Source organism: Pseudomonas pisciculturae, assembly GCF_015461805.1.
In the GTDB taxonomy this organism is placed as follows: Bacteria; Pseudomonadota; Gammaproteobacteria; order Pseudomonadales; family Pseudomonadaceae; genus Aquipseudomonas; species Aquipseudomonas pisciculturae.
The window spans coordinates 283786-341456 of the sequence record NZ_JACVZE010000004.1 but is presented as its reverse complement, the minus strand read 5'-3'; the positions used below and the strand labels follow the sequence as shown (position 1 = coordinate 341456).

55 protein-coding genes (1 of these 55 running past the window's edge) are annotated in these 57671 nt (G+C 60.2%); 48 read left to right on the top strand and 7 right to left on the bottom strand.

Translation table 11 applies throughout. The features are described from left to right. Positions 1-199: 199 nt before the first annotated feature. Together recQ and ICY20_RS13475 are read left to right on the top strand one after the other, a co-directional pair. Positions 200-2326 (top strand): DNA helicase RecQ, encoded by a 2127-nt coding sequence (recQ, locus tag ICY20_RS13480; RefSeq protein WP_194937709.1) that lies wholly within the window; start codon positions 200-202, stop codon positions 2324-2326. Between the two features lie 121 nt (positions 2327-2447). Next, positions 2448-2882, top strand: coding sequence for a MarR family transcriptional regulator (locus tag ICY20_RS13475; protein WP_122485845.1), 435 nt, complete (start codon positions 2448-2450; stop codon positions 2880-2882). A 68-nt stretch (positions 2883-2950) separates the two neighbouring features. On the opposite strand, the gene ICY20_RS13470 is transcribed toward ICY20_RS13475, so the two are convergent. Further along, positions 2951-5140, bottom strand: a complete 2190-nt coding sequence (locus tag ICY20_RS13470) for a patatin-like phospholipase family protein (RefSeq protein WP_194937708.1) — start codon at positions 5138-5140, stop codon at positions 2951-2953. An 84-nt stretch (positions 5141-5224) separates the two neighbouring features. Here ICY20_RS13470 and ICY20_RS13465 point away from each other — a divergent pair, with 84 nt between their 5' ends. Further along, positions 5225-5512, top strand: a complete 288-nt coding sequence (locus ICY20_RS13465; protein WP_159961713.1) for a SelT/SelW/SelH family protein — start codon at positions 5225-5227, stop codon at positions 5510-5512. Between the two features lie 36 nt (positions 5513-5548). Here the strand turns inward: ICY20_RS13465 and ICY20_RS13460 are convergent, their stop codons facing one another. The 3 genes from ICY20_RS13460 to ICY20_RS13450 all read right to left on the bottom strand — a co-directional run bounded on the left by ICY20_RS13460 (position 5549) and on the right by ICY20_RS13450 (position 7690). Beyond that, positions 5549-5827: a hypothetical protein gene (locus ICY20_RS13460; RefSeq protein ID WP_159961711.1), complete on the bottom strand. Its 279-nt coding sequence runs from the start codon at positions 5825-5827 to the stop codon at positions 5549-5551. Between the two features lie 128 nt (positions 5828-5955). Further along, entirely contained in the window at positions 5956-6840 is an 885-nt protein-coding gene (locus tag ICY20_RS13455; protein WP_159961709.1) for a DMT family transporter, read from the bottom strand. 100 nt (positions 6841-6940) lie between these two features. Beyond that, positions 6941-7690, bottom strand: coding sequence for an AraC family transcriptional regulator (locus ICY20_RS13450; RefSeq protein ID WP_159961707.1), 750 nt, complete (start codon positions 7688-7690; stop codon positions 6941-6943). A gap of 136 nt (positions 7691-7826) precedes the next feature. Here ICY20_RS13450 and ICY20_RS13445 point away from each other — a divergent pair, with 136 nt between their 5' ends. Further along, entirely contained in the window at positions 7827-8636 is an 810-nt protein-coding gene (locus ICY20_RS13445; protein WP_159961705.1) for a UDP-2,3-diacylglucosamine diphosphatase, read from the top strand. A gap of 124 nt (positions 8637-8760) precedes the next feature. Here the strand turns inward: ICY20_RS13445 and ICY20_RS13440 are convergent, their stop codons facing one another. The 3 genes from ICY20_RS13440 to phhA all read right to left on the bottom strand — a co-directional run bounded on the left by ICY20_RS13440 (position 8761) and on the right by phhA (position 11202). After that, positions 8761-9954, bottom strand: a complete 1194-nt coding sequence (locus ICY20_RS13440; RefSeq protein WP_159961703.1) for an amino acid aminotransferase — start codon at positions 9952-9954, stop codon at positions 8761-8763. Beyond that, on the bottom strand, positions 9954-10310 hold the full coding sequence (locus tag ICY20_RS13435) for a 4a-hydroxytetrahydrobiopterin dehydratase (RefSeq protein WP_057700926.1): 357 nt from the start codon (positions 10308-10310) through the stop codon (positions 9954-9956). Before ICY20_RS13435 ends, ICY20_RS13440 begins: the two co-directional genes overlap by 1 nt. Positions 10311-10410: 100 nt before the next feature. Further along, positions 10411-11202, bottom strand: a complete 792-nt coding sequence (gene phhA / locus ICY20_RS13430) for a phenylalanine 4-monooxygenase (protein ID WP_194937707.1) — start codon at positions 11200-11202, stop codon at positions 10411-10413. A gap of 257 nt (positions 11203-11459) precedes the next feature. On the opposite strand from phhA, the gene ICY20_RS13425 reads away from it, so the two are divergent. From ICY20_RS13425 to ICY20_RS13210, 44 genes are all read left to right on the top strand, one after another. Continuing rightward, positions 11460-13022, top strand: coding sequence for a sigma-54-dependent transcriptional regulator (locus ICY20_RS13425; protein ID WP_194937706.1), 1563 nt, complete (start codon positions 11460-11462; stop codon positions 13020-13022). A gap of 328 nt (positions 13023-13350) precedes the next feature. Further along, positions 13351-14091: a flagellar basal body rod protein FlgF gene (locus tag ICY20_RS13420; protein ID WP_194937705.1), complete on the top strand. Its 741-nt coding sequence runs from the start codon at positions 13351-13353 to the stop codon at positions 14089-14091. Positions 14092-14153: 62 nt separating this feature from the next. Further along, the gene (gene flgG, locus ICY20_RS13415) at positions 14154-14939 is read left to right on the top strand and encodes a flagellar basal-body rod protein FlgG (RefSeq protein ID WP_017527602.1); all 786 of its coding nucleotides are present in this window, start codon (positions 14154-14156) and stop codon (positions 14937-14939) included. Positions 14940-14992: 53 nt separating this feature from the next. Beyond that, complete coding sequence (gene flgH / locus ICY20_RS13410; protein ID WP_122485855.1) at positions 14993-15688, top strand: flagellar basal body L-ring protein FlgH; 696 nt, start codon at positions 14993-14995, stop codon at positions 15686-15688. Between the two features lie 27 nt (positions 15689-15715). Beyond that, positions 15716-16804, top strand: a complete 1089-nt coding sequence (locus ICY20_RS13405) for a flagellar basal body P-ring protein FlgI (protein ID WP_194937806.1) — start codon at positions 15716-15718, stop codon at positions 16802-16804. Between the two features lie 4 nt (positions 16805-16808). Then, positions 16809-18080: a flagellar assembly peptidoglycan hydrolase FlgJ gene (gene flgJ, locus ICY20_RS13400; protein WP_194937704.1), complete on the top strand. Its 1272-nt coding sequence runs from the start codon at positions 16809-16811 to the stop codon at positions 18078-18080. Positions 18081-18090: 10 nt separating this feature from the next. Continuing rightward, positions 18091-20136, top strand: a complete 2046-nt coding sequence (flgK, locus tag ICY20_RS13395; protein WP_159963135.1) for a flagellar hook-associated protein FlgK — start codon at positions 18091-18093, stop codon at positions 20134-20136. Between the two features lie 14 nt (positions 20137-20150). Beyond that, positions 20151-21743: a flagellar hook-associated protein 3 gene (locus ICY20_RS13390; protein ID WP_194937703.1), complete on the top strand. Its 1593-nt coding sequence runs from the start codon at positions 20151-20153 to the stop codon at positions 21741-21743. Positions 21744-22025: 282 nt separating this feature from the next. Further along, entirely contained in the window at positions 22026-22955 is a 930-nt protein-coding gene (locus tag ICY20_RS13385) for a ketoacyl-ACP synthase III (protein ID WP_010208730.1), read from the top strand. 266 nt (positions 22956-23221) lie between these two features. Next, a complete protein-coding gene (locus tag ICY20_RS13380; protein ID WP_194937702.1) occupies positions 23222-24922 on the top strand; it encodes a flagellin N-terminal helical domain-containing protein in 1701 nt (566 codons plus the stop codon). A 75-nt stretch (positions 24923-24997) separates the two neighbouring features. Further along, the gene (locus tag ICY20_RS13375; RefSeq protein ID WP_194937701.1) at positions 24998-25348 is read left to right on the top strand and encodes a flagellar protein FlaG; all 351 of its coding nucleotides are present in this window, start codon (positions 24998-25000) and stop codon (positions 25346-25348) included. Between the two features lie 84 nt (positions 25349-25432). Further along, on the top strand, positions 25433-26803 hold the full coding sequence (gene fliD / locus ICY20_RS13370; RefSeq protein ID WP_194937700.1) for a flagellar filament capping protein FliD: 1371 nt from the start codon (positions 25433-25435) through the stop codon (positions 26801-26803). A gap of 140 nt (positions 26804-26943) precedes the next feature. Continuing rightward, complete coding sequence (gene fliS / locus ICY20_RS13365) at positions 26944-27333, top strand: flagellar export chaperone FliS (protein ID WP_159963140.1); 390 nt, start codon at positions 26944-26946, stop codon at positions 27331-27333. Positions 27334-27358: 25 nt separating this feature from the next. After that, positions 27359-27655, top strand: a complete 297-nt coding sequence (locus ICY20_RS13360) for a flagellar protein FliT (protein ID WP_194937699.1) — start codon at positions 27359-27361, stop codon at positions 27653-27655. 168 nt (positions 27656-27823) lie between these two features. Next, positions 27824-29296, top strand: coding sequence for a sigma-54 dependent transcriptional regulator (locus tag ICY20_RS13355; RefSeq protein ID WP_159963142.1), 1473 nt, complete (start codon positions 27824-27826; stop codon positions 29294-29296). A gap of 156 nt (positions 29297-29452) precedes the next feature. Continuing rightward, complete coding sequence (locus ICY20_RS13350) at positions 29453-30619, top strand: sensor histidine kinase (RefSeq protein WP_194937805.1); 1167 nt, start codon at positions 29453-29455, stop codon at positions 30617-30619. 6 nt (positions 30620-30625) lie between these two features. After that, entirely contained in the window at positions 30626-32002 is a 1377-nt protein-coding gene (locus tag ICY20_RS13345; RefSeq protein ID WP_194937698.1) for a sigma-54-dependent transcriptional regulator, read from the top strand. Positions 32003-32134: 132 nt separating this feature from the next. Continuing rightward, the gene (gene fliE, locus ICY20_RS13340; RefSeq protein WP_159963145.1) at positions 32135-32464 is read left to right on the top strand and encodes a flagellar hook-basal body complex protein FliE; all 330 of its coding nucleotides are present in this window, start codon (positions 32135-32137) and stop codon (positions 32462-32464) included. Between the two features lie 16 nt (positions 32465-32480). Continuing rightward, the gene (gene fliF / locus ICY20_RS13335) at positions 32481-34268 is read left to right on the top strand and encodes a flagellar basal-body MS-ring/collar protein FliF (protein WP_159963146.1); all 1788 of its coding nucleotides are present in this window, start codon (positions 32481-32483) and stop codon (positions 34266-34268) included. Then, positions 34261-35280 carry a flagellar motor switch protein FliG gene (gene fliG / locus ICY20_RS13330; protein ID WP_017735208.1) on the top strand — a complete coding sequence of 340 codons (1020 nt, stop codon included), beginning with the start codon at positions 34261-34263 and terminating at the stop codon, positions 35278-35280. The genes fliF and fliG overlap by 8 nt, the downstream gene beginning before the upstream one ends. A gap of 10 nt (positions 35281-35290) precedes the next feature. Continuing rightward, on the top strand, positions 35291-36055 hold the full coding sequence (fliH, locus tag ICY20_RS13325) for a flagellar assembly protein FliH (protein ID WP_194937697.1): 765 nt from the start codon (positions 35291-35293) through the stop codon (positions 36053-36055). Further along, positions 36045-37403 carry a flagellar protein export ATPase FliI gene (gene fliI, locus ICY20_RS13320; protein ID WP_122485871.1) on the top strand — a complete coding sequence of 453 codons (1359 nt, stop codon included), beginning with the start codon at positions 36045-36047 and terminating at the stop codon, positions 37401-37403. Before fliH ends, fliI begins: the two co-directional genes overlap by 11 nt. 3 nt (positions 37404-37406) lie before the next feature. Further along, positions 37407-37856 carry a flagellar export protein FliJ gene (gene fliJ, locus ICY20_RS13315; RefSeq protein ID WP_159963148.1) on the top strand — a complete coding sequence of 150 codons (450 nt, stop codon included), beginning with the start codon at positions 37407-37409 and terminating at the stop codon, positions 37854-37856. 183 nt (positions 37857-38039) lie between these two features. Continuing rightward, positions 38040-38345, top strand: coding sequence for an STAS domain-containing protein (locus tag ICY20_RS13310; RefSeq protein WP_159963149.1), 306 nt, complete (start codon positions 38040-38042; stop codon positions 38343-38345). Next, positions 38342-40060 carry a fused response regulator/phosphatase gene (locus tag ICY20_RS13305; RefSeq protein ID WP_194937696.1) on the top strand — a complete coding sequence of 573 codons (1719 nt, stop codon included), beginning with the start codon at positions 38342-38344 and terminating at the stop codon, positions 40058-40060. The genes ICY20_RS13310 and ICY20_RS13305 overlap by 4 nt, the downstream gene beginning before the upstream one ends. A 30-nt stretch (positions 40061-40090) precedes the next feature. Beyond that, positions 40091-40435, top strand: a complete 345-nt coding sequence (locus tag ICY20_RS13300; protein ID WP_159963151.1) for an Hpt domain-containing protein — start codon at positions 40091-40093, stop codon at positions 40433-40435. Between the two features lie 898 nt (positions 40436-41333). Next, positions 41334-42659 carry a flagellar hook-length control protein FliK gene (locus ICY20_RS13295; RefSeq protein ID WP_194937695.1) on the top strand — a complete coding sequence of 442 codons (1326 nt, stop codon included), beginning with the start codon at positions 41334-41336 and terminating at the stop codon, positions 42657-42659. A 219-nt stretch (positions 42660-42878) separates the two neighbouring features. Continuing rightward, the gene (gene fliL / locus ICY20_RS13290) at positions 42879-43379 is read left to right on the top strand and encodes a flagellar basal body-associated protein FliL (protein ID WP_159962057.1); all 501 of its coding nucleotides are present in this window, start codon (positions 42879-42881) and stop codon (positions 43377-43379) included. A gap of 9 nt (positions 43380-43388) precedes the next feature. After that, positions 43389-44357 (top strand): flagellar motor switch protein FliM, encoded by a 969-nt coding sequence (gene fliM / locus ICY20_RS13285; protein ID WP_010208755.1) that lies wholly within the window; start codon positions 43389-43391, stop codon positions 44355-44357. Positions 44358-44391: 34 nt separating this feature from the next. After that, positions 44392-44859, top strand: coding sequence for a flagellar motor switch protein FliN (fliN, locus tag ICY20_RS13280; RefSeq protein ID WP_159962056.1), 468 nt, complete (start codon positions 44392-44394; stop codon positions 44857-44859). 1 nt (position 44860) lies between these two features. Next, entirely contained in the window at positions 44861-45292 is a 432-nt protein-coding gene (fliO, locus tag ICY20_RS13275; RefSeq protein ID WP_159962055.1) for a flagellar biosynthetic protein FliO, read from the top strand. Further along, the gene (fliP, locus tag ICY20_RS13270; RefSeq protein ID WP_159962054.1) at positions 45292-46035 is read left to right on the top strand and encodes a flagellar type III secretion system pore protein FliP; all 744 of its coding nucleotides are present in this window, start codon (positions 45292-45294) and stop codon (positions 46033-46035) included. The genes fliO and fliP overlap by 1 nt, the downstream gene beginning before the upstream one ends. Positions 46036-46039: 4 nt before the next feature. Continuing rightward, positions 46040-46309: a flagellar biosynthesis protein FliQ gene (gene fliQ, locus ICY20_RS13265; RefSeq protein WP_099584132.1), complete on the top strand. Its 270-nt coding sequence runs from the start codon at positions 46040-46042 to the stop codon at positions 46307-46309. Between the two features lie 4 nt (positions 46310-46313). Then, entirely contained in the window at positions 46314-47099 is a 786-nt protein-coding gene (gene fliR / locus ICY20_RS13260) for a flagellar biosynthetic protein FliR (RefSeq protein ID WP_159962053.1), read from the top strand. A 3-nt stretch (positions 47100-47102) separates the two neighbouring features. Continuing rightward, positions 47103-48239 carry a flagellar biosynthesis protein FlhB gene (flhB, locus tag ICY20_RS13255; protein WP_194937694.1) on the top strand — a complete coding sequence of 379 codons (1137 nt, stop codon included), beginning with the start codon at positions 47103-47105 and terminating at the stop codon, positions 48237-48239. A gap of 133 nt (positions 48240-48372) precedes the next feature. Next, positions 48373-48582, top strand: coding sequence for a cold-shock protein (locus ICY20_RS13250; RefSeq protein ID WP_194937693.1), 210 nt, complete (start codon positions 48373-48375; stop codon positions 48580-48582). Positions 48583-48868: 286 nt separating this feature from the next. Next, positions 48869-50983 (top strand): flagellar biosynthesis protein FlhA, encoded by a 2115-nt coding sequence (flhA, locus tag ICY20_RS13245; protein WP_159962061.1) that lies wholly within the window; start codon positions 48869-48871, stop codon positions 50981-50983. An 11-nt stretch (positions 50984-50994) separates the two neighbouring features. Further along, positions 50995-52311 (top strand): flagellar biosynthesis protein FlhF, encoded by a 1317-nt coding sequence (gene flhF, locus ICY20_RS13240; RefSeq protein WP_194937692.1) that lies wholly within the window; start codon positions 50995-50997, stop codon positions 52309-52311. 104 nt (positions 52312-52415) lie between these two features. Then, a complete protein-coding gene (gene fleN / locus ICY20_RS13235) occupies positions 52416-53249 on the top strand; it encodes a flagellar synthesis regulator FleN (RefSeq protein WP_003192912.1) in 834 nt (277 codons plus the stop codon). Continuing rightward, positions 53246-53986 (top strand): RNA polymerase sigma factor FliA, encoded by a 741-nt coding sequence (fliA, locus tag ICY20_RS13230; protein WP_016976604.1) that lies wholly within the window; start codon positions 53246-53248, stop codon positions 53984-53986. Before fleN ends, fliA begins: the two co-directional genes overlap by 4 nt. 165 nt (positions 53987-54151) lie before the next feature. Then, positions 54152-54526: a chemotaxis response regulator CheY gene (locus ICY20_RS13225; protein ID WP_015885173.1), complete on the top strand. Its 375-nt coding sequence runs from the start codon at positions 54152-54154 to the stop codon at positions 54524-54526. An 18-nt stretch (positions 54527-54544) separates the two neighbouring features. Beyond that, the gene (locus ICY20_RS13220; RefSeq protein WP_159962049.1) at positions 54545-55333 is read left to right on the top strand and encodes a protein phosphatase CheZ; all 789 of its coding nucleotides are present in this window, start codon (positions 54545-54547) and stop codon (positions 55331-55333) included. An 11-nt stretch (positions 55334-55344) separates the two neighbouring features. Then, complete coding sequence (locus ICY20_RS13215; RefSeq protein ID WP_159962048.1) at positions 55345-57537, top strand: chemotaxis protein CheA; 2193 nt, start codon at positions 55345-55347, stop codon at positions 57535-57537. 48 nt (positions 57538-57585) lie between these two features. Beyond that, positions 57586-57671 carry the start of a protein-glutamate methylesterase/protein-glutamine glutaminase gene (locus ICY20_RS13210; protein WP_194937691.1) on the top strand. 1051 nt of this gene lie beyond the right edge of the window, so 86 of the gene's 1137 nt are visible here — the first part of the coding sequence; its start codon is at positions 57586-57588; its stop codon lies beyond the right edge, outside the window.

Below are 57671 nucleotides of genomic sequence, written 5' to 3'. Positions count from 1 at the left end.
GCCAGGTTTTAGATAGCAGCCGCTATTCGTCAGTGGCGCCCTTTGGCCGATGACGCTCGGGTATACTGCCGCGTTTTGTGATGCCCGTGCAGGCCAAGCGCCAACCCGTGAAAACTTCGCTTACGGATTATTTCCCGTGAATTCGCGTTTTTTCGGCCAGCCTGTACAGAGGGATTTCGGCGATATTTTGGAGTTATACATGCTCGAGCAGGCTCAACGCGTCCTCAAGGACATCTTCGGCTACGACAGTTTTCGTGGCCGCCAGGGTGCGATCATTGAGCGCGTGGCCAGTGGTGGTGACGCCCTGGTATTGATGCCTACCGGCGGCGGCAAGTCGTTGTGCTTCCAAGTGCCTGCGTTGTTGCGCAACGGCCTGGCAGTGGTGGTGTCGCCGCTGATCGCCTTGATGGACGATCAGGTCGCGACCCTCGAAGAGCTGGGGGTTGCCGCAGCCGCGTTGAACTCCACCCTCAGCGCCGAGCAGCAGCGCGACCTGGCTGCGCGGATCAAGCGCGGTGAAGTGAAGATGCTCTACCTCGCGCCCGAGCGCCTGGTGCAGCCGCGCATGCTGGCCTTCCTGCAAAGCCTTGAAATTGCCCTGTTCGCCATCGACGAAGCCCACTGTGTGTCGCAATGGGGTCACGATTTCCGCCGCGAATACCTGCAACTGGGCCAATTGGCCGAGCTGTTCCCCGACGTGCCGCGTATCGCCCTGACGGCTACCGCCGATAAACGTACTCGCGAAGAAATCGTCGAGCGCCTGCATTTGCAGAACGCCGAGCGCTTTCTCTCAAGCTTCGACCGGCCGAATATTTTCTACCGTATCGTGCCCAAGGAGCAGCCGCGCAAACAGTTGCTGGCGTTCCTGTCCGAGCGGCGCAGCGATGCGGGCATCGTCTATTGCCTGTCGCGCAAGAAGGTCGACGAAGTAGCCGCGTTCCTTTGTGAGCAAGGCTACCCGGCGCTGCCTTATCACGCCGGCCTGCCTAACGAAACGCGCTCGGCCCACCAGAAGCGCTTCCTCAACGAGGAAGGCCTGATCATGGTGGCCACCATCGCGTTCGGCATGGGTATCGACAAATCCAACGTGCGCTTTGTCGCTCACATGGACCTGCCCAAGTCCCTTGAGGCGTACTACCAGGAAACCGGGCGTGCTGGCCGTGATGGCCTGCCGGCCGATGCGTGGATGGTCTACAGCCTGCAAGACGTGGTGATGCTCAAGCAGATGCTGCAAAACTCCGAGGGTGATGAGCGCCACAAGCGGCTGGAGCAGCACAAGCTCGACGCCATGCTCTCGCTGTGCGAAGAAACCCGCTGCCGCCGCCAGACCTTGCTGGCGTACTTCGACGAAGACATGCCCGAGCCTTGCGGCCACTGCGATAACTGCATTGACGGCGTGCAGACGTGGGACGCTACCGAGCCGGCGCGCCAGGGCTTGTCCGCCATCTATCGCACGGGCCAGCGCTACGGCGTTGGTCATTTGGTGGATGTCTTGCTGGGCAAGGACAACGAGAAAGTCCGCAGCTTCGGCCATGAAAAACTCTCGGTCTATGGCGTTGGCAAGGCCCGCGCCGAAGGCGAGTGGCGTTCGTTGTTCCGCCAGATGGTCGCCCGTGGGTTGGTGGATATCGACATCGAGGGCTATGGCGGCCTGCGTTTGAATGACTCTTGCCGGCCACTGCTCAAGGGCGAAGTAAGCCTGGAGCTGCGCCGCGACCTCAAGCCGCAGACCACCGCCAAGACCAGTACCAGCCAGGCCAGCCAGCTTGTGCGTGGCGAAGAGCGCGAACAGTGGGAAGCCCTGCGTACCCTGCGGCGCAAATTGGCCCAGGAGCACAGCGTGCCGCCGTACGTCATTTTCCCCGACTCCACCTTGCTGGAGATGCTGCGCGAACAGCCCACCACCATGGCCGAGATGGCGCGGGTCAGCGGCGTGGGTGCGCGCAAGCTGGAGCGCTACGGCCAGGCCTTCCTCGAAGTGCTCGGCGGCCAAGCCGAAGCGCCAAAGGAAGTCGCCGATATTCGCCACGAGTTGATCAGCCTGGCACGTGCCGGCATGACTCCGATTCAGATCGCCGGCCAGTTGCAATGCTCGGAGAAAAACGTCTACACCCTGCTGGCCGAATCCATTGGCAAGCAACAGCTGTCACTGGAGCAGGCCCTTGATTTGCCGGAGGATTTGCTCGGTGAAATCCAGGACGCGTTTCTTGATGGAGAAGGCGAGTTGCCACCGGTCGCGGAGATCGCGCCGCTGTTTACCGGGCGTGTACCCGAAGGTGTTTTGTACTGTGTGCGTGCCGCTTTACAGTCTGAATTCGAAATTTAGTGCGCCAATTACGACAATGTAACGAATCAGTACATAGCGATGCTTGCCTACCGGCATGGCTCATGCTTAGCTGACTAATAATTGGCCACACTTTGTTTTCAGTCTTAATCATGAGTTTTTTATGCCTTTAACCGATCAACACCGCTTTGGCATGCAGTTGGCGCAGATGTCCCGAGGTTGGCGCGCCGAACTGGACCGTCGCCTGGCGGGGCTGGGTTTGTCTCAAGCGCGCTGGCTGGTGCTGCTGCACCTGGCGCGTTTTGAAGAAGCCCCTACTCAGCGTGAACTGGCGCAAAGCGTCGGTGTGGAGGGGCCAACGCTGGCTCGGTTGCTCGACAGCCTTGAAGGCCAAGGCCTGGTGCAACGCCAGGCGGTGGTGGAAGACCGTCGTGCCAAGCGCATCTTGCTGTGTGATACCGCTCGGCCGTTGATCGACCAGATCGAGACCATTGCCACGCAATTGCGTCATGAACTGTTTGTGGGGGTGGATGAAGAGGATATGAAGGTGTGCATGCGGGTGCACGGGCACATTCTGGCGAATCTGGAAAAGTCCTGACCTTAAATACAGCAAAGATCAAAATGTGGGAGGGGGCAAGCCACCTCCCACATTTGATTAGCGTTGCGTCAGAAGGTTTGGCCCAGGTTCAGGTACACCGCCTTCTGGTTATCATCGTTGAACCCATAACTGAAATTCAGCGGCCCCAACGGCGTATCAAACCCCAAAAAGATACTCGCCGCATTGATGTAGCCACTGTCGAACTCGTTATCGTTGTTCCACGCCCGGCCTCGCTCCAGCGACGCGCCCAGGTACAACGGGAAATCCAACGGCAAATACGACCGCGGCGTCAGGCGCCTGTAGTACACCGCCCGCATCAGGCTGATGTTCTGCCCTGAAATTGCATCCTCGCGAAAACCCGACAATTGCCGCGCTCCGCCCAGCAGGAAGCTGGAAATCACCACGTCGGATTTGTCCAACGTTCTGCCGTAACGCCCGCCCAGCACCAAGGTGTCCGGGCCGTTGCTCATGGCCTTGTCCAGCTTGAACTCCCACTGGCGATAGCGCTGGTCCGAGCCCAGCCCCGGTTCGAATTCGCGGTAGGCCAGGCCGATATCTTCACCACTGTGGGGGAAGTACACGTTGTCCAGTGAGTCGAAGGAATACTTCAATTCATAGAAGCCTTCGCTGAAACTCACGCTCGGCAGGTCGCGGTCGCCGATACGCACATCCGCCTTGCCCCAGGCCTCGCCGACGCCGAAGCGAATCTCGCCGCTGTTGCCGATCTGGCGCCCCACGTTCAGGCCGAAACCGTAGCGTTCCAGGCGGTATTCGGAGATGGGGTCGTTGTCCAGGATCAGCTCGACGTTCTGTGCCTGGGCGCTGATATAGGGCGCGACGAAATAGCGCGAGCCTGTGTCCATCGGTTGGTAGAACTCGCTGTACAGCTCTTGCCGATCACCAATCTGCACCCGCGTCAGCCATTCGGCGCCTAGGCGGTTGATGCCGTTCATGCGGTAGCTGGCGCCGAGGTTGAAGGCGCTGTCGCCACGCATGTCGTCCGACAGGTTCAGGCCCAGGCGCAGGTAGTCGGTGCCGCTGCGTTTGCCCCGCGCGCTGATCACCAGGGTGTTGTCCTGGCCTTTCTTGATGACGCGGTATTGCACCTGCTCGAAATAATCCAGGCCGTACAAGGTGCCCATGTCGGTTTGCAGTCGCCCCAGGTTGAGTGGTTCGCCCAGGGGTTGGCGGATGTAGTAGCGGATCACGTCGTCGCTGACTTTCGAGTCGTTTTCTACATTGATCGCGGTGATCACCGGCGTGCGCTCACCGGGTGTGCGCGCCGCTGCCAACTCCGGGTCGATGGGTTCGGCAGGGCGCAGGTGGGCCAATCGCAGGTCGAGGGCGCGGGTGGCTCGGTAGCCGGCGTCGATCATGTCTTTGGCACGGCCGAAGTCGGTTACGCCAAAGGCGGACAGCGGCGGTTGAATCAACACGTCTTTGGGGTGCAGGGCCTTGAGTTGCTCTTCGGAATTGCGCCGGGTCATCAGGGTGATGGATTGGTTGAGCACATCCACTACCGTCGCCAGTTGCTTGCGTGAACGCAGTGGGGTGCCGATGTCCACGACGATGGCGATATCCACGCCCATCTCCCGTGCCACATCCAGCGGGATGTTATCGGTCATGCCTCCGTCTACCAGCAGGCGCCCGTCCAGCTCCACTGGGGCAAACACCGCCGGGATCGACATGCTGGCGCGGATCACCTGAGGCAGGTGGCCCTTGCTGAACACGACTTTTTCACCGGTGGTGATATCGGTGGCCACGGCGCGGAAGGGGATCGGCAGCTTGTCAAAATTACGCGTGTTGCTGCTGTGGGCGAACATGCTCTCCAGCAGCAGCGCCAGGTTTTGGCCCTGGATCACGCCCAACGGCAAGCCGAGGCTGCCGTCGTCGCGAAAGCTCAGCTTTTGCTTGACCAGGAAATCGCGGTCATCCTGCTTGCGCCGAAACGGCACGTCTTCCCGTGGTGGCGCATCGGACAGTGCCTGTTGCCAATCAATGTTCAGCGCGAGTTTTTCCAGTTCATCGATCTTGTAGCCCGAGGCGTACAGCCCGCCGATGACCGCGCCCATGCTGGTGCCAGCAATCGCATCGATCTGGATGCCTTGCTCTTCCAGCGCCTTGAGCACGCCGATATGGGCCAGGCCACGGGCGGCGCCCCCGGACAGCACCAGGCCGATTTTCGGGCGTGGGGTTTCGACGGCTTGGGCGAGGAGGGGTAGCAGGCACAGCAGCAGGCAGGACAACAGGCGGCGCATCACGAATCTCAAGGCTGGGCGATAAAGGCCGGTATTATAGCCACTCGATCCTCCGAGCCCGTTATGCCAGGAACCTCTCAAATTATGTCCGCAAACAAACCCGAGATCGTCATCACCTATTGCACCCAATGCCAATGGCTGCTGCGCGCCGCATGGCTGGCGCAGGAGTTACTGAGTACGTTCTGTGATGACTTGGGCAAAGTGTCGTTGGAGCCCGCCACCGGAGGCACATTCCGCATCACGTGCGATGGCGTGCAGATTTGGGAGCGCAAGGTGGACGGTGGCTTCCCGGAAGCCAAGGTGCTCAAGCAACGCGTGCGGGACCAGATCGACCCGCAGCGCGATCTCGGCCACAACGACCGCACTCAATGAAGGTCACCGCTCCCTGAAAGAGCGGTGACCTAACACCTAGGCGGCCATCTTTTGTTTGATGAACCCGATCACCCAGGTCAGCACCAGGCCGCCAACACCACCGCCGAGGATATTGCTGCCCACTGCGGCGACATCCAGCGCCTCGCCAGCGGAGCTGCCGGTGAACTGCGCGACAATTTGGCCAAGGATAAGGCCCCCGATACCACCGAGAAAGGTATTGAGCCCGGTGCCCAGGCTCTGTTTGGTCATGCCCGCCAAGTTACCGCCGACGGCACCGCTGATGACCTGAACCAGCAATTGGATAACTGTTTCCATGATGAAACCCCTGCATAGCGTCAATGGAGTGACCACTCGCTTGCAGCAACTTCAAATGGCATGGCTGTCGTCGAGTAGCCCTTATCCGTTTAACGACGACAGACTGTTACGGATCGCCAGAGTATAGATCACGCCGCAGCGGCGGGCTGTTTGGCCTGGCTGGCGCTGCCCATCAGCCCGGACAGCACGATGGCGACGATGATCAGCGCACCGCCCAGCAGCATGCGCAAGGTCGGGGTTTCGGCGAACAGCAGCCACGCCACGGTGATGCCGTACACCGGCTCCATCGCAAACACCACCGAGGCAGTGCGCGCCTTGATCACCGCCAGGCTGGCAACAAACAGGCTGTGGGCCAGGCCGGTGCAGAACACCCCCAGCAAGCCGATCCACAGCCAGTCGATGGCGCGTACATCCGCCAGGCCTGGGGCGGCGATAGGCAACAGTAACGCCGCCACCACCACGTTTTGGCACAGCGCCGCCTGCACCGCAGGAATGCGCCCGGAGCTGGCGCGGTTGTTCAGCGACAGCAGTGAAAACAACAACCCCGACGCAATACCCCAGAGCAGGCCGCCGGTGGCTTCGCTGGCAAGGTCGAAGTCTGGCGTGACCAGCACCAGCCCGATGCTGACCAGAACCACCAACACCACTTCGTTGGCGCGGATGCGTTCGCGGAAGATCAACCCTTCGAGGATCACGGTAAAGGCCGGGAACGCGGTGAACCCAAGGGTGGCGACGGCCACGCCGCCGACCTTTACCGCCATGAAGAACGTCACCCAATGTGCCGCCAGCAGCACGCCGCTGATCAACAGCCGGCGCCAGTCTTGCAGCGCGAGTTTTTTCCACGGGGTGTTGCTGGCAAACCGCGCAAATACCGCCAGGGCCAGTACGGCAAATGCGGCGCGGCCAAACACGATAATGGCCGGCGAGGCGGCCGCCAGTTTGCCGAATACGCCGGTGAGGCCAAACATCAATGCGCCGATATGCAGGGCGCCGAGGGCTGTGCGGGGAGTCATTGCGATCCTTGAACCAACGGGGTTAACAGCATCGCAGTCTAGAGGGTTGGCGGCGTTGGTGTCTGTCGCCAGTCTCGCGTGCTTTAGCGCCAGACTCTTGTCATGCACCGCGGCGCAACGCCCCCGGCGAGGCGCCAAACTCACGCAACATTGCTGCGGCGAACGCGCTTTGCGAGGCATAGCCGACGCGTGCGGCGATCTCGCCGACGGGCAGCAGCGTTTCCCGCAGCAGGCCCAGGGCCATGTGCAGGCGACGGCTGCGCAGATAGTCCATCGGCGTTTGCCCGCATTCAGCCATGAAGCGTGCATGCAGGCGCGCCACCGACAGCTCGGCGATACGCGCAAGGTCGGCGACTTGCAGTGGGTGCGCCGCGTGGCGCTCGATATGGGCATTGAACGCGGCATACGGCAGGCGCCGGCCTGGCACCGGTTGATCCAAAGGATGATTGAGGCTGGCGAGCAACAGCACCGCGCCTTGCTGCACGATCAGCGGGTCATCCACCGGGCTGCTGGCCAGCCATTGCACCAGTTGGCGCTGCCGCGGGTCCAGCGCCAGCCGTGCAGGTTGATCGAGCAGGCGGCGACTGGCATCGGCATGCTCGCCCAACGATTGCACCACCCAATGCTCGGTGGGCACATCCAGCACCAGGCAGCGGCTGCCGTCGCGGCTGTCGCAGGCGTGGTGGGTGGAGTAGGGCAGCACCATCACGCTGCTGTCACGTACCTGGCTGCCGACGCCCTCGACCTCAAAGTCCAAATGCCCGGACAGGCCGAACACCAACTGCGCATGGTCATGGCTGTGGGCGATGGGGGCATGGGTGTAATGGCGTAGCGTGAGGATCGGTCTCATCGCGGTCTCCTGGGCAGGCTGTCGCAGTCTACAACGCTTTGCTCACGCCGGGCGTTGTCATCAGACTGACGCACCGTTGTCATGGGCTATTAATCGCCGTGGCGCAAGCTCGCGAAAACAGCGTCGAGGGATGCCCATGACCAGTGCCGAGTTCACCAAGCCCAGCCGCAAGCAACGGGTACGTACCCTGTGGATTTCCGATGTGCATCTGGGCACCCGGGATTGCCAGGCCGAACATTTATCGCAATTCCTCAAGGGCTACCAAGCCGATAAGGTCTACCTGGTGGGCGATATCATCGACGGCTGGAAACTGCGCAGTGGCATGTATTGGCCCCAGGCGCACACCAACGTGATCCGCCGCCTGCTGACCATGGCCAAGCGCGGCACCGAGGTGATCTACGTCACTGGCAACCATGATGAGTTTTTGCGCCGTTACTCCAAGCTGATCCTGGGCAATATCCAACTGGTGGACGAGGCGGTGCATGTGACTGCCGATGGCCGCCATTTGTTGGTTATCCACGGCGACCAGTTCGACGTGATCACCCGTTATCACCGCTGGCTGGCGTTTCTGGGCGACTCGGCCTACGAATTCACCCTCACCCTGAACCGCTGGCTCAACCACTGGCGCGCACGCTATGGCTACGGTTACTGGTCGCTGTCGGCGTACCTGAAGCACAAGGTCAAGACCGCTGTGAGTTTTATCAGCGACTTCGAAGAAGCCATCGCCCACGAAGTGACCAAGCGCGAACTACATGGGGTGGTCTGCGGGCATATTCACCATGCGGAGATTCGCAAGGTGGGCGAGGTGGACTACCTCAACTGCGGGGATTGGGTGGAGTCGTGCACGGCGTTGATCGAGCACTGGGATGGCAGTATCGAGTTGTATCGGTTGGCGGATGCGCAGGCCAAAGAGGCACTGCTCAAGGCTGAGATGGCCACAACCTGAAGGTCAACCCAGTTCAAATGTGGGAGGGGGCTTGCCCCCGATAGCGGTGTGCCAGTTCCCCTTCCAGTGACTGACATACTGCCATCGGGGGCAAGCCCCCTCCCACATTTTTAGCCCGGTTTCGTCAGTTGGAGACGTCGGCGATTGCAGCTGCGAGCAATGTAAGGCGTGTGGCATCAATCCCCGCCACATTCGCCCGCCCCGAACTCACCATATACACGCTGTGCTTCTCCCGCAGTTGCTTCACCTGCTCGGCACTCAAGCCGGTATAGGAAAACATCCCGCGCTGCTCGCCAATATGCGCAAACCGTTCAGCCAACCCGTGTGGCACCAAGGCCTCCACCAACCCTGAGCGCAACTGCGCAATCCGCGTACGCATGGCTTCCACTTCGCCACTCCAGAGCGCTTTCAGTTCGGCATCGCCCAGAATAGTCGCCACTACTGCCGCACCATGATCCGGCGGCGTCGACCACAGGTTGCGGGCAATATTGGCCAGCTGGCTGCGCACATCCGTCAGCTTCTCGGCATCCGCCGCGCATACGATCAGCGCACCCACTCGGTCGCTGTACAGGCCGAAGTTCTTCGAGCACGAGCTGGTGACCAACACTTCCGGCAACTCGCTGGCAAACAAGCGCACTGCCCAGGCGTCTTGCTCCAGGCCGTCGCCAAAGCCTTGGTAGGCGAAGTCGATCAGCGGCAGCAGCTGGCGCTCACGCACAATTTTTAGCACCTGGCGCCAGTCATCCTGGGACAGGTCAAAGCCGGTCGGGTTATGGCAGCAGGCGTGCAGCAACACCACATCGCCTTGCGGGACGGTGGCGAGTGTCGCCAGCATCGCCGCCACATCCAGGCGGTTATCCGCGCCCACGTATGGGTAATGGCTGACCTTGAGCCCCGCCTTGGCGAAGATGCTTTCATGGATCGGCCAGGTCGGGTTGCTCAGCCACACGCCACGGCCGGGTAGGCTGTGGGCGATAAAGTCGGCGCTCAGGCGCAGCGCACCGGTGCCGCCGGGTGTTTGAGTGGCGCCGGCGCGACGCTCGCGGATCAGCGCAGAGTCGTCGCCCAGCACCAGCGCGCTGATCAAGGTGCCGAACGCCGCATTGCCGTGGCCGCCGATGTAGGTCTTGGTGGCTTGTGTATCCACCAGACGCTGTTCGGCCCGTTTCACGGCGTGGGGAATCGGCGTCAGGCCCTGGTCGTCCTTATAGACGCCCACGCCCAAGTCGAATTTGTTTGGGTTGGAGTCCTGGGCATACAGGTCCATCAGCCCGAGGATGGGGTCACCGGGCACGCGGCCAATGGCATCAAAATGCATTACTTGCGGCCCTCGGCGCTCTTGGCCACTTCGTCGGTGCGTGCGGCCATGATGAAGTCGTTGCGGTGCAGGCCCTTGATGGAGTGGCTCCACCAGGTCACGGTGACCTTGCCCCATTCGGTGAGCAGGCCTGGGTGATGGCCTTCGGCTTCGGAGATTTCACCCATGGCGTTGGTAAAAGCCAGGGCGAACTTGAAGTTCTTGAACAGGAAAACCTTTTCCAACTGCATCACGCCGTCGCGTACTTCAATGTTCCAGTCGGGGATCTGCTTGATCAGCACCGGCAACTCTTCATCGCTGACTTGTGGGGCATCGGCGCGGCAGGCTTCGCAGTGGGCTTGGTTCAAGGTGGTCATGTGGAGATGTCCTGAATTCGAAAATTTGAAGGTCAGTGGGCGTTACCCTAAAGCAACGCGAGGCCAGGGAACAGACTCACCTGGCCTTAAAAACTGAGGTTTAGGCTGCCTTGGGTTTCGGGGGGAATTTCGGCGCGTGTAAGCCCAACTGCATACCACGCTCGACCATGCCCATGATGTCTTCCTGCGCCACTTCGAACAGGCGCTTGAGATTGGGCAGCACGAAGTACAGCGGTTGCAGGATGTCGATGCGATACGGGGTGCGCATCGCTTCCAGCGGGTCAAAGGCCTGGTGCTCGGGCTCGGAGGACAGGCTGTACACCGTTTCCTTGGGCGACGACAAAATGCCGCCACCGTAGATGCGCCGCCCTTCGGGCGTGTCCACCAGGCCAAACTCGATCGTCATCCAGTACAGGCGCGCCAGGTACACCCGTTGCTCCTTGGTGGCCGCCAGGCCGAGCTTGCCGTAGGTGTGGGTGAATTCGGCAAACCAGGGGTTGGTCAGCAGCGGGCAGTGGCCGAAGATCTCGTGGAAAATATCCGGCTCTTGCAGGTAGTCCAATTCCTCGCGGGTGCGAATAAAGGTCGCCACCGGAAACTGCTTGCTGGCGAGCAATTCGAAGAACGTCTGGAAGGGGATCAGCGCCGGTACGCGGGCTACTTGCCAGCCGGTGGTGTCGGCCAGCACCTTGTTGATCTCGCCCAGTTGCGGAATGCGATCGAGGGGCAGGCCAAGCTTGTCGATGCCGTCCAGGTACTCCTGGCAGGCGCGGCCTTCGATCACTTTTAGCTGGCGCGTGATCAACGTGTTCCACACCGCATGTTCTTCGGGCGGGTAGTGGATAAAACCTTGCGCATCGGGCTCGCGGGCCACGTAGTGCGTCTGCTTCATACGGCTCTCCTGCTAGGCATTCGTTCTTGTTATGTCCTGGGATGCACCTATTGATAACTCGACGGGCGCCAGATTCCACCCGGTTCTGGCGGTAACGTGTAGAAAAATGCACCGGTTTTCGTAAAGTATTCGTTACGTTTGTACGCTGCTTCACGTTGCTGGGCTGGGAAAAGGTCAGCGTCTGTCACATAATCTTGACGACTATCTGCGCCCAGCGACAAAAAGACGCGGCGCCTCCCCACTTTTCGGGCCTCTTCATGCGTATCAAAGTGCACTGCCAGAACCGCATCGGCATCCTGCGGGACATTCTCAACCTGTTGGTGGAGTACGGCGTCAACGTCGCCAAGGGCGAGGTCGGCGGTGAGCACGGCAACGCCATCTACCTGTTTTGCCCCAATCTGGTGAACATGCAGTTCCAGGCGTTGCGCCCGCAGTTCGAGGCGATTGCCGGCGTGTTCGGCGTGAAAAGGGTAGGGCTGATGCCCAGCGAGCGGCGGCACATGGAGCTCAATGCGTTGCTCGGCGCCCTGGAGTTTCCGGTGCTGTCCATCGATATGGGCGGCTCCATCGTCGCCGCCAACCGTGCGGCGGCGCAGTTGCTTGGGGTGCGGGTGGACGAGGTGCCGGGCATCCCGCTGTCGCGTTATGCCGAAGATTTCGACTTGCCAGAGCTGGTGCGCGCGAGCAAATCGCGCATCAATGGCCTGCGGGTCAAGGTCAAGGGCGACGTATTCCTGGCGGACATTGCGCCGCTGCAATCTTCCGAGCACGACGACAGCGAAGCCATGGCCGGCGCCGTGCTGACCCTGCACCGTGCCGACCGCGTCGGTGAGCGGATCTACAACGTACGCAAACAGGAACTGCGTGGCTTTGACAGCATCTTCCAAAGCTCCAAGGTCATGGCGGCGGTGGTGCGTGAAGCCCGGCGCATGGCGCCGCTGGACGCACCGCTATTAATAGAAGGCGAAACCGGCACCGGCAAAGAATTGCTGGCGCGTGCCTGCCACTTGGCCAGCCCGCGTGGCCAATCCCCTTTGATGGCGCTCAACTGCGCAGGCTTGCCGGAGTCGATGGCCGAGACAGAGTTGTTCGGCTACGGCCCTGGCGCGTTTGAAGGGGCGCGTGCCGAGGGCAAGCTGGGGCTGCTGGAACTGACGGCAGGCGGCACACTGTTTCTCGATGGCGTGGGGGAAATGAGTGCGCGTTTGCAGGTGAAATTGCTGCGCTTTCTGCAAGACGGCTGCTTTCGTCGCGTAGGCAGTGATGAGGAGGTGTACCTGGATGTGCGGGTGATCTGCGCGACCCAGGTGGATTTATCCGAGCTGTGCGCCCGTGGGGAGTTTCGCCAGGACCTGTATCACCGCCTCAATGTGCTGTCGCTGCATATCCCGCCCCTGCGTGAATGCCTGGACGGCTTGGCGCCATTGGTTGAGCACTTCCTGGATCAAGCCAGTCGCCAGATCGGTTGCCCGCTGCCCAAGCTTGCACCCGCGGCCATGGACAAACTCAGTCATTACCACTGGCCCGGCAACGTTCGGCAGTTGGAGAATGTGCTGTTCCAGGCGGTGTCGTTGTGCGAGGGCGGCACGGTGAAGGCTGAGCATATTCGTTTGCCGGACTACGGCGTGCGCCAGCCGCTTGGCGATTTTTCGCTGGAGGGGGGGTTGGAAGCGATTGTTGGGCGGTTTGAGAAGGCGGTGTTGGAGAGTTTGTATGCCGACCATCCGAGTAGTCGGCAGTTGGGCAAGCGGCTTGGGGTTTCCCATACCACCATTGCCAACAAGCTGCGGGACTACGAAATCCTCAAGGCCGACAAATAACTACCTGACACAACTGGGTTAAAAATGTGGGAGCTGGCTTGCCTGCGATAGCAGTGGGTCAGTGAAGTATGTGCTGACTGACCCACCGCTATCGCAGGCAAGCCAGCTCCCACACTTTATCTTCATTGTTTTAAAGACCGGTGTTTGCCGCTGGCGGCAGTAGTCCGCCGTTTTTTCGACTATCCCCCCGCGCACATTTCCCCACGCCTCCCCGCAAACCCCTGTCCCGCTTGGTTTTCACCCTATTTCAAAAAGTTGGTTCGCAAATTGCTTAAGCCTCCTCAGTACAGCGGTGGGCGGCAAGCGTCCGTCAGAAAGAGGAAAGAGCGTGGACAAGTACCTTTACGTGGCAATGACCGGCGCCAGCCAGAATGCTCTGGCGCAGAAGGCCCATGCCAACAACCTGGCGAACATTTCCACCAACGGTTTTCAGCGTGACCTGGAACAGGCGCGTTCGATGCCGGTATTTGGTGACAGCTTTCCGGCGCGGGCCTTTGCCCTCACCGAACGCCCAGCGACTGACTTCACCCCCGGCGCGATGATCGAAACCGGCCGTGACCTCGACGTGGCCGTCAGCGGCGACGGTTGGATGGCCGTACAGACCCCGGACGGCGGCGAAGCCTACGTGCGCAGCGCCAGCATGAACGTCGATGCACTGGGCGTGCTGCGTGCCGGCAACGGTATGCCGATCATGGGCAACGGTGGCCCGATTGCCGTGCCGCCTCAGCAAAAAATCGAAGTGGGCGCCGACGGCACCATCAGCATTCGCGCCATGGGCGAAGGCCCACGGGTGATGGCTGAAGTGGACCGCATCAAGTTGGTCCAGCCTGACCTCAAGAATATGACCAAAGGCTTGGACGGCACCATCCACACGATGGATGGCCAGCCGGCCGTGGTCGATGCGGGCGTCAAGCTGACCTCGGGTTTCCTGCAGGCGAGCAACGTCAATGCCGTTGAAGAAATGACGGCGGTGCTGGCGCTTTCCAAGCAATTCGAGCTGCACATCAAGATGATGAACAGCGCCAAAGAAGATGACCAGGCCATGACGCGCGTCATGCAGATGAGCTGATTGCAGCCCACTAACTAATTTGTGATGTCGCGCCAACAAACAGGCGCACAGAGGAGAACAGCATGCTTCCGGCTCTATGGGTTGCCAAAACCGGTCTGTCCGCCCAGGACACCAACCTCACCACCATTTCCAACAACTTGGCCAACGTATCGACCACGGGTTTCAAGCGTGACCGTGCCGAGTTCCAGGACCTGCTCTATCAGATCAAGAAGCAGCCTGGCGCCCAGTCGACCCAAGACAGCGAACTGCCGTCGGGCCTGCAATTGGGTACCGGTGTGGCGATCGTTGGCACCCAGAAGAACTTCAGCGCCGGTAACCTGCAACAGACCGGCCAGCCGCTGGACATGGCCATCAACGGCCGGGGTTTCTTCCAGATTCTGCAACCCGATGGCACCACGTCCTACACCCGTGACGGTACGTTCCACCTCGACTCCAACGGCCAGATCGTCACCGCCAACGGTTTCTCGCTGGAGCCGGCCGTGATCGTGCCCGCCGATGCCAAAACCTTCACCGTCGGCAACGACGGCACCGTCTCGATCACCGTGGCCGGCAACCCAGCCTCGCAAGTGATCGGCAACCTGCAAACCGCCGACTTCATCAACCCGGCTGGCCTGCAAGCCATGGGCAACAACCTGTTCCTGGAAACCGCTTCCAGCGGCGCGCCGCAAATCGGCACCCCTGGCCTGAACGGTTTCGGCACCACGCTGCAAAGCACCCTGGAAACCTCCAACGTGAGCACGGTTGAAGAGATGGTCAACATGATCACCACTCAACGCGCCTACGAGATGAACTCCAAGGTGATCTCTACCGCCGACCAGATGCTCTCGTTCGTCACGCAGAATCTGTAATCAAGTCTATGGGGCGCCGTTGATGGCGCCTGCAACACCGTGAGGTTAGGGTCATGAATCGCTACGTTTCTGTTTTGGCACTGAGTGGGATCGCTGTGCTCACGGGCTGTGTTGCCCCGACGCCAAAGCCCAACGACCCGTACTACGCGCCGGTGTTGCCACGCACACCGTTGCCGGCGGCGGCCAACAATGGCTCGATCTACCAGGCCGGTTTCGAACAGAACCTGTACAGCGACCGCAAGGCGTTCCGAGTCGGTGACATCATCACTATCACGCTGAACGAGCGCACCCAGGCCAGCAAGAACGCCAACTCCCAAGTGGGCAAGAACAGCACCGCCAGCCTGGGCTTGACCTCGCTGTTTGGCGCGGTGCCCAACGTCAATAATCCGTTGAGCGATGGTGACCTGACGCTGAACGCCGGCTACAGCGGTTCGCGCGCCACCGATGGCAAAAGTGCGGCCGGGCAGGGCAACAGCCTGACCGGTTCGATCACCGTGACGGTCGCTGACGTACTGCCCAACGGCATCATTGCCGTGCGCGGCGAGAAGTGGATGACCCTCAACACCGGTGATGAGTTGGTACGCATTGCCGGCATGGTGCGCGCCGATGATATTTCTACGGATAACACCGTGCCTTCCACGCGAATCGCTGATGCACGCATTACGTATTCCGGCACCGGCGCGTTTGCTGATGCAAGCCAGCCAGGCTGGCTCGACCGTTTCTTCCTCAGCCCGCTGTTCCCTTTCTAGGTGGCCACTTTGAACCTCAAACAGCTGATGGCGGCGGCACTGTTGCTGACCTTGAGCGCAGTCGCCCAGGCCGAGCGCCTGAAAGACATCGCCAGCATTTCCGGCGTGCGCTCCAACCAGTTGATCGGCTACGGTCTGGTGGTGGGGCTTAACGGCACGGGCGACCAGACCACCCAGACGCCGTTCACCTTGCAGACCTTCAACAACATGCTCTCGCAGTTCGGCATCAAGGTGCCGGCGGGTTCGGGCAACGTGCAGCTTAAAAACGTGGCCGCGGTGTCCATCAGCGCCGACTTGCCGGCGTTCTCCAAGCCGGGTCAGGTGGTGGACATTACCGTGGCATCTATCGGTAACTCCAAAAGCCTGCGGGGCGGCACCTTGTTGATGACGCCGCTTAAAGGTATTGACGGCAACGTCTACGCCATCGCTCAGGGCAACCTGGTGGTGGGTGGCTTTGACGCTGAAGGTCGTGACGGTTCGAAGATCACCGTGAACGTGCCATCGGCCGGGCGAATCCCTGGTGGCGCCACCGTTGAGCGCACCGTGCCGAGTGGTTTCAACCAAGGCAACAGCCTGACACTGAACCTCAACCGTTCTGACTTCACCACCGCCAAGCGCGTCGTCGACAAGATCAACGACATGCTCGGCCCTGGCGTGGCCCAGGCCATCGACGGCGGCTCGATCCGCGTGACCGCGCCGCTGGACCCAAGCCAGCGTGTGGATTACCTGTCGATCCTGGAAAACCTCGAAGTCGACCCAGGCCAAGCGGTGGCCAAAGTCATCATCAACTCGCGTACCGGCACCATCGTGATCGGCCAGAACGTCAAGGTCTCGCCGGCGGCGGTGACCCACGGCAGCCTGACCGTGACCATTACCGAAGACCCGATCGTCAGCCAGCCTGGGCCGTTGTCCAACGGCCAGACTGCCGTGGTGCCCCGCTCGCGGGTCAACGCCGAGCAAGAAGCCAAACCGATGTTCAAGTTCGGCCCTGGCACCACGCTGGATGAGATTGTCCGCGCGGTGAACCAGGTGGGTGCAGCGCCCGGCGACTTGATGGCGATCCTTGAAGCTTTGAAACAGGCCGGCGCCTTGCAAGCCGACCTGATCGTGATCTGAGGCCATGGCCATGGATATGCGCAAGAGCGGCATCAGCAGCACGGCGGACTCGGGGTCTTACTCCGACCTGAACCGGCTTAACCAGCTCAAGGTCGGCGCCGACAAGAACAGCGAAGGCAACATGCGCAAAGTCGCGCAGGAGTTTGAATCGCTGTTTTTGAGCGAGATGCTCAAGTCGATGCGTTCGGCCACCGAGGCGTTGGGTAAAGACAACCCGATGAACACGCCGGCGGCCAAGCAGTACCAGGAAATGTACGATCAGCAACTGGCGGTCTCGATGTCTCGCGAAGGCGGCGGCATCGGCCTGGCCGACGTGCTGATGCGCCAGATGCAACAGAACAAACCGGTGGAGGCCCAGGCCGCGACCCTGCAAGGCCCGGCTGCGGCTGAAGCGGTGAAGAAGGTTGATGTGCCGACGCAAATTGCCGCCGGCACTCAGGCCGAAGGGCCGCTGGGCCGCTCCAACGGCCAGCGTCCGTTGTGGGCGTATCGCGTGGCTGAGCCGCAAGCGGGCGCCGCTGCCTCCCACAGCAATGACATGGAGCTGATGAACCAGCGCCGTATCTCGTTGCCGAGCAAACTCACCGACCGCCTGCTGGCTGGCATCGTGCCGAGCACCGACGCGACTACCGTCGCCCAAGCCGCGCCGCTGCGTAACAGCGCGGCCGATGACAATGTAGTCAACAGCACTGCGCGCAGCGTCGCCGTACGCAATGACCGCATGCAGGTGTACGGCCGCGCCGTGGCCCAGCCACCGCTGGCACCGGCAAAAAAAGCCTTCAGCTCCCAGGATGAATTCGTCGCCACCATGCTGCCGATGGCCAAGGCCGCCGCCGCGCGCATTGGCGTTGATCCCAAGTACCTGGTGGCGCAGGCCGCGCTGGAAACCGGCTGGGGTAAATCGGTCATGCGTGCCGAAGACGGCAGCAGCAGCCACAACCTGTTTGGCATCAAGGCCGGCCAAAGCTGGCAGGGCGGCCAGGCACGGGCGATCACCAGCGAGTTCCGCGATGGGGCGATGGTCAAGGAAACGGCGCAGTTCCGCTCCTACGATTCGTACCAGGACAGCTTCCACGACCTCGTGACATTGCTGCAAAGCAATGATCGCTATAAAGAAGTTGTGAAATCGGCCGACAACCCGGAACAGTTTGTACGCGAGTTGCAAAAAGCCGGTTACGCCACCGACCCGGCTTACGCCAGCAAGATTTCGCAGATCGCCAAAACGATGGACAGTTACCAGAATTACGCTGCCGCTGGCGCAACCACACATTTATAAGGTCTGAACCATGAGTTTGCTCAGTATCGGGATGTCAGGGCTCAATGCCGCTCAAGGCTCGTTGTCGGTGTTGAGTAACAACATCGCCAACGTCAACACGGCGGGTTACTCGCGCCAGCAGAGCGGTCAGGTGACCAATGCGTCGAACCAGTACGGCGGCGTGTTCATCGGCAGCGGCACGACCCTGGCGGATGTGCGCCGGGTGTACAACGAGTTTTTGGATACGGCGTATCAGAACAGTACGGCGTTGAGTGCCGATGCCAATGCGTACCAGGGGCAGGTCAGCAGTGTCGACAAGCTGCTGTCGGACCGCACCACGGGCATGTCGTCGGTACTCAGCTCGTTTTTCGCAACGTTGCAGACGGCGTCCTCAAACCCTAATGACCTTTCGGCTCGCCAGCTGCTGGTCACCAATGCCCAGACCTTGAGCAGCCGCTTCAACTCGCTCTCGAAGCAATTGACCGAGCAAAAAGAAACCATCAATAGCCAGTTGAGCGCCATGAGTGATCAGGTCAATCAATTGACCTCCTCGATTGCCTCGCTCAACAAGCAGATCTTTCAGGCTCAAGGTTCGGCCAGCACCGCGCCGGCCAACCTGCTGGACTCGCGTAACGAGGCAGTGCGCGCACTCAATGAGCTGATTGGCGTGACGGCCACCGAAAAGAACGGGCAGTTCAGTATTACCACCGGCAGCGGTCAGTCGTTGGTGGAAGGCGGGATATCCAACACGATTTCTGCCGTGCCGAGTAAAACGGACAACAGCCAATACACCATTCAACTGAATGTCAGCGGCACCAACCTGGACCTCGGTTCGGTGATCAGTGGTGGCAGCATGGGTGGCCTGTTGCGTTATCGCAGTGATGCGTTGATGCCGGCCATCAATGAGTTGGGTCGCCTGGCCATTGCCACCGCTGACACCATCAACAACCAGTTGGGCCAAGGCCTGGACTTGAATGGTGATTTCGGTATCTCGCTGTTCAAGGACATCAACAGCGCTGCCGCCATCGCTTCGCGCAGCCAGGGCGCCTCGGGCAATAACCCCGACGCCAGTAACTTGAACGTGACGATCACCGACAGCAGCCAGTTGACGACGCTCGACTACAAAGTCACCTTCAGCGACAACGCCAACCCGAACATGGTGACCGTGGTGCGGTCGGACGGCAAAGCCATGGGCACCTTTGACATTACCGCCAATAACCAGGTGTCGATGGACGGCTTCACCATCGCGCTTGATGGCAAAGGCACCATGAAGTTTGGTGACAGCTACAAGGTCAGCCCGACTGCGACGGGTGCAAGCTCGATTGGCGTGGATATGGCCGATGCCAACAAGCTTGCATTCGCCGGGCCTCTGATCGGTGAGAGCGGCAAGACCAACGGCGGTACGGGCACGTTTACCCAGCCGACCTTGACTGCGCCTCTGGATATTCATGGTGGGGCTGCCACTGCGCAGTTGCGCACGAATATCGAAGGCCTGATGCCGGTCAAAATGGTGTTTGGCAAACCCGCTGCGGACGGCACTCAGTCGTACACGATCAGCAACGCCCAGGGTAAAGAGATTGGCACCGGCACGATCATTCCGGGGCAGGGCAACAAAATTACGGTCAACGTGCCCGAGTTGGATGCCAGCGGCGCCGTTATCCCAGGCTCCGGCTTCAAGTTCGACACCACCGTCAACGGCTCGCCAGCCGACGGTGACAGCACCACCTTTTCGTTCAACAGCGGCGGCAAGTCCGACGGCCGTAACGCCCAGCAGTTGCTCGACCTGCAAACCAAGGCCACTGTTGGCTTGGGAGGCGGCAACGTGGGTGTGAGCCTGACCGGCGCCAACAGCCGCCTGGTCTCTCAAGTGGGTGCCAAGGCCAGTCAGTCCGGGGTGGATGTTTCTGCCACGGGGGCATTGCTCGCCGCCAATAAGTCTGCACGCAACTCGGTGTCCGGGGTCAACCTGGATGACGAGGCGGGCGACATGATCAAGTTCCAGCAGTACTACACCGCGTCGTCGCAGATCATCAAGGCCGCGCAAGAAACCTTCAGCACATTGATCAATAGCCTTTAAGGGAGTCTGGGACGATGCGTATTTCTACACAGCAGTATTTCGAAACCAGCTCGGCTAATTATCAGCAGAACTATTCCAGCGTGGTGAAGGCCCAGGAGACCGCGAGCAGCGGCGTGCGCGTGCAGACGGCCGCGGATGATCCGGTGGCCGCGGCGCGGTTGCTGATGCTGCAGCAGCAAAAAGACATGCTGGCGCAATACAACGGCAATATCGATACGCTGAAAAACGCCTTGAACACCGAAGACAGCGTGCTGGAAAACATCAACATCGCGGTGCAGCGGGCCAGTGAGCTGGCGTTGAAGGCGGGTAACGTCGGTATCAGTGATGCTGACCGTAAATCGACCGCGGCTGAAATTGGTTCCCTTGAAGACCAGATCATGGGTCTGCTCAATACCAAGGATGCCAGTGGCAATTACCTGTTCTCCGGCAGCAAGACCGATACGCCTCCTTATTCCCGTAACAATGACGGCACCTACACCTATCAGGGCGATGACACGGCGCTGAACCTGAAAGTCGCCGACAACCTGGCGATCTCGATGGGTGATACCGCCAAGAGCATGCTCGAAACTGCTGCGAACACCGGGCGTACACAAGCCACGCGTGTGCTGGCCGACCCTGCGGTGGATGTGGATGACGGCAAGGTCACCGTCTCGGCGGGCCTGATTGCTTCAGGCACCAGCAGCAACAAGTTTGCGGACGGCCAGCCGTACAAGCTGACGTTCACCAGCAGTACTCAGTACACCGTTGCGGACGCTACCGGTAAGGACATTACTTCCGAAATTCCGGGCAATGGCACATTCGACTCCACCAAGGAAGGCGGCTCAACCATCAGCCTGCGTGGGGTCAAGTTCGATATCGGCTTGAACCTGGGCAAGGACGTATTGCCTGGCGCACCGTCGGATGCGGTAGTGGCAGGTCGTGAGTTCAGCCTTGCGATCAAGCCCGACTCATTCAGTGTGTCGCGCACGCCGAGCAACCCGAGCACGGCGCAGTTGACCGGCGGCGCGGTGACTGATCAGGCGGCCTACTCCAGCACCTTTCCCAACTCTGGGGTGGTGATCAAGTTTGGCGCAGCGGGTGCTTACAGTGTCTATGCGCAGCCTTACAGCGCCGACAGCAAAGCCATCGCCAGCGATACGCTGCCTACCGGTGCCACCTCAATCACGGTGGCGGGCGTCACCTTGGGCGTCAGCGCAGATCCTGCAGACGGCGATCAGTTCCTGGTCGGTGCCACCAGCAACAAGAACGAAAACGTGCTCGACACCCTCAGTCGCCTGCGACGCACCCTTGAGACGCCGTCGGACGGCAACCCGGCAGCGCAGAAGGAACTCAAGGATGTGGTGGCCCGTTCGATTGGCAACCTGACTAACGCCTACAGCCAGATCGACCAGGTTCGCGGCAGCATTGGTGCGCGTCTCAATACGCTGGATATTCAGTCGCAGGAAAACACCAGCATTAACCTGGCGAACACCTCAACCATGAACTCGCTGGGCAATGTCGACTTTGCTGAGGCAGCTATCAACCTCAGCTTGCAACAGACCATGCTACAAGCCTCGCAGTTGGCCTTCGTGAAAATCTCGCAGTTGAGCCTGTTCAACAAGATGTAATCGGCCTGCTGTCACGCAATGGCCCAGCCTGGAAACAGGCTGGGCCATTGTCGTTTCTGCGGCTTAATTGTTTGAAGGTTTTGCATAAACCACACACAATTAGGTGACCTGCGAGTCATAAAGCGCATCTTCACTGTATCGTGTGAAAAGGATAAGTCGTCGCAGGGCCTTTACGGGGCGGCTTTCAGCGAAGTTTTTGCGGGGTAATCCCCCACTTATTGTCAGCACTCGGCGGGCCAGCTCGCGGGGTGATCTCCAGCTATTTAGTATTGGGAAGCCACAATGATTGGCATAAAAAGCATCGCCAGTTACGTGCCGGCCGACGGGATCGATAACTACGCCCAGGGTGCCAAATTCGCCAAGGATGAAGAATTCATCATTGGCAAGATCGGTTCGGCGTTCCTGCCGCGCAAGGAAGCCGCGCAGGAAACCTCCGATCTGTGTGTCGAGGCGGTCAACGCTTTGTTTGCCAACAACCCGGATTTGAAGCGCGAGTCTATCGACGCGCTGATCGTCGTCACCCAGAACGGTGACGAAGAGGGTTTGCCCCACACGGCCGCCATCGTCCAGGACAAACTGGGCCTGCCGACCCACGTCGCCGCGTTCGATATCTCCCTGGGCTGCTCTGGCTACGTCTACGGCATCTACGCGATGAAGGGCTTCATGGAAGCCGCCGGCCTGAAAAACGGCCTGCTGATCACCGCCGACCCGTACTCGAAGATCGTCGACCCGGAAGACCGCAACACCACCATGCTGTTTGGCGATGCCGCCACCGCGACCTGGATGGGCGAAGACGCTCCCTGGTTGCTGGGCAAGTCCAAGTTCGGCACCGACGGCTCCGGCGCGCCGCACCTTAAGGTCAGCGACGGCGTGTTCTTCATGAACGGCCGCCAGGTCTTCAACTTTGCATTGCTTAAAGTGCCGGCGCATTTGCACGAGCTGCTCAACGAGTCTGACCTCAAGGCTGACGAGATCGATGCGTTCTGCATCCACCAGGGCAGTGCGGCGATTGTCGACGCCGTGGCGCGTCGTTTTGAAGATGCGCCGGTGGACAAGTTCATCAAGGACATGGTCGAGACCGGCAACACCGTGTCGTCGAGCATTCCGCTGCTGCTGGAAAAGCACGTGATGGACGCCACCTGGAAGCGCGTGGCAATCAGTGGTTTTGGTGTGGGCCTGTCGTGGGGCTCGGCGATTCTCTATCGCCCGTGATGCTTTAATAGCTGCAACAAAAAAACGCCGATGATCGAGAGATCATCGGCGTTTTTTATTTGGCGCCAGAAAACCCAATGAAACCGGGCTTTTGCACTAAGCTAAACCCTTGAATTGCAAGGGGTGGCACCGCGCCAGCAAAAAAATCAAAAAAAATCCTCAAGCAACTGCCTACCACGACGATAACTATTACGTAGGTTCTCTAGGCCACACCCGGCGGTTGCCAGGGCCGGAAGCCGCAGTATCCAAACCACGAGGATTTCGTCATGGCATTATCAGTAAACACCAACATCACTTCCCTGGGTGTCCAGAAGAACCTGAACAAAGCTTCCGACGCTCTGAGCCAGTCGATGAACCGTCTGTCCTCCGGCCTGAAAATCAACAGCGCCAAAGACGACGCTGCCGGCATGCAGATCGCCAACCGTCTGAACAACCAGGTCAAAGGCCTGAACGTTGCCATCGCCAACGCCAACAACGGCGTGTCGATTGCCCAGACCGCTGAAGGCGCTATGCAAGAATCCACCAACACGCTGCAGCGTCTGCGTGAACTCGCCCTGCAAGCGGCGAACGGTGATAAAAGCGACGCTGACCGTGTTTCCCTGCAGCAAGAATTCACCGCTAAAGTGGGCGAGCTGAACCGTATCGCCAGCACCACTACCTTCGGTGGTCGTAACCTGCTGGACGGCTCGTTCAACAACGTAGCTTTCCAAATCGGCGCCAACGCCAACGAAACTATCTCGTTCGGCATGACCGACATCAGCTCCACTGCCCTGAAAGGCAACTACGCTGAAGCCGCCGTAAACGGCGCTGCAATGACTGGCCTGGCAGCTACCGCTACTGGTTCGGTTATCGGTGACAAAGCTACTGTAACTGGTTCCGCTGCTGCTACCGCTCTGGCTGCTGGCGATGCCATCACCATCAACGGTACTTCGATCACCCTGGCTTCCGGTGTTGTGGCTGCTGGTGCTGCTGCCGGTACCGCTGCGGTCGCCGCGATCAACGCACAAACCGCTACCACCGGCGTAACTGCCAGCACTACCGCTGGTGGTATTGTTAGCCTGTCGTCGAGCAGTGCAATCACCATCGGCGCTACTCCAACTACCGGTCCAACCGCTCTGGGCATGACCGCTGGCACCACAGCTGCCGCTACCCCTACCACCTTGGGCGGCGCCGGTTCCGTTTCTGTAAACGGTAATACCGTGGCTTGGGCTGCAAACGCCACCATCGCAAGCGTTGTCACTAACCTGCAAACCGCTGCCGGTACCGGTGGTACTGCATCGTTCACCAACGGTCGCTTCCAAGTGACTTCGGGTCAAGGCGCTGACATCAAGCTGGCTAACAACACCAGCGGTTCGCTGTCGCAACTGGGCCTGGCTGCCGGTACTACCCAAGCCAAACTGACTGCCGACACTTCGATCAGCCTGAACGGCGTTGAAGTCAAGTTCAAGAAAGGCGACACCTCTGACGCGATCGTTTCCTCGATCAACAGCGCCAGCACCGGTGTTAAAGCCAGCAAAAACGCTGACGGCACCCTGAACCTGTTCGCCGACAAAGACATCACTGTCAAAGACGGCAGCGCCGGTACTGGCCTGGCTGCTCTGGGTCTGACCACTGTTGCCGCTGCTGGCACCAAGTCTGCCGTGACCATGGAAACCAGCGTTTCCGACCTGAGCATCCTGACTGCCGCTTCTTCGCAGCAGGCTATCCAGGCTCTGGACGACGCCATGCAGCAGATCGACAGCCAGCGTTCGCAGCTGGGTGCCGTACAAAACCGCTTCGCCAGCACCGTGGCCAACCTGCAGAGCATTTCGCAGAACTCCTCCGCTGCCAAAGGCCGCGTAGAAGACGCTGACTTCGCTTCTGAAGCTGCTGAACTGACCAAGCAACAAACCCTGCAACAGGCTTCCACTGCGATCCTGTCCCAGGCCAACCAACTGCCATCCTCTGTTCTGAAGCTGCTTCAGTAATAGCGGTAGCGGTTAAATAACGGGAGGGTGCGTGAATAACGTGCCCTTCCGTTTTTTCAGTTTGGAGGTGATGACATGGACATGAGCATCAAGCTGAACACGCCGTTCCCGGCTGCCGTAATACCGGCCAGCAGCGCGCCTGTAATCAAGGCCCAGCCTGCGGCCGACAGTGAAGCGAAAGTGCCTGCGAGTGAAGAGCCGCAGCGTGTAGCGCTGGAAAAAGCAGTCACCGATATGCGTGAGTTTGTGCAGGCTTCACAGCGCAACCTGGATTTTTCCATCGATGACTCCACCGGTATTGTGGTCGTCAAGGTGATCGCCACCGACAGTGGTGAAGTGATTCGACAGCTTCCATCGGAGACCGCGCTGAAATTGGCGCAGAACCTGAGCGATGCCAGCAGCCTGCTGTTCGATAGCAAGGCCTGAGTTGGCACGAAACATGTTTCTGAATGCGGTATAGGCGCGTGTGCGCCAAAAAACCGGCCGCTTCAGGACGAGGAGAATAAGCAAATGGCTAGTTCAACGATTTCCGGCCCAGGTTCGGGCTACGACACGCAAGCTATCGTCAAGGCGTTGGTGGGGGCAGAACAAGCGCCCAAGCAAGAGCAGATCACCAACGAGCAGAAAAAAGCCACCGTCCAGTTGTCGGCGGTAGGTACGATCAAGACGGCGTTGGAAGCCTACCAGGCGGCGATCACCAAGTTGAACAACGCCTCGGCGTTCAACGGGCTTGCGGCAACTTCTTCGGAAGAAAAAAATGCCAAGGTCACCCTGGGTGACGGCGCATCCAGCGGCAAGTACGTGTTGAAAGTCACGAACCTGGCGACCGCGTCGAAAGTCACCACCGCGGTGAATGTGGACGGCGCGTCAGGCAAGGCCAATAGCACCGACGAAGAGCAGACGCTGACCATCAACCAGTCGGGCAAAAGCTACGATGTGGTCATTCCTGGGGGCGCGACCCTGCAGGAAGTGCGTGAGTCCATCAATACTCAGCTGTCGTCCCAAGGGATCAGCGCCAACGTGCTGAGTGACTCCAATGGTGCACGCCTGGTTCTGACCTCAACGAACATGGGCGAAGGCACTGACATCACTTTAAGTGGTGATTCGCAACTGGCCGCCGGGTATGACAAAGGTGTCGCGCCGACCAATGCCAAGTACACGATCGATGGCGTTGAGATGTCATCCACCAGCAACAAGATCACGTCTGCGATCAGTGGTGTGACCCTGGATCTGTTGGACACCATCGACTTCACCAAGTCGACGACCATCACCGTTGCCAGCAACACCGACACGTTGAAAACCTCGGTACAGTCGTTTGTCACCGCTTATAACGCGCTGATGACTGCCGTTAATACTCAGACCAAAGTCACCGCCACCGGTGATGCGTCCACGACTGTCGCGGGTGCGTTGACAGGTGATGCTTCCATGCGTCAGCTCGTTAACAGCTTGCGCTCCGAGTTGATCAACGGTTCCGGCGCCGGCACGATGACCAGCCTGGCGCAAATGGGCATCACCACCGACCAGAAAACCGGGCTGCTGAGTCTGGACGATAAGACGTGGGACAAGGCCGTGGTCAAAGGCGCAGGCGACATTGCCAAGTTGTTCACTGGCGACACCGGCTTGATCACGCGGATGAACAAGGCGACCAACAGCTATGTTGGCAGCACTGGCACCCTGGCAACACGTGCCACTGATCTCAACAATAAGTTGACGGACTTGACCACCCAGACGGCCGACCTGACGCGGCGTATGGACGCCTTGCAGAAGTCTCTGACGGCCAAATACACAGCAATGGACACGATGATCGCCCAGATCAACTCCAGCAGCTCCAGCATCATGACCACGCTTAACTCGCTGAATAACGCGAAGTCGTCTTCCTGATTGGCCGGGGCGCGCTTGCGCCCCGCCACAGGCAATACCGATGGTCCGGCGCGTAATGGCTGGATTAAAGATTTATGTGACCGAGTCGACAAACTGGTTAAGCAAACCTATTCGACATTGGCCTGTAACGAGGTAGCAACATGAACCCGATGAGAGCCCTTCGCCAGTACCAGAAGGTCAATTCCCACGCCCAAGTCTCCGAAGCCAGCCCGCACCGCTTGGTGCAGATGCTGATGGAGGGCTGCCTTGATCGTATGGCGCAGGCCAAGGGTGCATTGAGCCGTGGCGATATCGCTCAAAAAGGTCTGATGTTGGGCAAGGCGATTGAGATCATCTCTGGGCTGCGTGATGGCCTTGAGCCGGAGAAGGCTGAAGATCCGGCGTCGGTGCAGCAGTTGGATGCGCTGTATGACTACATGAGCAACCGCTTGGTAGAAGCCAACCAAGTGAACGATGCCGACATGATCGACGAAGTCGCGCGGTTGCTGATTACCGTCAAGTCCGGCTGGGATGCCATCGCTCCACAATAAGGCCAACCGCCTTGAGGTACCTGTCATGAGCCAAGCACTGCAACGCATCGATGAAGCCCGTGAAGCCCTGATAGGCGCGCTGGCCGAGCGCAACTGGGACGCCGTGGGTGAGCTGGATATGGGCTGCCGTGCGGTCATTGATGAGGTGCTTAGCGAGCCTCCAGTCGATGAAGAGGCGCTGCGTGAGAAGCTGGAGAGTCTGTTGGCGGTCTATCAGCAGTTGCTGGAAGTGACGACGGGCGAGAGGCAGGCGATTTTCGAAGAGATGTCGCAGATCAACCAAGCTAAAAATGCGTCAAAGGTTTACCATCTGTTCGGCTGAACGGGCGCAGTTAATCCTACCGGCCGTCATATATTTGACTATGTCAGCATTTTTGACTTAACTAGTGCTGTTTTCAGATTTCAGACGTCTATAAGGTAAGAAGTCCTACAGTCGTCTCGATTGCTCTCATTCCGGGGCAGGAAGTTTTACTAGGGAAGTTGCTATTGCATGTGGCGTGAAACCAAAATTCTGCTGATCGATGACGATAGCGTCCGCCGCCGCGATTTAGCGGTGATTTTGAATTTTCTTGGCGAAGAAAATTTACCCTGTGGTAGCCATGACTGGCAGCAGGCGGTCAGCTCGTTGTCGTCGAGCCGTGAAGTCATTTGCGTGTTGATCGGGACGGTAAATACTCCTGGCGCCGTTTTGGGCTTGTTAAAGACACTGTCTACCTGGGATGAGTTCCTTCCGGTTTTGCTAATGGGCGATATTTCTTCTGTCGACCTGCCGGAAGACCAGCGCCGCCGCGTGCTTTCCAGCCTCGAAATGCCCCCCAGCTACAGCAAATTGCTTGATTCCCTGCACCGTGCCCAGGTCTATCGCGAGATGTACGACCAGGCGCGCGAGCGCGGTCGCCACCGTGAACCCAACCTGTTCCGCAGCCTGGTAGGCACCAGCCGTGCCATCCAGCACGTGCGCCAGATGATGCAGCAAGTGGCCGATACCGACGCCAGTGTGCTGATCCTCGGCGAGTCCGGTACCGGCAAGGAAGTGGTCGCGCGCAACCTGCATTACCATTCCAAGCGCCGCGACGGGCCTTTTGTGCCGGTCAACTGCGGGGCGATCCCGGCAGAGTTGCTCGAAAGCGAATTGTTCGGTCACGAGAAGGGCGCCTTTACCGGCGCAATCACCAGCCGTGCCGGGCGTTTCGAGCTGGCCAACGGTGGCACCCTGTTCCTTGACGAAATCGGCGACATGCCGCTGCCGATGCAGGTCAAGCTGCTGCGGGTGTTGCAGGAGCGTACCTTTGAGCGCGTGGGCAGCAACAAGACCCAGAGCGTCGACGTACGCATCATCGCAGCCACCCACAAAAACCTCGAAAGCATGATCGAGGTCGGCAGCTTCCGCGAAGACCTGTACTACCGCCTCAACGTATTCCCAATCGAGATGGCCCCGCTGCGTGAGCGCGTCGAGGACATCCCGCTGCTGATGAACGAACTGATCTCGCGCATGGAGCACGAAAAGCGCGGCTCGATCCGTTTCAACTCCGCCGCGATCATGTCCCTGTGCCGCCACGGCTGGCCGGGCAACGTGCGTGAGTTGGCCAACCTGGTGGAGCGCATGGCTATCATGCACCCCTATGGCGTGATCGGCGTGGTCGAATTGCCGAAGAAATTCCGCTACGTCGACGACGAAGACGAGCAACTCGACAGCCTGCGCAGTGACATGGAAGAGCGGGTGGCTATCAACGGCCATACTCCGGACTTCGGTTCCACCGCCATGCTGCCGCCAGAAGGCCTGGACTTGAAAGACTACCTCGGCAACCTGGAGCAGGGCCTGATCCAACAGGCTTTGGACGACGCCAACGGCATCGTCGCCCGTGCCGCCGAGCGCCTGCGCATCCGCCGCACCACGCTGGTGGAGAAGATGCGCAAGTACGGCATGAGCCGCAAAGAAGGTGATGAACAGGCGGATGATTGACGCCAAAATCACAAACCGCTGATAACTCAGCGGTTTTTTTTTAGGCACTATTATTGCTACAGCCCTCGCAACGTTCCGTTTAACTGACGGTCAGCCAAGCGAGAGAGCATCATGCCCCACGCCGCCAAACTAGCTTCCAGCCCTGCCATCCCGGGGATGTTGCCCTCTGTAGAACAGCAAAACCGCCAGGGTCTTGAACAGGCGTTTTCGCAGTTCAACCAGATGTCGAGCCAATTGACTGACTCCTACAGCTTGCTCGAAGCCCGGGTCTCCGAGCTCAAGGGCGAACTGGCTGTGGTGAGCGCCCAGCGCATGCAAGAGCTGGCCGAGAAAGAGCGCTTGGCCAACCGTCTGCAAAACCTCCTGTCGCTGTTGCCAGGTGGTGTGATCGTCATCGATGAAGAAGGTCGCGTGCGCGAGGCCAACCCGGCTGCCTGCGACATGCTCGGCCTGCCTCTGGAAGGCGAGCTGTGGCGCCACGTCATCACCCGTTGCTTTGCACCGCGAGAAGATGACGGTCATGAAATCTCCCTCAAAGACGGGCGCCGCCTGTCCATTGCCACCCGCTCCCTGGACGCCGAACCCGGCCAGTTGGTGCTGCTTAACGACCTGACTGAAACCCGTCACCTGCAAGACCAACTGGCGCGGCACGAGCGTTTGTCGTCGTTGGGCCGAATGGTCGCTTCTTTGGCGCATCAGATCCGCACGCCGTTGTCGGCAGCGTTGATCTACGCCAGTCATTTGACTGATGAGCAGTTGCCGCCGGCCACCTCGCAACGTTTTGCTGGTCGCCTCAAGGAGCGCCTGCATGAGTTGGAGCACCAAGTACGCGACATGCTGGTGTTTGCCCGTGGCGAACTGCCGCTCACCGACCGCCTTACCCCTTCGGCACTGATGCAGGCCCTGCAATCGGCCGCCGCTACCCATATTCAGGAAGCCCAAGTGCGCTGGCAGTGCGACAGCCATCTCGGCGAACTGCTGTGCAATCGCGACACGCTGGTAGGCGCGTTGCTCAACCTGATCGAAAACGCCACCCAGGCCAGTGGCGCCGGCGCGCGGCTCAAAGTGCACCTGTACAGTCGCGGGCAAACCCTGCGGCTGTGCATCAGTGACAGTGGCAGCGGCATTGACCCGGCAGTGCTAAAGCGCCTGGGCGAGCCTTTTTTCACCACCAAGACCAACGGAACCGGCCTGGGCCTGACCGTGGTCAAGGCCGTGGCCCGTGCCCATCAGGGAGAATTGCAACTGCACTCCCGGTTGGGGCGTGGCACCTGTGCATTGATGACCTTGCCGCTGTTTTCAGGCGCGGCAAGCGCGGAGTAAACGAACATGGCAATCAAGGTTTTATTGGTAGAAGACGACCGCGCCCTGCGTGAAGCATTGGCCGACACGCTGCTGTTGGCGGGCCATGATTACCGGGCGGTCGGTTCTGCCGAGGACGCCTTGGAAGCCGTCGAGCAAGAGTCGTTCAGCCTGGTGGTCAGCGACGTCAATATGCCTGGCATGGATGGTCACCAATTGCTCGGCCTGCTGCGTGCACGTCAGCCGCAGTTGCCGGTATTGCTGATGACTGCCCACGGCGCCGTCGAGCGAGCCGTGGACGCCATGCGTCAGGGTGCTGCCGATTACTTGGTCAAGCCGTTTGAACCCAAAGCGTTGATCGAATTGGTCGCGCGGCACGCCTTGGGCGTGATCCCGGCGAGCGAAAGCGAGGGGCCGATTGCTTTTGAGCCGGCCAGTGCGCAACTGCTGGACCTGGCTGCCCGCGTGGCTCGCAGCGATTCCACTGTGTTGATTTCCGGTGAGTCCGGCACCGGCAAGGAAGTGCTGGCGCGATACATCCACCAGCAATCCACCCGCGCCAAGCAGCCATTTATCGCGATCAACTGCGCGGCGATTCCCGACAACATGCTCGAAGCCACCTTGTTCGGTCATGAAAAGGGCTCGTTCACTGGCGCCATTGCCGCCCAGGCCGGCAAGTTTGAACAGGCTGACGGTGGCACTATCCTCCTCGACGAAATCTCGGAAATGCCCTTGGGCCTGCAAGCCAAGTTGCTGCGGGTGCTACAGGAGCGTGAAGTCGAGCGCGTCGGCGCCCGCAAGCCGATCCAGTTGGATATCCGCGTGGTCGCCACCACCAACCGTGACCTGGCGGGCGAAGTGGCGGCGGGGCGCTTTCGTGAAGATTTGTTCTATCGACTGTCGGTGTTCCCCCTGGCCTGGCGCCCGCTGCGCGAACGCCCGGCCGATATCATCCCGCTGGCCGAGCGCCTGCTGAACAACCACGTCAAAAAAATGAAGCACGCCCAGGCGCGCCTCTCGGCCGAGGCCCAGGCCTGCCTGATCGCCTACCCATGGCCGGGCAACGTGCGGGAACTGGACAACGCCATCCAGCGCGCGCTGATTTTGCAGCAGGGCGGCTTGATCCAACCTCAGGACTTCTGCCTGGCCATGGGCAGCGGCGCTGCGCCACTGCCGACCTTGGCGCCCGCGCCGCTGGTAGCCGAAGCTGAATCCGCAGGAGCCTTGGGCGACGACCTGCGCCGCCGCGAATTCCAGATGATCATCGACACCCTGCGCGCCGAGCGCGGCCGTCGCAAAGAGGCCGCCGAACGCCTGGGCATCAGCCCGCGCACCCTGCGCTACAAGCTGGCGCAGATGCGTGACGCCGGCATGGACGTGGAAGCGTATCTGTTTGCCACCTAGTCGGTATCAGCGCCGACAATGTTTGTCGCCTTTTCTTACGAGTTGATACAGAGCTGGCACCCTTGTTGCTACTTCCCTTAGTAATTGCGGCGTAGCGTCAAAAAAAATGCGGGTTGTCGGAGAGAGAAGGTCATGAGCCAGGGTATTGAGTTCAATCGGTTGATGTTGGATATGCGCTCCATGCAAATGGATGCGATGTCTCAGCCGAAATCCGTCGCGCCAGCGCCGGAATTGGGCCAAAGCAGTTTTGCCGACATGCTGGGTTCGGCCATCAACAAAGTCAGTGACACCCAGCAAGCTTCCAGCCAGTTGGCCACCGCGTTCGAGATCGGTAAAAGCGGCGTAGACCTCACCGACGTGATGGTCGCCTCGCAAAAAGCCAGTGTGTCCTTTCAGGCGCTGACCCAGGTGCGTAACAAGCTGGTGCAGGCCTATCAAGACATCATGCAGATGCCGGTTTAAGGGCGAGAATTAAGTAATGGCAGAAGCAGTCTCCGACAACGTACCCGCCAAGGCAGACGGTAAGCCGCCGCTGTTTGGCCTGTCGTTCCTGGAAAACCTCTCGGAAATGACCATGTTGCGTCAGGTGGGCCTGATGGTCGGCCTGGCTGCCAGCGTGGCGATTGGTTTTGCCGTGGTGTTGTGGTCGCAGCAACCCGATTACCGGCCGCTGTACGGCAGCCTGGCGGGTATGGATTCCAAGCAGATCATGGAAACCCTCTCCGCCGCCGACATCGCCTACACCGTCGAACCCAACTCTGGCGCGTTGCTGGTCAAGGCCGATGACGTGGCCCGTGCCCGCATGAAGCTGGCAGCCGCCGGCGTGACGCCGTCCGACAGCAACATCGGCTTTGAAATCCTCGACAAGGACCAAGGCCTGGGCACCAGCCAGTTCATGGAAGCCACTCGCTACCGTCGTGGCCTCGAAGGCGAGTTGGCCCGCACCATCTCCAGCCTCAACAACGTCAAGGGCGCCCGCGTGCACTTGGCTATCCCGAAAAGCTCGGTGTTTGTGCGCGATGAGCGCAAGCCAAGTGCCTCGGTACTGGTTGAACTGTTTTCTGGCCGCTCCCTGGAGCCTGGCCAAGTGCTGGCTATCGTCAACCTGGTGGCCACCAGCGTTCCTGAATTGAGCAAGTCGCAAATTACCGTGGTGGACCAGAAGGGCAACCTGCTGTCCGACATGGCCGAAAACTCCGCCTTGACCCAGGCCGGCAAGCAATTCGACTACAGCCGCCGCATGGAGAGCATGCTCACCCAGCGCGTGCACAACATCTTGCAACCGGTGCTGGGCAACGACCGCTACAAGGCCGAAGTGTCCGCCGATGTAGACTTCAGCGCCGTCGAGTCGACCTCCGAGCAGTTCAACCCGGACCAGCCGGCCCTGCGCAGCGAACAATCCACCAGCGAGCAACGCACCGCCGCCAATGGCCCGCCGCAAGGCGTACCGGGCGCGCTGAGCAACCAGCCGCCGGCCCCGGCTTCGGCCCCACAAACCACGGGCGGTGCCGCTGGCGCCGCGGCTGGCGCGATCGCACCGGGCCAGCCGCTGCTGGACGCCAACGGCCAGCAGATCATGGACCCGGCCACCGGCCAGCCTATGCTCGCCCCGTACCCGGCGGACAAGCGTAACCAGTCCACCAAGAACTTTGAGCTCGACCGTTCCATTAGCCACACCAAGCAGCAACAAGGCCGCGTCAATCGCCTGTCGGTGTCGGTGGTGGTGGATGACCAGGTCAAGGTCAACCCGGCGGACGGCGCCGTTACCCGCGCCCCGTGGAGCGCCGACGAATTGGCGCGCTTCACACGCCTGGTGCAAGACGCCGTCGGTTTTGACGCCAGCCGTGGCGACAGCGTCAGCGTGATCAACATGCCGTTCTCCGCCGAGCGTGGCGAAGTCATCGCCGAAGCGGCGTTCTACACCCAGCCGTGGTTCTGGGACATCGTCAAGCAAGTGCTGGGTGTGTTGTTCATCCTGGTGCTGGTGTTTGGTGTGCTGCGCCCGGTGCTCAACAACATCACCGGCAATGGCAGCAAGAAACAACTGGCCGCCTTCGGTGGCAGCGATGTCGAGTTGGGTGGCATGGGCGGCCTGGATGGCGAACTGGCCAACGACCGCGTGAGCCTCGGTGGCCCGCAAAGCATCCTGTTGCCAAGCCCGAGCGAAGGCTATGACGCTCAGTTGAACGCAATCAAGAGTCTGGTGGCAGAAGACCCGGGCCGTGTGGCTCAGGTCGTGAAAGAGTGGATCAACGCAGATGAGTGATAATCGAGCCGCTGTTGCCAAGCTCACCAAGGTCGATAAAGCCGCAGTTCTGCTGCTGTCCCTGGGTGAAACCGACGCCGCCCAAGTGCTGCGCCACATGGGCCCCAAAGAGGTTCAGCGGGTTGGCGTGGCCATGGCGCAAATGCGCAATGTGCACCGCGAGCAAGTCGAACAGGTGATGAGCGAGTTCGTCGAGATTGTCGGCGACCAGACCAGCCTGGGCGTCGGCTCCGACAGCTACATCCGCAAGATGCTCACCTCGGCCCTGGGCGAAGACAAGGCCAACGGCCTGATCGACCGCATCCTGCTGGGTGGCAACACCAGCGGCCTGGACAGCCTCAAATGGATGGAGCCTCGTGCCGTCGCCGACGTGATCCGCTTCGAGCACCCGCAAATCCAGGCGATCGTCGTGGCGTACCTCGACCCCGACCAGGCCGGCGAAGTGCTCGGCCACTTCGACCATAAAGTGCGCCTGGACATCATCCTGCGTGTGTCGTCGTTGAACACCGTGCAGCCGGCGGCGCTGAAAGAACTCAACACGATCCTGGAGAAGCAGTTCTCCGGCAACTCGAACGCCGCGCGCACCACCTTGGGTGGTATCAAGCGTGCAGCCGACATCATGAACTTCCTCGACAGCTCGGTCGAAGGCCAGTTGATGGACTCGATCCGCGAGATCGACGACACCCTGTCCGGCCAGATCGAAGACCTGATGTTCGTGTTCAACAACCTCTCCGATGTCGACGACCGTGGCATCCAGGCGTTGCTGCGCGAAGTGTCCTCCGACGTGCTGGTATTGGCGCTCAAGGGCTCCGACGAGGGCGTTAAAGAGAAGATCTTCAAGAACATGTCCAAGCGTGCTTCCGAGCTGTTGCGCGACGACCTCGAAGCCAAGGGCCCGGTGCGCGTCAGCGACGTGGAAACCGCGCAGAAAGAAATCCTCACCATTGCCCGCCGTATGGCCGAAGCCGGAGAAATCGTTCTCGGCGGGAAGGGCGGCGAAGAAATGATCTAAGGCGCCCCTCATGTCGAACAAAGATGAGGCCCCCAGCGATCTGATTCGCGCGCGGGATGTCGGCGGCTTCGACATCTGGTCGTTGCCCAGCTTCGACCCCTATGTGCCGCAACCCGAGCCTGAACCGGAGCCCGAACTGCCGCCGGAGTCGGAGGAAGTGCCGCTGGATGAAGTCCAGCCACTGACCCTCGAAGAGGTGGAAAGCATCCGCCAGGAGGCTTACAACGAAGGCTTCTCAGCCGGTGAAAAGGACGGTTTTCGTAGCTCCACCCTCAAGGTGCGCCAGGAAGCTGAGGCAGCGCTTGGCGTCAAATTGGGTAGCCTGGAACGCTTGATGCGCAGCCTGTTTGACCCGATTGCCGAGCAGGATTCGCAGCTGGAAAAAGCCATGGTTGGGCTGGTGGAGCACATCGCCCGCCAGGTGATTCAGCGTGAGCTGGTGCTGGACTCCAGCCACATCGAAAGCGTGATGCGCGAAGCCCTCAAGCTGCTGCCCCTGGGCGTCGGCAATGTGCGGTTGTACATCAACCCGCAGGATTTCGAACAGGTCAAAGCCCTGCGCGAGCGCCATGAAGAAACCTGGCGCATCGTCGAAGATGCCGCGCTGCAACCGGGTGGCTGCCGCGTCGAGACCGAACACAGCCGCATCGATGCCACGGTGGAAACCCGCATCAGCCAAATCATGGCCAAACTGCTGGACCAGGTTCACGAGCAAGTGCTGAACCCGGCCGAACCTGACCTGAGCGTCGACCTGGACGCCCCCGATGCGCCTTGATCGCACCAGCTTCGCCAAGCGCCTGGGCAGCTACGCCGAGGCCACTGAGTTGCCGGGCCAGCCGATTCTCGAAGGGCGCCTGTTGCGCATGGTCGGCCTGACCCTCGAAGCCGAAGGCCTGCGCGCCGCCATGGGCAGCCGCTGCATGGTGATCAACGACGACAGCTACCACCCGGTGCAGGTCGAGGCTGAGGTGATGGGCTTTTCTGGCAACAAAATCTTCCTGATGCCCGTCGGCAGCCTGGCGGGCATCGCCCCCGGTGCCCGCGTGGTGCCGTTGGCCGACACCGGCCGCTTGCCCATGGGCATGAGCATGCTCGGCCGCGTGCTGGACGGCGCCGGTCGCGCGTTGGACGGCAAGGGCGGCATGAAGGCCGAAGACTGGGTGCCAATGGACGGCCCCACCATCAACCCCCTCAACCGCAACCCCATCAGCGTGCCGCTGGACGTGGGCATTCGCAGCATCAACGGATTATTGACGGTCGGCCGTGGCCAGCGTCTGGGTCTGTTTGCCGGTACCGGCGTGGGTAAATCGGTATTGCTCGGCATGATGACCCGCTTCACCGAGGCCGACATCATTGTGGTGGGGCTGATCGGCGAGCGGGGCCGTGAGGTGAAGGAGTTCATCGAACACAGCCTGGGTGAAGAAGGCCTCAAGCGTTCGGTGGTGGTGGCGTCCCCAGCAGATGACGCGCCACTGATGCGTTTGCGCGCAGCCATGTACTGCACGCGCATCGCTGAATATTTTCGCGACAAGGGCAAGAACGTCCTGTTGCTGATGGATTCGCTGACCCGTTTTGCCCAGGCCCAGCGGGAAATCGCCCTGGCCATTGGCGAGCCGCCGGCCACCAAGGGTTATCCGCCGTCGGTGTTTGCCAAGCTCCCCAAGTTGGTGGAGCGCGCCGGTAATGCCGAGGCCGGGGGTGGCTCGATCACCGCGTTCTACACCGTATTGTCCGAAGGCGATGACCAGCAAGACCCGATTGCCGACTCGGCGCGGGGTGTGCTTGACGGTCACATCGTGCTGTCGCGGCGTCTGGCCGAAGAGGGGCATTACCCGGCTATCGATATTGAAGCGTCCATCAGCCGGGTAATGCCTGCGGTGGTTACGCCGGAACACATGATCCGCGCGCAACAGTTCAAGCAGCTGTGGTCGCGCTACCAACAGAGTCGGGATTTGATCAGCGTCGGCGCCTACGTGGCCGGCGGTGATCGCGACACTGACTTGGCCATCGCCCTGCAACCGCAGTTGGTCACCTATTTGCGCCAGGGCCTTAACGACAAGATCAGCATGGGCGAAAGCGAAGCACACCTGCACTCGATCTTCGCCCCCGCGCCGGGCGGCTAAGCCATGGCCAACAACCGCGCCGCACGCCTGACACCGGTGGTGGACATGGCCGAAAAGGCCGAGAAAACCGCTGTGCAGCGCCTGGGGTATTTCCAGGGCCAGGTGCGTCTGGCGGAAAGCAAACTGGGCGACCTGGAGCGTTTTCGTGCCGAATACCAGCAGCAGTGGATCGAGCGCGGTACCAAGGGTGTGTCAGGGCAATGGCTGATGGGCTACCAGGGCTTTCTCAACCAACTTGAGACCGCCGTGGACCAGCAGCGTCAGAGCCTGGCCTGGCACCAGACCAATCTGGATCGCTCGCGAGAGAGTTGGCAGCAGGCGTTTGCCCGGGTTGAAGGCTTGCGCAAACTGGTGCAGCGCTACATCGATGAAGCGCGCGCGCTGGAAGACAAGCGCGAGCAGAAGCTGCTGGATGAACTGTCCCAGCGCCTCCCTCGCCAGTCGCAGTACTAGCGGCCACCATTGACCCCCTGTGGGAGCTGGCTTGCCTGCGAAAGTGGTGTATCAGCGTCAAACAGGCAAGCTAACCCACCGCTATCGCAGGCAAGCCAGCTCCCACATTTGATGTGGGGTGTTGCCCGCATTCGGTTGAGCTGCTAAACCTTGTGTCATTGCCAATGACAAGGAAGCAGTCGTATGTCAGTCGAGTCAGAAGTTTCCCTGGATGGGAAGAAGTTGACGATCGCCATCAAAGGCCGTTTCGATTTCGGGAGCCACCAGACGTTTCGTGAAGCCTACGAGCGTTTCTACAAAGTGCCTGAGCTGTATGTTGTGGACCTTAAAGAGACCACCTACCTCGACAGCTCTGCCCTGGGCATGCTCTTGCTGCTGCGCGACCACGCCGGCGGCGATGATGCCGATGTCCGCGTGATCAACAGCAACTCCGATGTGCGCAAGATCCTCGGCATCTCCAACTTCGACAAACTGTTCGACATCAGTTGAGCGGCCAGGCCCCCGTGGTTGCGCCGCTGACCATCCTGATCGCCGAAGACAGCGCTGCCGACCTGTTGCTGTTGTCGACCATCGTGCGGCGCCAGGGCCATCAGGTGCTCACCGCCTCCAATGGCGCACAAGCGGTCGAGGTGTTCACTCGCGAGCAACCACAACTGGTGTTGATGGATGCATTGATGCCGGTGATGGACGGTTTTGAAGCGGCGCGGCGTATCAAGCAATTGGCGGGGGAGGCGCTGGTGCCGATCATCTTCCTCACCTCCCTGCGCGAGAGCGAAGCCCTGGCCCAATGCCTGGATGCCGGCGGTGACGACTTTTTGGCCAAGCCCTACAACCCGTTGATCCTGGCTGCCAAGATCAACGCCATGGACCGCCTGCGCCGCCTGCAAGCCACGGTGTTGCAGCAGCGCGACCTGATCGCCAAACACCACGATTATCTGCTGCATGAGCAACGGGTGGCCAAGGCGGTGTTCGACAAGGTCGCGCATTCGGGCTGTATCAATGCCGCACCGAATATTCGCTACCTACAATCGCCCTATGCGTTGTTCAACGGCGACTTGCTGTTGGCGGCCTATACGCCTTCTGGCGATATGCACGTGCTGCTTGGCGACTTCACCGGCCACGGCCTGCCAGCCGCGGTGGGTGCCATGCCCCTGGCCGAAGTGTTCTACGGCATGACCGCCAAGGGCTACGGCCTGGGGCAGATCCTGCGGGAGATGAATGCCAAGCTCAAACGCATCCTGCCGGTGGACATGTTCTGCTGCGCCACCTTGCTGTGCCTCAGCGCGCAGCGGCGGGTGGTGGAGGTGTGGAACGGGGGGATGCCCGATGGCTATGTGCATGAAGTTGCCACCGGCCAGCGCACACCGCTGGAGTCGCGGCATTTGCCGTTGGGGGTGTTGTCGGCCGAGGCTTTTGATGATCGCACTGAGGTCTGGCCCATGGCGTTGTGCGACCGGGTGTTTTTGTTGTCTGACGGCGTGCTGGATACTGCCAACGCCAATGACCAACTGTTTGGTGCCGAGCGCTTGCAGCAGGTGTTTGCGGCCAACCGCGAACCCGATCATTTGTTTGAAGATATCGAGCAAGCGTTGGCCGCGTTTCGGGGGGAGGTGCGCGATGACGTGAGCATGGTGGAAATCACCCTGCAACCCGGCCAGGCCTTGCGTGCGACCGGGCCGTTGTACGCAGACAGCGGACAGTCGTGCCCCTTGGACTGGTCGGCGAATTTCGAATTTCGCGCCGAGACTCTCAAGGCTTACAACCCATTGCCTTACGTGCTGCAACTGTTGCTGGAGATCCACGGCCTGCGCGAGCAGAGCGGGGCGCTCTACAGTGTGATGGCTGAGTTGTATTCCAATGCCTTGGAGCACGGGGTGTTGGGGCTGGATTCACGGCTCAAGCGCGATGCCCACGGGTTTGCCGACTATTACCGCCAGCGCAATGATCGCCTGGCGCAGTTGAACTGCGGTTATATCCGCGTGCGCTTGGAGGTGGTGCCTACTGAATCAGGTGGCAAGCTGACGTTGCGTATCGACGACAGCGGCCCGGGCTTCGATGTTGAAAAGGTGCTGGCGCGACCGCTGGATCTCGACCGTCTGTCAGGCCGGGGTTTAAGCCTGGTGCGTCAATTGAGCAGCGCGGTAGGCTGGTCCGATGGCGGGCGCAGTGTCTGCGTGGAGTTTTGCTGGAAGGCTCTGGCATAATCCGCCGATTCTTGATCAAGGAGCGAGCAAGTGGTTGATATTCATCTGGACCCGCAAGTGCTTTCGGGGTTGCAGGAAGTCATGGAAGGCGAGTATCCCAAGCTGCTTGATACCTTTCTCGATGATTCCCAAAAGCGCGTAGAGGCGCTGCGCAAGGCGCGCGATGATGCCAAGGCGTTGGGGCGGATTGCGCATAGTTTCAAGGGGAGCAGTGGGAATCTTGGGGCGGTGCGGTTGGCGCAGTTGTGTGAGCGGCTTGAGACGGAGTCGGTTGAGGCGGCTTCGGATCTTGGGGCGTTGGTGGATCAGATTGATCGTGAGTTTGCGGTGGTTAGGCCGATGTATGAGTTGGAGCGGCAGCGGTTTGGGGTTTGAGTTTGGGTTTGAGTACATATCCATTGCTGCGGTAACGGCCACTTAGGGTTTCGCTCTTACAGCGACTCACTTTTGGAAAGGCCCAAAAGTAAGCAAAAGGCCTTCGCCCCAACACTCGGTGCCTCGCCTAGGCTCGGCATGCCCTCACTCCGGCTTTGGAGCGTGGGCCGCCGCAATGGGCCATCCATGGCCCAGTGCGGCTAACCCGGCATCCTGCCGGGTTACCCACGCTCCAAAGCCTGCGTTCGGCCAGCGTGTTTGACGGGGCGACCCCAGATCAAAAGCAAAAGCGCGGCGGCCTTAGAGCCGACCGGTTAGGTGTGCCGTTCAACATTCAAATGTGGGAGGGGGCTTGCCCCCGATGAGGTAGTGCCAGTTGAAATACCTGTGACTGACACACCGCCATCGGGGGCAAGCCCCCTCCCACAGTTTTGATCTCCATGTATTAGATGGAAAGTGGTTTGCTCTGGCTCTGGCTCTGGCTCTGGCTCTGGCTCTGGCTCTGGCTCTGGCTCTGGCTTTTGATTTGGCTTTTGATCTTGATCTTAGGCGCCCCGTTAACCACGCTGGCCGAACGCAGGCTTGAATCCGTGGGTAACCCGGCAGGACGCCGGGTTAGCCGTCCTGGGCCATGGATGGCCCATGACGGCGGCCCACGGATTCAAGCCGGAGTGAGGGCATGCCGAGCCTAGGCGAGGCACCGAGTGGTGGGGCGAAGCGTTTTGCTTACTTTTGCGCTCTTCAAAAGTGAGCCGCTGTAAGAGCGGAACCCTAAGTGGCCGTTACCTAAATAACGGATATGTACACCATAAAACGCAATCCCCGAAAACCTGGCCCAACTCTTGCTCTACTTCCTGAGACTGCATCCCCGACCCCCATGCAGTGGAGACCTTTACCTATGCCAGTCGCCCCCAACTCCCTCCTTCAGGCTGCCCCTGCGGCCAAGCCTCAAGCGCCCGCCGCCAATCAACCGGTAGCGGCCGCAGACCCGCGGGACAAGGGCCCTGGCTTCGCTCAGGTGTTCGCCAACCAAGGTTCCAAACCCACGGTCAAAGCCGACGACAACTCGCCAAAACCCACGCGAGACAAGCCTGCCGACGCCAGCGCCAAGCCGGCTGTCGGTGACGACAAGCCTGCCGTCAGCAAGCCGGCGGTTGCCGATAGCGGCAATACCTTGCCTGCCAAGCCAGACGACAACGCCAGCAAAGATGACGACGCTGCCGCAGACCCAGCCCTGGCACAGCAACCACCTGCTGACCCTGTGGTTGACCCGGCCATGATCGCCGCCGTCACCCCGGTGGCCGTGCCTGTGCCCGTGCAAACCCCTGCACCGGTCACCACTGCCAAAGACGACAAAAACCTGCCGTTGGTGGCAGCGCCGACTGCGGCCATCGACGAAGCTCAGCCCGAGTTCGACCCTGAAGCCGACCCCCTGGACGCCATGCCCGCCGTGCGTCTGGCGATGGAGCAGGGCGGCCACGTGTCCGCCAGCAGCCAGGCATCGGTGAAAGCCGCGCCACCGCCGGCCTTGGACCAACCGACCGCCGCACAGAATTTCGCGGCTGGCATGGCCAATATGGTCGACCAGCAAGCCAGCAAGGACAGCACTGACCAGGGCGGCGACAAAGCCTTTGGCGCGCTGATCGATGGCGGCCTCAAAGACCTTAAGAACGCCAGCAGCGACACCCGTGTCGATAACTTCGCCGACCGCCTGGCTGCACTGACCCAGGCCGCGACGCCAAAAACCGCCAACGCCTTGCCGCCGGTGACGAACACTCCATTGGCCATGCACCAAAGTGGTTGGACTGATGAAATCGTCAACCGTGTGATGTACCTCTCCAGTGCCAACCTCAAGTCGGCGGAGATTCAGTTGCAGCCGGCTGAGCTCGGTCGCCTGGATATCAAGGTCAACATGACCGCCGACCAGCAAGCCCAGGTCAATTTCATGAGTGCCCACCCGGTGGTGCGCGAAGCGCTGGAAAGCCAGTCGGGCCGCTTGCGGGAGATGTTTGCCCAGCAGGGTATGGGGCAGGTGGATGTGAATGTGTCTGACCAGTCCCGTGGTCAAGAGCAGCAACAGCAGCAGGCGCAGACCCAAGGTGTTCGTGGCAGCGGTGGGCGTGGTGGCGATAGCGATAGCGGCGCTCATGCCGAGATCGCTGAAGCGGTCGCACCGGTAACGTCTACCGTGATCGGCTCCAGCGCCGTCGATTACTACGCCTGACTCCAGTAGGAACGCGGTCCATGTGGGAGGGGGCTTGCCCCCGATAGCGGTGTGTCAGCCATAGATGTTTAGCTGACACTCTCTCATCGGGGGCAAGCCCCCTCCCACATTTGATTTGTGGTGTGGCGCCTTCCCCAATCTTCCAGACAACTCTGGCATAACACTTGCTCTTGCCTTTCCGTAGATCTATGAATCCCCGAATAGTGACGGATTATTGGCATGGCGAAGAGCGACGACGCAGCAAAAGCACCCGCAGGCAAAGGCAAGCTCAAGCTTATCCTGTTGATAGTCGTAGGCCTGCTGCTGGCCATCGGCGCCTCGGTAGGGGGCACCTGGTACATCATGCACAGCAGTGCAAGCAAGCCGGCACCTGCCGCCGAAACCGCCACCAACGTCAAGCAACCGGCAATCTTTGAGCCGATGCTTCCGGCCTTTGTCGCCAACTTCAATCAAAACGGTCGTCAGCGCTACCTGCAGGTGAGCATCACCTTGCTGGCGCGCAACCAGTCGGACCTGGACGCCCTCAAGGTGCACATGCCAGTGATCCGCAACAACCTGGTGATGCTGTTCTCCGGGCAGAGCTTTGAGACCCTTGCCACCCCGGTGGGCCAGGAAATGCTGCGCCAGAAGGTCACTGCCAGCGTGCAGGAAGTGGCCCAGAAAGAGCTCGGCAAAGTCGTGATCGAGCAGGCGCTCTTCACTAACTTCGTATTGCAGTAGGACCACGACATGGCCGTGCAAGACCTGCTGTCCCAGGATGAAATCGATGCGCTGTTGCATGGCGTCGACGATGGTCTGGTACAGACCGAAATGGCTGCCGAACCCGGCAGTGTCAAAAGTTACGACCTGACCAGCCAAGACCGCATCGTCCGTGGGCGCATGCCGACCCTGGAGATGATCAACGAACGTTTCGCCCGCTATACCCGCATCAGCATGTTCAACATGCTGCGCCGTTCGGCAGATGTGGCGGTGGGCGGCGTGCAGGTGATGAAGTTCGGTGAATACGTGCACTCGCTGTACGTGCCCACCAGCCTCAACCTGGTCAAGATCAAGCCCCTGCGCGGCACGGCGCTGTTCATCCTCGACGCCAAGCTGGTGTTCAAGCTGGTGGACAACTTCTTCGGCGGTGACGGTCGTCACGCCAAGATCGAAGGCCGTGAATTCACCCCCACGGAGCTGCGGGTGGTGCGCATGGTGCTGGAGCAAGCCTTCATCGACTTGAAGGAAGCCTGGCAAGCGATCATGGAAGTCAATTTCGAGTACATCAACTCGGAAGTGAACCCGGCCATGGCCAACATCGTCGGCCCCAGCGAAGCCATTGTGGTATCTACCTTCCACATCGAACTCGATGGCGGTGGCGGCGACCTGCACGTGACCATGCCGTACTCGATGATTGAACCGGTGCGCGAGATGCTCGACGCTGGCTTCCAGTCTGACCTGGACGACCAGGACGAACGTTGGGTCAAGGCCCTGCGCGAAGACCTGCTGGACGTCGATGTGCCGCTGAGCGCCACCGTGGCCCGCCGCCAGTTGCGCCTGCGGGACATTTTGCACATGCAGCCGGGAGACATCATTCCCGTCGAATTGCCGGAAGAAATGATCATGCGCGCCAACGGCGTGCCGTCGTTCAAGGTCAAGCTGGGGTCCCACAAGGGCAACCTGGCGCTGCAAGTGGTTGAACCGATCAATCGCCGCTGATCAACACTAATTTTTGCTCCGCCGAGGACATGTAATGGCTACCGAACACGAAAACACTTCCGCCGAAGACCAGGCCCTGGCTGATGAATGGGCCGCTGCCCTGGAAGAAACCGGCGAGGTTGGCCAGGACGATATCGACGCTTTGCTGGCCGCTGACGCCGCCACTGCACCTGCCGGCAACCGCCTGCAAATGGAAGAGTTCGGCAGCGTGCCGAAGAACAACGACCCGGTGACCCTCGACGGCCCCAACCTGGACGTGATTCTCGACATCCCGGTGTCGATCTCCATGGAAGTCGGCAGCACCGACATCAACATCCGCAACCTGCTGCAACTCAACCAAGGCTCGGTGATCGAGTTGGACCGCCTGGCCGGCGAGCCGCTGGACGTGCTGGTCAACGGCACCCTGATTGCCCATGGTGAGGTGGTGGTGGTCAACGAAAAGTTCGGCATCCGCCTGACCGACGTGATCAGCCCGAGCGAACGCATCAAGAAGTTGCGCTGATATGCAGCGCCTGACGGTAGGACTGTTGTCAGCGCTGCCATTGGGCGCTTTGGCGGCCGAACCGGTGGCTCAGGCTGCGGCCGCGGCGCCCGCCAGTCTCGGCGGCCAGTTGACCCAACTGGTGCTGGGCCTGTTGCTGGTGGTCGGCTTGATCTTCGTGCTCGCCTGGCTGATGCGCCGCGTACAGCGCGTTGGGCCCGGCAACGGCCAAGTTATTGAGCTGGTGGGCTCGCGTGCCCTCGGCCCGCGTGATCGGTTGGTGCTGGTGCAAGTGGGGGAGGAGCAGATATTGCTGGGCATCACCCCTGGCCGCATCACCCCGCTGCATGTGCTCAAGACCCCGGTAAACGTCGATCAGACCCAGTCTGCCACGCCAGAATTCGCCCAGCGCCTGATGGAGTTGTTGGGCAAGGATCAGAAGGATAAGAAGTAATGCGCGTTTTATTGACGCTCATGCTGTTGCTGGTCGCGCCATTGGCGCTGGCCGCCGACCCGTTGTCGATCCCGGCGATCACCCTGGGCACCAACGCGGCGGGCGCGCAGGAGTATTCGGTCAGCCTGCAGATCCTGCTGATCATGACCGCGCTGAGTTTTATCCCGGCGTTTGTCATGCTGATGACCAGCTTTACGCGGATCATCATCGTGTTTTCGATCCTGCGTCAGGCCCTGGGCTTGCAGCAGACACCGTCCAACCAGATCCTCACCGGCATGGCGTTGTTCTTGACGATGTTTATCATGGCGCCGGTGTTCGACAAGGTGAACCAGCAAGCCCTGCAACCGTACCTGGCAGAAACCATCACCGCCCAGGTCGCGATTGACCGGGCTCAGGTGCCAATCAAGGACTTTATGCTCTCGCAGACCCGCTCCAGCGACCTTGAGCTGTTTATGCGCCTGTCCAAGCGTACCGACATCGCCACCCCGGACCAGGCGCCCCTGACCATCCTGGTGCCGGCGTTTGTCACGTCCGAATTGAAGACCGCGTTCCAGATCGGCTTCATGATCTTTATCCCGTTCCTGATCATCGACCTGGTTGTGGCGAGCGTGCTGATGGCCATGGGTATGATGATGCTGTCGCCGCTGATCATCTCGTTGCCGTTCAAGATCATGTTGTTTGTACTGGTAGACGGCTGGGCGCTGATTATCGGCACCCTCGCCGGCAGTTTCGGCGGGGTATAGCGCTATGACGCCAGAAGTAGCCGTCGACCTGTTTCGCGAAGCGCTGTGGCTGACCACGGTGATGGTGGCCGTGCTGGTGGTGCCAAGTCTGTTGGTGGGCCTGTTGGTGGCGATGTTCCAGGCGGCGACCCAGATCAACGAACAGACCTTGAGCTTTTTGCCGCGTTTGCTGGTGATGCTGGTCACCCTGATCGTCGCCGGCCCGTGGCTGGTGCAAACCTTTATGGAATACATCCTGCAGTTGTACGGCAGTATTCCGCATCTGATCGGCTGACCCGATGCAGTCGTTGCTGGCATTGACCGACACCCAGATCAGTACCTGGGTGGCCTCCTTCATCCTGCCACTGTTTCGGGTGACGGCGATGTTGATGGCCATGCCGGTATTCGGCACGACCCTGGTGCCACGGCGTGTACGCCTGTACTTCGCGGTGGCGATTACCGTGGTGATCGTGCCTGGGTTGCCGCCGATGCCGCCGGTCAATGCCATTGATTTGAGTGCGCTGCTGTTGATCGCCGAGCAGATTCTGATCGGCGCTATGTTGGGGTTTTCCCTCTCGCTGTTTTTCCAGGCGTTCGTGATTGCCGGGCAAATCATCTCGATCCAGATGGGTATGGGCTTCGCCTCCATGGTCGACCCCACCAACGGCGTGTCGGCGGCGGTGATCGGGCAATTCCTGACGATGTTGGTGACCTTGCTGTTTCTGGCCATGAACGGCCATTTGGTGGCCTTCGAGGTGTTGACCGAGAGTTTCACGACCTTGCCGGTGGGCTCGGGCCTGGTGGTCAATCATTTCTGGGAAATAGTCGGGCGTCTTGCCTGGGTGCTGGGCGCGTCCTTGTTGCTGGTGTTGCCGGCGATCACTGCGTTGCTGGTGGTCAATATCGCGTTTGGCGTGATGACCCGTGCGGCGCCGCAGTTGAACATCTTCTCTATCGGCTTCCCGTTGACCCTGGTGTTGGGCATGGGGATTTTCTGGATCGGCCTGGCCGACATTCTCAATCAGTATCAACCGCTGGCGGTCGACGCCTTGCAGTTCTTACGTGATCTGGCACGGGCGCGCTGAGCCATGGCCGAAAGCGAGAGTGGTCAGGACAAAACAGAAGACCCCACGGAGAAACGTAAAAAAGACTCCAGGGAAAAGGGCGAGATTGCCCGCTCCAAAGAGCTCAATACCGTTGCCACCATGATGGCCGGCGCTGGCGCCTTGCTGATCTACGGCGGCGGCCTGGCGCTGGATTTGATGGAGTTGATGAAGCACAACTTCGCCTTGCCCCGCGAGGTGCTGCTCGACCCGGGCGCCATGGGTCAGTACCTGCTGCACTCAGGCAAAATCGCGATTTTGGCGGTGCAGCCGATCCTGATCACCTTGCTGTTGGCGGCGCTGATCGGCCCGGTCGCCTTGGGCGGCTGGCTGTTCGCTGCTGGCAGCATGGCACCCAAGTTCAGCCGCATGAACCCCGGAGCAGGGCTCAAGCGCATGTTCTCCGCCAAGGCGTTGGTGGAGCTGCTCAAGGCCTTGGCCAAGTTCATCCTGATTCTGTTTGTGGCGCTGATGGTGTTGTCGTCAGACATCGACGACTTGCTGCGCATCGCCCATGAGCCGCTGGAGTCGGCGATCATCCATAGCGTGCAAGTAGTGGGCTGGAGCGCGATGTGGATGGCCGCCGGCTTGATCATCATTGCGGCCGTGGACGCGCCGATCCAGCTGTGGGAAAGCCACAAGAAACTGCTGATGACCAAGCAGGAAGTGCGCGACGAGCACAAGGACCAGGAAGGCCGCCCCGAGGTCAAGCAGCGCATTCGCCAGCTGCAACGGGAAATGTCCCAGCGCAAGATGATAGCCTCGGTGCCCGACGCCGACGTGGTCATCACCAACCCGACTCACTACGCCGTAGCGCTCAAGTACGACCCGGAGAAAGGCGGTGCGCCGATGCTGCTGGCCAAGGGCAGCGACTTTACTGCGTTGAAGATTCGTGAAATTGCGGTGGCTAACGACATCCTGTTGTTGGAGTCGCCGGAGTTGGCGCGGTCGATCTTCTATTCCACCGAGCTGGAGCAGGAGATTCCTGCTGGCTTGTACCTGGCTGTTGCGCAGGTGTTGGCGTATGTCTATCAGATTCGCCAGTACCACGCGGGTAAAGGCAAGCGCCCTGACCCCCTCAAAGACCTGCCGATCCCGCCGGAATTGCGTCGGGACTCGTGATCTGTTCTGGGGTTTGCCGTTCTGCCGTTCGTCGTAAGCTTCCCTTGACCTGTCAACTTTGACAGTAGCCAGCCTGTGCGCCTTCAAGGTTTGATTGGGCCGCAGGTTCAATCAAGGCAGTGGGAGTAACGCAATGGCAAGGGCAATGGGTACGGTTAAATGGTTTAACGCAGAAAAAGGTTTTGGGTTCATTGTGCAGGCTGCAGGGGGCTCTGATCTGTTTGTCCATTATTCCTCAATAAAAAGCGAAGGATTCAAAACTCTCGAGGAGGGCCAAAAAGTGGAATACGAGGTCAAGGAGGGTCAGAAGGGGCCGCAGGCCGACGATGTACGTGTGATCTGACCGGTTCCAAGCGAGCTTGGCGGTGTGCTCAGTATTCAAGCCCGACACAAGGCTAAATGTGGGAGGGGGCTTGCCCCCGATAGCGGTGGTTCAGCCAGCACATCTGGTGCTGATCTACCGCTATCGGGGGCAAGCCCCCTCCCACATTTGCTTTGCGCACAATCAATGTTCCCCGCTGCCAACCTAAAGTTGGAAGGCTTCTTGCAATACCGCTTCCAAGACGCCTTCTGGCGTCAAAACTTTGCTTCAAAGGACACGAGGAATACCGGTGGTAGATCGCTCTCAAATGTTCAGCACGGCCCGTGGCACCCTGACTGACCTGTCGCGGGGCAATCTGGGTGTGCCGTTGTTGTTGCTGGTGATGCTGGCAATGATGATGTTGCCGATGCCGCCGTTCCTGCTGGACGTGTTCTTTACCTTCAACATTGCCTTGTCTGTCGTCGTGTTGCTGGTGTGCGTGTACGCCCTGCGGCCGCTGGATTTTGCAGTGTTCCCCACCATTCTGCTGGTGGCGACCCTGTTGCGGCTGGCGCTCAACGTGGCCTCGACCCGCGTGGTGATGCTCCACGGCCAGGACGGCCATGCCGCTGCCGGTAAAGTGATCCAGGCCTTCGGTGAAGTGGTGATCGGCGGTAACTACGTGGTCGGTATCGTAGTGTTCGCGATCCTCATGATCATCAACTTCGTCGTGGTGACCAAAGGTGCCGGGCGAATTTCCGAGGTGAGCGCGCGGTTTACCCTCGACGCCATGCCCGGCAAACAGATGGCCATCGACGCCGACCTCAACGCCGGCCTGATCGACCAGAACCAAGCCAAGTCCCGTCGTGCCGAAGTGGCCCAGGAAGCCGAGTTCTACGGCTCCATGGACGGTGCCAGTAAATTCGTACGCGGTGACGCCATCGCGGGCCTGCTGATTCTGTTTATCAACCTCATCGGCGGCATGGCGGTCGGCATCTTCCAGCACGGCATGACCTTCGGCGATGCGGGCCGGGTCTACGCCTTGCTGACCATCGGTGACGGTTTAGTGGCGCAATTGCCATCACTGTTGTTATCCACAGCGGCGGCCATCATGGTTACCCGTGCTTCGGGCTCCGAAGACATGGGCAAGCAGATCAGCCGGCAGATGTTCGCTTCGCCCAAGGCCTTGGCCGTGGCGGCGGGCATCATGGCGATCATGGGCATCGTGCCGGGCATGCCCCATGTCTCGTTCCTCAGCATGGCGGCCCTGGCCGGCGGCGCGGCCTATCTGTTCTGGAAGAAGCAGAACGCAGTCAAAGTGCAGGCACTGCAAGAAGTTGCGCGTCAGCAAGAATTGCTGCCATCCCCAGCTCGCGCCTCGGAAACCAAGGAGCTGGGCTGGGATGACGTGACCCCAATCGACATGATCGGCCTGGAAGTGGGCTATCGCCTGATCCCTCTGGTAGACCGCAACCAGGGCGGCCAATTGCTCGCCCGGATCAAGGGCGTGCGCAAGAAATTGTCACAGGACCTGGGCTTCTTGATGCCTACTGTGCACATCCGCGACAACCTCGACCTGGCCCCGAGCGCCTACCGCCTGACCCTCATGGGCGTGATTTTGGCCGAAGCCGAGATTTACCCAGACCGCGAACTGGCGATCAACCCCGGGCAAGTCTTCGGCAGCCTCAACGGCATTACCGCCAAAGATCCGGCTTTTGGCCTGGACGCGGTGTGGATCGAAATCAGCCAGCGCAGCCAGGCGCAGTCCCTCGGATACACCGTGGTGGACGCCAGCACCGTGGTCGCCACGCACCTTAACCAGATTTTGTACAAGCACTCCCATGAGCTGATCGGCCACGAGGAAGTCCAGCAATTGATGGGCTTGCTCGCCAAAGCATCGCCTAAACTGGCTGAAGAGCTGGTGCCGGGTGTGCTGTCGTTGTCGCAACTGCTCAAGGTGTTGCAGGCGCTGCTGGCCGAACAAGTGCCGGTGCGCGACATTCGCAGCATTGCCGAGGCTATCGCCAACAATGCCGCCAAGAGTCAAGATACTGCCGCCCTGGTGGCCGCGGTGCGCGTCGGATTGTCGCGCGCAATCGTGCAAAGCATTGTAGGCACTGAGTCTGAGCTGCCTGTGATCACCTTGGAACCAAGGTTGGAACAAATATTGCTCAATAGTATTCAGAAGGCAGGGCAAGGCCAGGAAGAGGGCGTTCTGCTGGAGCCAAGCATGGCTGAAAAACTGCAGCGTTCGTTGATCGACGCCGCACAACGCCAAGAGATGCAGGGCCAACCGGTGATTCTGCTGGTGGCAGGCCCGGTCCGAGCGATGTTGTCGCGGTTTGGGCGCCTGGCAGTTCCGAATTTGCACGTTTTGGCTTATCAGGAAATTCCTGACAACAAGCAAGTGACTATCGTCGCGACAGTAGGGCCCAACGGCTGAGGTAGTGGGTTATGCAAGTTAAGCGTTTTTTCGCCGCCGATATGCGTCAGGCCATGAAACTGGTACGTGATGAGCTGGGCGCCGACGCCGCGATTATCGGTAACCGCCGCATTGCCGGCGGTGTCGAGCTGACGGCTGCCCTGGATTACACCCCCCAGGCGCTGGCACCGCGCGTGCCCAACATGGAACTCGAAGACGAGTTGCGCAAGACCGCCTCGCGTATCGTCTCGGCCCAGGCCGAGCTGAGCATGCGTGGCGACAGCGATGCCACCACCAATCGCCAGTTGTTTGCCGGCTTGCCGCTGACGGCTGCCGAGCCGCTGGTTGAGCCAACCTTCAAAGAACCGCCGCGTCCTGCAGCGCCAGCACCGGCTGCCGCAGTCGACCAGCGCGTGTTCGATTCGATGCGTTTTGAGCTCAACGGCCTGCGCGAACTGCTGGAAGTACAGCTGGGCTCGCTGGCCTGGACCCAATTGCAAGGCAGCAAGCCGCAACAGGCCAACCTGTGGCGTCGTCTGCAACGTATCGGCCTGTCTGGCCCGTTGTCCCGCGACCTGCTGGCCCTGACTACCGAAATCGAAGAACCCCGCCAGGCTTGGCGCATGTTGTTGGCCCACTTGGCGCGCATGATCGCCACCCCCGAAATCGAGCCGCTTGAAGAAGGCGGTGTGATCGCCATGGTCGGCCCGGCCGGCATGGGCAAGACCACCACCCTGGCCAAGCTGGCAGCCCGTTATGTGCTCAAGTACGGCGCGCAAAATATTGCCCTGGTGAGCATGGACAGCTACCGCATTGGTGCCCAGGAGCAGCTCAAGACCCTGGGCCGTATCCTCAATGTATCGGTGACCCACGTTGACCCGGGCCAGTCCCTGGCCAACGCCCTCGACCCACTGCTGCGCAAGCGCGTGGTGTTGATCGACACCGCCGGCCTGCAAGCCAGCGACCCTGCGTTGCGCATGCAGCTCGAAAGCCTGGCCGGGCGTGGCATCAAGTCGAAAAATTACCTGGTGCTTGCAACCACCAGCCAGAAACAGGTTCTTACCGCTGCTTACCACAGCTACAAGCGCTGCGGCCTGGCCGGTTGCATCCTCACCAAGCTCGATGAAACTGCGAGCCTGGGTGAAGTGCTGAGCCTGGCCATCAGCCATGAATTGCCGGTCGCCTACCTGACCGACGGGCCGCGGATTCCAGATGATTTACATCTGCCGCGCCGTCACCAGTTGGTCAGCCGTGCGGTCAGCGTGCAAATGCAAGACGAGCCTAGCGAGGAAGCGATGGCCGATATGTTCGCCGACCTGTATCACAACCCGGCCAAGCGCGTGGGTTGAGCAACATGAACACAGTGCAATGTACCTACATCGATGGTCTGCAAGCGATTCACGCGGCCAAGCCATGTAGCCTGCGACTCAGCAAGACAAGGTAACGGAATAAAATGGGCAGCATGCATCCCGTACAGGTGATCGCGGTGACCGGCGGCAAAGGTGGCGTCGGGAAAACTAACGTGTCAGTGAATTTGTCCCTGGCCCTGGCAGAGCTTGGCCGTCGCGTCATGCTGCTGGATGCTGACCTGGGGCTGGCGAACGTCGACGTTCTGCTGGGGCTGACACCCAAACACACCCTCGCCGATGTGATCGAGGGCCGCTGTGAGCTGCGCGATGTGCTGCTCCAGGGCCCCGGTGGCATCCGCATCGTGCCGGCCGCCTCAGGCACCCAGAGCATGGTGCACCTGAGCCCGGCCCAGCATGCCGGCCTGATCCAGGCGTTCAGCGATATCGGCGACAACCTCGACGTGCTGGTGATCGACACCGCTGCCGGGATCGGCGAGTCCGTGGTCAGCTTCGTGCGCGCGGCGCAAGAAGTATTGCTGGTGGTCTGCGATGAACCCACCTCGATCACCGACGCCTACGCCCTGATCAAACTGCTTAACCGTGACTACGGCATGAACCGGTTCCGGGTGCTGGCCAACATGGCCCAGAGCCCGCAAGAAGGTCGCAACCTGTTCGCGAAGTTGACCAAGGTCACGGATCGCTTCCTCGATGTCGCCTTACAATACGTCGGCGCAGTTCCCTACGACGAGTGCGTGCGCAAGGCCGTGCAAAAGCAGCGTGCGGTCTACGAAGCGTTCCCTCGTTCAAAATGCGCGCTGGCGTTCAAGGCCATTGCCCAGAAGGTCGATACTTGGCCGTTGCCTGCCAACCCGCGGGGGCATCTGGAGTTTTTCGTCGAGCGATTGGTGCATCAGACGAGCGCAGGACCCGTGCTATGACAGCGACCGGCTACAACGCGTACAAGAAGTCTGCCCGTGACAGCCAGGGCGAATTGATCGAGCGCTATGCGCCCCTGGTCAAGCGCATCGCTTATCACTTGCTGGCACGCCTGCCGGCCAGCGTTCAGGTCGAGGACCTGATCCAGGCCGGCATGATCGGCCTGCTCGAAGTGTCGACCAAATACGACGCGAGCAAGGGCGCGAGTTTCGAGACGTACGCGGGTATCCGTATCCGTGGCGCCATGCTCGATGAAGTGCGCAAAGGTGACTGGGCGCCGCGTTCTGTGCATCGCAATACACGCATGGTCAGTGACGCAATTCGCGCAATTGAAGCAAAAACCGGTCGCGACGCTAAAGATCACGAAGTTGCGGCCGAACTCCAATTGAGTCTCGACGATTACTACGGGATTTTGAACGATACCTTGGGCAGCCGCCTGTTCAGTTTCGACGACCTGTTGCAGGACGGCGAACACGAAGGGCTGCACGAGGACGGCGCGAGCGCTCACATGGAGCCATCGCGTGACCTGGAGGATGAACGTTTCCAGGGCGCGTTGGCCGACGCGATCGCCAATTTGCCGGAGCGTGAGCGACTGGTGTTGGCGCTGTACTACGACGAAGAGCTGAACCTCAAGGAAATCGGTGAGGTCCTGGGGGTCAGCGAATCGCGCGTCAGCCAGTTGCACAGCCAGTGCGCAGCCCGCTTGCGGGGGCGTTTGGGAGAGTGGCGAGCGCGCTGACAGGCAGTGTGGGGACACTGCAGACGAGACCGTGACAGCTGTGCTTTCGCGGTTTCGCTTCGTGGTGCCCTGGCAGTCCTTTTTGTGTAATGCCTGTTGATTGAAATGGCGTGTCCAGGTGCTGGGCGCGTTTAAGACTGCTTGGAGGTCGAATTGGACAAGAACATGAAAATCCTCATCGTTGATGACTTCTCAACGATGCGGCGGATCATTAAAAACCTGTTGCGTGACCTTGGGTTCACTAACACGGTCGAGGCGGATGACGGCATTACTGCGATTCCGATCCTCAACAGCGGGAGCATCGACTTTCTGGTAACAGACTGGAACATGCCGGGCATGACCGGTATCGATTTGCTGCGCCACGTGCGCGCTGATGAAAAACTGCGCAGCCTGCCCGTACTGATGGTGACCGCCGAAGCCAAGCGTGAGCAGATCATTGAAGCCGCCCAAGCCGGGGTTAACGGTTATGTGGTCAAGCCATTCACTGCATTGGCGCTGAAAGAGAAGATCGAAAAAATCTTCGAACGCATCCACGGCTAATGCCATCGCGGGGGAGCTATGGAGCATAAAGAATCATCACAGGGAGACTTCGAGTCGACCCTGAAAAAGCATGCTCACCAGTTGGTCGACAGCCTTGAAAAAGGCCAGTTCGGCGACGCGGTGCAGTTGATCCATGAGCTCAACCAGACCCGTGACCGCGGCCTGTACCAGGAAGTGGGCAAGCTCACACGCGAGCTGCACAGTGCGATCGTCAATTTTCAGATTGACCCGCACATGCCCCAGGCCGAAGAAATCTCGCAAATCACTGATGCCACCGAACGCCTGTCCTATGTGGTCAGGCTGACTGAGGCGGCGGCCAATCGCACCATGGACCTGGTTGAAAATGCCACGCCCCTGGTGAACGGCATGGCCACTGAAGCACAGGCCCTGAGCAATGACTGGGGCCGCTTTATGCGCCGTGAAGTGGGTGCCGAAGAGTTTCGCGAGCTGGCACGTCGGGTTGAAGGCTTCTTGTCACGCAGCGAGCAGGACAACCGCACGGTTGCCAGCAACCTCAACGACATTCTGCTGGCCCAGGATTACCAGGACCTCACTGGCCAGGTGATCAAGCGTGTGACCCAGTTGGTCACCGAAGTGGAAAGCAATTTGCTCAAATTGGTGCTCATGGCAGGCCAGGTTGACCGTTTTGCCGGCATCGAACATGACCGCGAAGCGATCCTCTCTGAAAAAGATCCACAAAAACATCTCGCCAAGGGTGAAGGTCCGCAGATTCATGCCGATAAACGTGAAGACGTTGTATCGGGTCAAGATGATGTCGATGACCTGTTATCCAGTTTAGGCTTCTAAGGAGCACCCACATGAGCTTCGGCGCCGATGAAGAAATCCTTCAGGATTTCCTTGTAGAGGCCGGCGAAATTTTAGAGCAGTTGTCCGAGCAACTGGTCGAGCTGGAAAGCCGACCGGATGATGCGAACCTGCTCAATGCAATTTTTCGCGGTTTTCACACTGTAAAAGGGGGCGCCGGCTTCCTCCAGCTCCATGAGCTGGTGGAGTGCTGCCACATCGCCGAGAACGTGTTCGACATCCTGCGCAAGGGTGAGCGTCACGTTGATTCGGAATTGATGGACGTGATTCTCGAAGCACTGGATGCGGTCAATGGCATGTTCAGCGAAGTGCGCGAACGTGCCCCGATCACCGCGGCTACCCCGGAACTGCTGGCCGCCCTGGCGCGCTATGCCGAGCCTGCCGACACCTCGGCTGCGCCTGCGGTTGAAGCGGTTGCGGAGCCTGTGGTTGAGGCCGAGCCGGATGTGACTGACCACGAGTTCGAGCAGTTGCTCAACTCCCTCAGTGCCGTAAAGGCTGAGGCAGAAGCACCGGCGGCGCCCGTCGCAGCACCTACCAGCGAAGATATTACCGACGCAGAATTTGAATCCCTGCTCGACCAGTTGCACGGCAAAGGCCAGTTCGCCGCTGACGCCGTGGCGCCTGTCGCTGCGGTAGAAGCACCGGCTGCCACTGCCAGCACAGACATCACCGACGACGAATTCGAAGCGTTGCTCGACCAACTGCATGGCAAGGGCACTTTTGTCGCCGATGCCTTGCCGGCCGTCGCGGCAGTTGCAGCTGCACCCGCCGCCGCAGCACCTGCGGGCGATGGGCTGATCTCCGATCACGAATTCGAATCCCTGCTGGACGAGTTGCACGGCAAGGGCAAGTTCACAGAAGTCGCCCCGGCCGCTGCGGTGGCCACGGCTGCACCGGTTGCCGCCAAGCCTGCCGCGCCTGTCGCTGCCAAGCCCGCACCAGCCCCGGCTGCCGCTCCGGCTCCGGCGCGAGCAGCGGCGGCTGCCCCGCTCGCGGAAAAACCGGCCAGTGAAGCCGAAACCACCGTGCGGGTTGATACCGCACGCCTGGACGACATCATGAACATGGTCGGCGAACTGGTACTGGTGCGTAACCGCCTGGTGCGCCTGGGCCTGAGCAGTGGCGATGAAGCCATGCAAAAGGCCGTGTCGAACCTCGACGTGGTCACCGCCGATCTGCAAACCGCGGTGATGAAAACCCGGATGCAGCCGATCAAGAAAGTCTTCGGCCGCTTCCCGCGCCTGGTTCGTGACCTGGCGCGTCAGCTCAAGAAAGAGATCAACCTGGAACTGGTGGGCGAAGAAACCGACCTCGACAAAAACCTTGTCGAGGCCCTGGCCGACCCGCTGGTCCACTTGGTACGCAACGCCGTCGACCACGGCGTCGAAACCCCGGAAGAACGCGAAGCTTCGGGCAAGTCCCGTGGCGGCAAGGTGATTCTGGCGGCGGAGCAAGAAGGCGACCACATCCTGCTGTCGATCACCGATGACGGCAAAGGCATGGACCCGGCCATATTGCGCAATATCGCCGTCAAGCGTGGCGTGATGGACAAGGACGCCGCCGACCGTCTGACCGACACCGAGTGCTACAACCTGATCTTCGCCCCAGGCTTCTCGACCAAAACCGAGATTTCCGACGTGTCGGGCCGTGGCGTGGGCATGGACGTGGTGAAGACCAAGATCAGCCAGCTCAACGGCTCGATCAATATCTACTCGACCAAGGGCCAGGGCTCGAAGATCGTGATCAAGGTGCCGTTGACCTTGGCGATCATGCCGACCCTGATGGTGATGCTGGGCAACCAGGCGTTCGCCTTCCCGCTGGTCAACGTCAACGAGATCTTCCACCTCGACCTGTCGCGCACCAACGTGGTGGACGGCCAGGAAGTGGTGATCGTGCGCGACAAGGCGTTGCCACTGTTCTACCTCAAGCGCTGGCTGGTGGCTTCGGCCAAACATGAAGAGCAGCGTGAAGGCCATGTGGTGATTCTCTCCGTGGGCACCCAACGCATCGGCTTTGTGGTCGACCAGTTGGTTGGCCAGGAAGAAGTGGTCATCAAGCCTTTGGGCAAAATGCTGCAGGGAACCCCGGGCATGTCGGGTGCGACCATCACCGGTGACGGTCGGATCGCGCTGATTCTCGATGTTCCGAGCATGCTCAAGCGTTACGCCGCTCGGCGTATTTGATTCTGGTGGGGTAGGGCGGTAATGCCCGCCCCACCTAACGGAGTGTTTATGGCAGTCAAGGTCCTGGTGGTGGACGATTCGGGTTTCTTCCGTCGCCGCGTCTCGGAAATTCTTTCCGCCGATCCAAGTATCCA

Coding starts and splice junctions, on each gene's coding strand:
- ICY20_RS13390 (WP_194937703.1), top strand. CDS start 20,151: ATGCGTATTTCTACACAGCAGTATTTCGAAACCAGCTCGGCTAATTAT.
- fliN (WP_159962056.1), top strand. CDS start 44,392: ATGGCTACCGAACACGAAAACACTTCCGCCGAAGACCAGGCCCTGGCT.
- ICY20_RS13455 (WP_159961709.1), bottom strand. CDS start 6,840: ATGACTCCCCGCACAGCCCTCGGCGCCCTGCATATCGGCGCATTGATG.
- ICY20_RS13310 (WP_159963149.1), top strand. CDS start 38,040: ATGTCAGTCGAGTCAGAAGTTTCCCTGGATGGGAAGAAGTTGACGATC.
- ICY20_RS13445 (WP_159961705.1), top strand. CDS start 7,827: ATGACCAGTGCCGAGTTCACCAAGCCCAGCCGCAAGCAACGGGTACGT.
- ICY20_RS13380 (WP_194937702.1), top strand. CDS start 23,222: ATGGCATTATCAGTAAACACCAACATCACTTCCCTGGGTGTCCAGAAG.
- ICY20_RS13440 (WP_159961703.1), bottom strand. CDS start 9,954: ATGCATTTTGATGCCATTGGCCGCGTGCCCGGTGACCCCATCCTCGGG.
- fliM (WP_010208755.1), top strand. CDS start 43,389: ATGGCCGTGCAAGACCTGCTGTCCCAGGATGAAATCGATGCGCTGTTG.
- fleN (WP_003192912.1), top strand. CDS start 52,416: ATGGGCAGCATGCATCCCGTACAGGTGATCGCGGTGACCGGCGGCAAA.
- fliH (WP_194937697.1), top strand. CDS start 35,291: ATGTCGAACAAAGATGAGGCCCCCAGCGATCTGATTCGCGCGCGGGAT.
- ICY20_RS13225 (WP_015885173.1), top strand. CDS start 54,152: ATGAAAATCCTCATCGTTGATGACTTCTCAACGATGCGGCGGATCATT.
- fliO (WP_159962055.1), top strand. CDS start 44,861: ATGCAGCGCCTGACGGTAGGACTGTTGTCAGCGCTGCCATTGGGCGCT.
- ICY20_RS13435 (WP_057700926.1), bottom strand. CDS start 10,310: ATGACCACCTTGAACCAAGCCCACTGCGAAGCCTGCCGCGCCGATGCC.
- fliG (WP_017735208.1), top strand. CDS start 34,261: ATGAGTGATAATCGAGCCGCTGTTGCCAAGCTCACCAAGGTCGATAAA.
- ICY20_RS13360 (WP_194937699.1), top strand. CDS start 27,359: ATGAGCCAAGCACTGCAACGCATCGATGAAGCCCGTGAAGCCCTGATA.
- flgK (WP_159963135.1), top strand. CDS start 18,091: ATGAGTTTGCTCAGTATCGGGATGTCAGGGCTCAATGCCGCTCAAGGC.
- ICY20_RS13220 (WP_159962049.1), top strand. CDS start 54,545: ATGGAGCATAAAGAATCATCACAGGGAGACTTCGAGTCGACCCTGAAA.
- ICY20_RS13405 (WP_194937806.1), top strand. CDS start 15,716: ATGGCGGCGGCACTGTTGCTGACCTTGAGCGCAGTCGCCCAGGCCGAG.
- fliQ (WP_099584132.1), top strand. CDS start 46,040: ATGACGCCAGAAGTAGCCGTCGACCTGTTTCGCGAAGCGCTGTGGCTG.
- recQ (WP_194937709.1), top strand. CDS start 200: ATGCTCGAGCAGGCTCAACGCGTCCTCAAGGACATCTTCGGCTACGAC.
- ICY20_RS13465 (WP_159961713.1), top strand. CDS start 5,225: ATGTCCGCAAACAAACCCGAGATCGTCATCACCTATTGCACCCAATGC.
- ICY20_RS13475 (WP_122485845.1), top strand. CDS start 2,448: ATGCCTTTAACCGATCAACACCGCTTTGGCATGCAGTTGGCGCAGATG.
- ICY20_RS13385 (WP_010208730.1), top strand. CDS start 22,026: ATGATTGGCATAAAAAGCATCGCCAGTTACGTGCCGGCCGACGGGATC.
- ICY20_RS13425 (WP_194937706.1), top strand. CDS start 11,460: ATGCGTATCAAAGTGCACTGCCAGAACCGCATCGGCATCCTGCGGGAC.
- ICY20_RS13345 (WP_194937698.1), top strand. CDS start 30,626: ATGGCAATCAAGGTTTTATTGGTAGAAGACGACCGCGCCCTGCGTGAA.
- fliR (WP_159962053.1), top strand. CDS start 46,314: ATGCAGTCGTTGCTGGCATTGACCGACACCCAGATCAGTACCTGGGTG.
- flhA (WP_159962061.1), top strand. CDS start 48,869: ATGTTCAGCACGGCCCGTGGCACCCTGACTGACCTGTCGCGGGGCAAT.
- fliF (WP_159963146.1), top strand. CDS start 32,481: ATGGCAGAAGCAGTCTCCGACAACGTACCCGCCAAGGCAGACGGTAAG.
- fliA (WP_016976604.1), top strand. CDS start 53,246: ATGACAGCGACCGGCTACAACGCGTACAAGAAGTCTGCCCGTGACAGC.
- flhB (WP_194937694.1), top strand. CDS start 47,103: ATGGCCGAAAGCGAGAGTGGTCAGGACAAAACAGAAGACCCCACGGAG.
- fliE (WP_159963145.1), top strand. CDS start 32,135: ATGAGCCAGGGTATTGAGTTCAATCGGTTGATGTTGGATATGCGCTCC.
- fliP (WP_159962054.1), top strand. CDS start 45,292: ATGCGCGTTTTATTGACGCTCATGCTGTTGCTGGTCGCGCCATTGGCG.
- fliJ (WP_159963148.1), top strand. CDS start 37,407: ATGGCCAACAACCGCGCCGCACGCCTGACACCGGTGGTGGACATGGCC.
- flgH (WP_122485855.1), top strand. CDS start 14,993: ATGAATCGCTACGTTTCTGTTTTGGCACTGAGTGGGATCGCTGTGCTC.
- fliL (WP_159962057.1), top strand. CDS start 42,879: ATGGCGAAGAGCGACGACGCAGCAAAAGCACCCGCAGGCAAAGGCAAG.
- phhA (WP_194937707.1), bottom strand. CDS start 11,202: ATGAAGCAGACGCACTACGTGGCCCGCGAGCCCGATGCGCAAGGTTTT.
- ICY20_RS13215 (WP_159962048.1), top strand. CDS start 55,345: ATGAGCTTCGGCGCCGATGAAGAAATCCTTCAGGATTTCCTTGTAGAG.
- flhF (WP_194937692.1), top strand. CDS start 50,995: ATGCAAGTTAAGCGTTTTTTCGCCGCCGATATGCGTCAGGCCATGAAA.
- flgJ (WP_194937704.1), top strand. CDS start 16,809: ATGGCCATGGATATGCGCAAGAGCGGCATCAGCAGCACGGCGGACTCG.
- ICY20_RS13295 (WP_194937695.1), top strand. CDS start 41,334: ATGCCAGTCGCCCCCAACTCCCTCCTTCAGGCTGCCCCTGCGGCCAAG.
- fliD (WP_194937700.1), top strand. CDS start 25,433: ATGGCTAGTTCAACGATTTCCGGCCCAGGTTCGGGCTACGACACGCAA.
- ICY20_RS13460 (WP_159961711.1), bottom strand. CDS start 5,827: ATGGAAACAGTTATCCAATTGCTGGTTCAGGTCATCAGCGGTGCCGTC.
- flgG (WP_017527602.1), top strand. CDS start 14,154: ATGCTTCCGGCTCTATGGGTTGCCAAAACCGGTCTGTCCGCCCAGGAC.
- fliI (WP_122485871.1), top strand. CDS start 36,045: ATGCGCCTTGATCGCACCAGCTTCGCCAAGCGCCTGGGCAGCTACGCC.
- ICY20_RS13470 (WP_194937708.1), bottom strand. CDS start 5,140: ATGCGCCGCCTGTTGTCCTGCCTGCTGCTGTGCCTGCTACCCCTCCTC.
- ICY20_RS13375 (WP_194937701.1), top strand. CDS start 24,998: ATGGACATGAGCATCAAGCTGAACACGCCGTTCCCGGCTGCCGTAATA.
- ICY20_RS13250 (WP_194937693.1), top strand. CDS start 48,373: ATGGCAAGGGCAATGGGTACGGTTAAATGGTTTAACGCAGAAAAAGGT.
- ICY20_RS13450 (WP_159961707.1), bottom strand. CDS start 7,690: ATGAGACCGATCCTCACGCTACGCCATTACACCCATGCCCCCATCGCC.
- ICY20_RS13350 (WP_194937805.1), top strand. CDS start 29,453: ATGTTGCCCTCTGTAGAACAGCAAAACCGCCAGGGTCTTGAACAGGCG.
- ICY20_RS13355 (WP_159963142.1), top strand. CDS start 27,824: ATGTGGCGTGAAACCAAAATTCTGCTGATCGATGACGATAGCGTCCGC.
- fliS (WP_159963140.1), top strand. CDS start 26,944: ATGAACCCGATGAGAGCCCTTCGCCAGTACCAGAAGGTCAATTCCCAC.